Source organism: Mesorhizobium sp. WSM4837 (genome assembly GCF_055811435.1).
In genome coordinates this window covers 1-50,319 of record NZ_JBVVQE010000053.1, presented here as the reverse complement: position 1 = coordinate 50,319, position 50,319 = coordinate 1, and the positions used below count along the sequence as shown (strand labels likewise).

General features: G+C 61.5%; 44 protein-coding genes and 3 pseudogenes. 24 read left to right on the top strand and 23 right to left on the bottom strand.

From position 1 onward, the window contains the following. Positions 1-139: 139 nt before the first annotated feature. A complete protein-coding gene (locus AC0L3D_RS25895) occupies positions 140-1,423 on the top strand; it encodes an NAD(P)/FAD-dependent oxidoreductase (protein WP_473629035.1) in 1,284 nt (427 codons plus the stop codon). Positions 1,424-1,650: 227 nt separating this feature from the next. Then, positions 1,651-2,478 carry an SH3 domain-containing protein gene (locus AC0L3D_RS25890; RefSeq protein WP_473629036.1) on the top strand — a complete coding sequence of 276 codons (828 nt, stop codon included), beginning with the start codon at positions 1,651-1,653 and terminating at the stop codon, positions 2,476-2,478. 112 nt (positions 2,479-2,590) lie between these two features. Here AC0L3D_RS25890 and AC0L3D_RS25885 read toward each other — a convergent pair whose 3' ends face one another. Further along, entirely contained in the window at positions 2,591-3,337 is a 747-nt protein-coding gene (locus tag AC0L3D_RS25885; RefSeq protein ID WP_473646256.1) for an SDR family oxidoreductase, read from the bottom strand. A 303-nt stretch (positions 3,338-3,640) separates the two neighbouring features. On the opposite strand from AC0L3D_RS25885, the gene zwf reads away from it, so the two are divergent. The 7 genes and pseudogenes from zwf (at position 3,641) to AC0L3D_RS25850 (ending at position 11,181) form a co-directional block, all read left to right on the top strand. Next, positions 3,641-5,110 (top strand): glucose-6-phosphate dehydrogenase, encoded by a 1,470-nt coding sequence (gene zwf / locus AC0L3D_RS25880; RefSeq protein ID WP_236375126.1) that lies wholly within the window; start codon positions 3,641-3,643, stop codon positions 5,108-5,110. After that, positions 5,092-5,808, top strand: a complete 717-nt coding sequence (pgl, locus tag AC0L3D_RS25875; protein ID WP_473629037.1) for a 6-phosphogluconolactonase — start codon at positions 5,092-5,094, stop codon at positions 5,806-5,808. Before zwf ends, pgl begins: the two co-directional genes overlap by 19 nt. Before the next feature lie 66 nt (positions 5,809-5,874). Next, the gene (edd, locus tag AC0L3D_RS25870) at positions 5,875-7,719 is read left to right on the top strand and encodes a phosphogluconate dehydratase (protein ID WP_236375132.1); all 1,845 of its coding nucleotides are present in this window, start codon (positions 5,875-5,877) and stop codon (positions 7,717-7,719) included. Between the two features lie 14 nt (positions 7,720-7,733). Then, positions 7,734-8,378, top strand: a pseudogene (locus tag AC0L3D_RS25865) (anion permease). 16 nt (positions 8,379-8,394) lie between these two features. Then, the gene (locus tag AC0L3D_RS25860; protein WP_287173647.1) at positions 8,395-8,526 is read left to right on the top strand and encodes a hypothetical protein; all 132 of its coding nucleotides are present in this window, start codon (positions 8,395-8,397) and stop codon (positions 8,524-8,526) included. A gap of 223 nt (positions 8,527-8,749) precedes the next feature. Further along, a complete protein-coding gene (locus tag AC0L3D_RS25855) occupies positions 8,750-9,286 on the top strand; it encodes a FecR domain-containing protein (RefSeq protein ID WP_473629038.1) in 537 nt (178 codons plus the stop codon). A gap of 5 nt (positions 9,287-9,291) precedes the next feature. Then, complete coding sequence (locus AC0L3D_RS25850; RefSeq protein ID WP_473646254.1) at positions 9,292-11,181, top strand: CHASE2 domain-containing protein; 1,890 nt, start codon at positions 9,292-9,294, stop codon at positions 11,179-11,181. A 366-nt stretch (positions 11,182-11,547) separates the two neighbouring features. On the opposite strand, the gene AC0L3D_RS25845 is transcribed toward AC0L3D_RS25850, so the two are convergent. The 5 genes from AC0L3D_RS25845 to AC0L3D_RS25825 all read right to left on the bottom strand — a co-directional run bounded on the left by AC0L3D_RS25845 (position 11,548) and on the right by AC0L3D_RS25825 (position 18,505). Next, positions 11,548-12,081 carry a dihydrofolate reductase family protein gene (locus AC0L3D_RS25845; RefSeq protein WP_473629040.1) on the bottom strand — a complete coding sequence of 178 codons (534 nt, stop codon included), beginning with the start codon at positions 12,079-12,081 and terminating at the stop codon, positions 11,548-11,550. Positions 12,082-12,415: 334 nt separating this feature from the next. After that, entirely contained in the window at positions 12,416-14,077 is a 1,662-nt protein-coding gene (locus tag AC0L3D_RS25840) for a vWA domain-containing protein (protein WP_473629041.1), read from the bottom strand. Between the two features lie 176 nt (positions 14,078-14,253). Next, positions 14,254-15,252 (bottom strand): GlxA family transcriptional regulator, encoded by a 999-nt coding sequence (locus AC0L3D_RS25835; RefSeq protein WP_473608775.1) that lies wholly within the window; start codon positions 15,250-15,252, stop codon positions 14,254-14,256. 19 nt (positions 15,253-15,271) lie between these two features. After that, positions 15,272-16,171 (bottom strand): bifunctional methylenetetrahydrofolate dehydrogenase/methenyltetrahydrofolate cyclohydrolase FolD, encoded by a 900-nt coding sequence (gene folD, locus AC0L3D_RS25830; protein WP_473629042.1) that lies wholly within the window; start codon positions 16,169-16,171, stop codon positions 15,272-15,274. A 123-nt stretch (positions 16,172-16,294) separates the two neighbouring features. Further along, positions 16,295-18,505: a GumC family protein gene (locus tag AC0L3D_RS25825; RefSeq protein WP_473629067.1), complete on the bottom strand. Its 2,211-nt coding sequence runs from the start codon at positions 18,503-18,505 to the stop codon at positions 16,295-16,297. 195 nt (positions 18,506-18,700) lie between these two features. Between AC0L3D_RS25825 and AC0L3D_RS25820 the strand changes: the two genes are divergently transcribed. Together AC0L3D_RS25820 and AC0L3D_RS25815 are read left to right on the top strand one after the other, a co-directional pair. Then, positions 18,701-19,996, top strand: a complete 1,296-nt coding sequence (locus AC0L3D_RS25820; protein ID WP_473646253.1) for a lipopolysaccharide biosynthesis protein — start codon at positions 18,701-18,703, stop codon at positions 19,994-19,996. 304 nt (positions 19,997-20,300) lie between these two features. Then, a complete protein-coding gene (locus AC0L3D_RS25815) occupies positions 20,301-21,368 on the top strand; it encodes a helix-turn-helix domain-containing protein (protein WP_473629044.1) in 1,068 nt (355 codons plus the stop codon). Between the two features lie 42 nt (positions 21,369-21,410). Here AC0L3D_RS25815 and AC0L3D_RS25810 read toward each other — a convergent pair whose 3' ends face one another. The 4 genes and pseudogenes from AC0L3D_RS25810 to AC0L3D_RS25795 form a co-directional block, all read right to left on the bottom strand. Beyond that, positions 21,411-22,154, bottom strand: a complete 744-nt coding sequence (locus AC0L3D_RS25810) for an META domain-containing protein (protein ID WP_473629045.1) — start codon at positions 22,152-22,154, stop codon at positions 21,411-21,413. Positions 22,155-22,192: 38 nt separating this feature from the next. After that, entirely contained in the window at positions 22,193-23,854 is a 1,662-nt protein-coding gene (locus tag AC0L3D_RS25805; protein WP_473646251.1) for an alpha/beta hydrolase, read from the bottom strand. A 111-nt stretch (positions 23,855-23,965) separates the two neighbouring features. Continuing rightward, the gene (locus tag AC0L3D_RS25800) at positions 23,966-24,178 is read right to left on the bottom strand and encodes a hypothetical protein (protein ID WP_473629046.1); all 213 of its coding nucleotides are present in this window, start codon (positions 24,176-24,178) and stop codon (positions 23,966-23,968) included. 375 nt (positions 24,179-24,553) lie between these two features. Continuing rightward, positions 24,554-25,752 (bottom strand): annotated as a pseudogene (locus AC0L3D_RS25795) (M14 family metallopeptidase). 464 nt (positions 25,753-26,216) lie between these two features. On the opposite strand from AC0L3D_RS25795, the gene AC0L3D_RS25790 reads away from it, so the two are divergent. Then, the gene (locus AC0L3D_RS25790) at positions 26,217-26,732 is read left to right on the top strand and encodes a DUF1269 domain-containing protein (RefSeq protein WP_091595172.1); all 516 of its coding nucleotides are present in this window, start codon (positions 26,217-26,219) and stop codon (positions 26,730-26,732) included. Positions 26,733-26,772: 40 nt separating this feature from the next. Further along, entirely contained in the window at positions 26,773-27,111 is a 339-nt protein-coding gene (locus tag AC0L3D_RS25785) for a hypothetical protein (protein ID WP_473629047.1), read from the top strand. A 28-nt stretch (positions 27,112-27,139) separates the two neighbouring features. Here the strand turns inward: AC0L3D_RS25785 and AC0L3D_RS25780 are convergent, their stop codons facing one another. The 7 genes and pseudogenes from AC0L3D_RS25780 to AC0L3D_RS25750 all read right to left on the bottom strand — a co-directional run bounded on the left by AC0L3D_RS25780 (position 27,140) and on the right by AC0L3D_RS25750 (position 36,146). Further along, the gene (locus AC0L3D_RS25780; RefSeq protein WP_473646249.1) at positions 27,140-28,183 is read right to left on the bottom strand and encodes an AI-2E family transporter; all 1,044 of its coding nucleotides are present in this window, start codon (positions 28,181-28,183) and stop codon (positions 27,140-27,142) included. A gap of 6 nt (positions 28,184-28,189) precedes the next feature. Next, positions 28,190-30,024: pseudogene (locus AC0L3D_RS25775) on the bottom strand (SLC13 family permease). A gap of 46 nt (positions 30,025-30,070) precedes the next feature. Next, positions 30,071-31,273: a M20/M25/M40 family metallo-hydrolase gene (locus AC0L3D_RS25770; protein ID WP_473629049.1), complete on the bottom strand. Its 1,203-nt coding sequence runs from the start codon at positions 31,271-31,273 to the stop codon at positions 30,071-30,073. Between the two features lie 51 nt (positions 31,274-31,324). Beyond that, complete coding sequence (locus AC0L3D_RS25765; RefSeq protein ID WP_473629050.1) at positions 31,325-32,875, bottom strand: AbgT family transporter; 1,551 nt, start codon at positions 32,873-32,875, stop codon at positions 31,325-31,327. A 363-nt stretch (positions 32,876-33,238) separates the two neighbouring features. Next, positions 33,239-34,162 carry a DUF6492 family protein gene (locus tag AC0L3D_RS25760; RefSeq protein WP_473629051.1) on the bottom strand — a complete coding sequence of 308 codons (924 nt, stop codon included), beginning with the start codon at positions 34,160-34,162 and terminating at the stop codon, positions 33,239-33,241. Next, positions 34,159-34,977, bottom strand: coding sequence for a WecB/TagA/CpsF family glycosyltransferase (locus AC0L3D_RS25755; RefSeq protein WP_473629052.1), 819 nt, complete (start codon positions 34,975-34,977; stop codon positions 34,159-34,161). The genes AC0L3D_RS25760 and AC0L3D_RS25755 overlap by 4 nt, the downstream gene beginning before the upstream one ends. Further along, the gene (locus AC0L3D_RS25750) at positions 34,974-36,146 is read right to left on the bottom strand and encodes a glycosyltransferase (RefSeq protein WP_473629053.1); all 1,173 of its coding nucleotides are present in this window, start codon (positions 36,144-36,146) and stop codon (positions 34,974-34,976) included. Before AC0L3D_RS25750 ends, AC0L3D_RS25755 begins: the two co-directional genes overlap by 4 nt. Positions 36,147-36,317: 171 nt before the next feature. Between AC0L3D_RS25750 and AC0L3D_RS25745 the strand changes: the two genes are divergently transcribed. From AC0L3D_RS25745 to proC, 3 genes are all read left to right on the top strand, one after another. Beyond that, positions 36,318-37,316: a glycosyltransferase family 2 protein gene (locus AC0L3D_RS25745; protein WP_473629054.1), complete on the top strand. Its 999-nt coding sequence runs from the start codon at positions 36,318-36,320 to the stop codon at positions 37,314-37,316. Then, the gene (locus tag AC0L3D_RS25740; RefSeq protein WP_473646248.1) at positions 37,285-38,604 is read left to right on the top strand and encodes an O-antigen ligase family protein; all 1,320 of its coding nucleotides are present in this window, start codon (positions 37,285-37,287) and stop codon (positions 38,602-38,604) included. The genes AC0L3D_RS25745 and AC0L3D_RS25740 overlap by 32 nt, the downstream gene beginning before the upstream one ends. A 127-nt stretch (positions 38,605-38,731) precedes the next feature. Next, the gene (proC, locus tag AC0L3D_RS25735; protein WP_473629056.1) at positions 38,732-39,547 is read left to right on the top strand and encodes a pyrroline-5-carboxylate reductase; all 816 of its coding nucleotides are present in this window, start codon (positions 38,732-38,734) and stop codon (positions 39,545-39,547) included. A gap of 276 nt (positions 39,548-39,823) precedes the next feature. Here the strand turns inward: proC and AC0L3D_RS25730 are convergent, their stop codons facing one another. Further along, positions 39,824-41,140 carry an NAD(P)H-dependent oxidoreductase gene (locus AC0L3D_RS25730; protein ID WP_473629057.1) on the bottom strand — a complete coding sequence of 439 codons (1,317 nt, stop codon included), beginning with the start codon at positions 41,138-41,140 and terminating at the stop codon, positions 39,824-39,826. Between the two features lie 196 nt (positions 41,141-41,336). On the opposite strand from AC0L3D_RS25730, the gene AC0L3D_RS25725 reads away from it, so the two are divergent. The 5 genes from AC0L3D_RS25725 (at position 41,337) to AC0L3D_RS25705 (ending at position 45,540) form a co-directional block, all read left to right on the top strand. After that, the gene (locus AC0L3D_RS25725; protein ID WP_287067489.1) at positions 41,337-42,584 is read left to right on the top strand and encodes a pilus assembly protein TadG-related protein; all 1,248 of its coding nucleotides are present in this window, start codon (positions 41,337-41,339) and stop codon (positions 42,582-42,584) included. 56 nt (positions 42,585-42,640) lie between these two features. Continuing rightward, complete coding sequence (locus tag AC0L3D_RS25720; RefSeq protein ID WP_287067487.1) at positions 42,641-43,030, top strand: TadE/TadG family type IV pilus assembly protein; 390 nt, start codon at positions 42,641-42,643, stop codon at positions 43,028-43,030. Positions 43,031-43,070: 40 nt separating this feature from the next. Next, entirely contained in the window at positions 43,071-43,424 is a 354-nt protein-coding gene (locus tag AC0L3D_RS25715; protein WP_287067486.1) for a TadE/TadG family type IV pilus assembly protein, read from the top strand. Positions 43,425-43,734: 310 nt separating this feature from the next. Next, positions 43,735-44,454 (top strand): hypothetical protein, encoded by a 720-nt coding sequence (locus tag AC0L3D_RS25710; RefSeq protein ID WP_473629058.1) that lies wholly within the window; start codon positions 43,735-43,737, stop codon positions 44,452-44,454. 165 nt (positions 44,455-44,619) lie between these two features. Beyond that, entirely contained in the window at positions 44,620-45,540 is a 921-nt protein-coding gene (locus tag AC0L3D_RS25705; protein WP_023800270.1) for a YihY/virulence factor BrkB family protein, read from the top strand. A gap of 37 nt (positions 45,541-45,577) precedes the next feature. Here AC0L3D_RS25705 and AC0L3D_RS25700 read toward each other — a convergent pair whose 3' ends face one another. Further along, positions 45,578-45,862 (bottom strand): DUF3606 domain-containing protein, encoded by a 285-nt coding sequence (locus AC0L3D_RS25700; protein WP_473629059.1) that lies wholly within the window; start codon positions 45,860-45,862, stop codon positions 45,578-45,580. Positions 45,863-46,087: 225 nt separating this feature from the next. On the opposite strand from AC0L3D_RS25700, the gene AC0L3D_RS25695 reads away from it, so the two are divergent. Together AC0L3D_RS25695 and AC0L3D_RS25690 are read left to right on the top strand one after the other, a co-directional pair. Beyond that, positions 46,088-46,351 (top strand): hypothetical protein, encoded by a 264-nt coding sequence (locus AC0L3D_RS25695; RefSeq protein WP_027155567.1) that lies wholly within the window; start codon positions 46,088-46,090, stop codon positions 46,349-46,351. 208 nt (positions 46,352-46,559) lie between these two features. Then, positions 46,560-46,760, top strand: coding sequence for a CsbD family protein (locus AC0L3D_RS25690; RefSeq protein WP_023800267.1), 201 nt, complete (start codon positions 46,560-46,562; stop codon positions 46,758-46,760). A gap of 376 nt (positions 46,761-47,136) precedes the next feature. On the opposite strand, the gene AC0L3D_RS25685 is transcribed toward AC0L3D_RS25690, so the two are convergent. Further along, a complete protein-coding gene (locus AC0L3D_RS25685) occupies positions 47,137-47,325 on the bottom strand; it encodes a hypothetical protein (protein ID WP_473630599.1) in 189 nt (62 codons plus the stop codon). 317 nt (positions 47,326-47,642) lie between these two features. On the opposite strand from AC0L3D_RS25685, the gene AC0L3D_RS25680 reads away from it, so the two are divergent. Beyond that, positions 47,643-48,536, top strand: a complete 894-nt coding sequence (locus tag AC0L3D_RS25680) for a transglutaminase family protein (RefSeq protein WP_473646246.1) — start codon at positions 47,643-47,645, stop codon at positions 48,534-48,536. Between the two features lie 203 nt (positions 48,537-48,739). On the opposite strand, the gene AC0L3D_RS25675 is transcribed toward AC0L3D_RS25680, so the two are convergent. The 3 genes from AC0L3D_RS25675 to AC0L3D_RS25665 all read right to left on the bottom strand — a co-directional run bounded on the left by AC0L3D_RS25675 (position 48,740) and on the right by AC0L3D_RS25665 (position 50,022). Then, positions 48,740-49,039 carry a DUF1236 domain-containing protein gene (locus AC0L3D_RS25675; RefSeq protein ID WP_023800265.1) on the bottom strand — a complete coding sequence of 100 codons (300 nt, stop codon included), beginning with the start codon at positions 49,037-49,039 and terminating at the stop codon, positions 48,740-48,742. A gap of 514 nt (positions 49,040-49,553) precedes the next feature. After that, a complete protein-coding gene (locus AC0L3D_RS25670) occupies positions 49,554-49,769 on the bottom strand; it encodes a hypothetical protein (RefSeq protein WP_473646244.1) in 216 nt (71 codons plus the stop codon). Between the two features lie 7 nt (positions 49,770-49,776). Then, entirely contained in the window at positions 49,777-50,022 is a 246-nt protein-coding gene (locus AC0L3D_RS25665) for a hypothetical protein (RefSeq protein WP_023800263.1), read from the bottom strand. Between the last annotated feature and the right edge of the window lie 297 nt (positions 50,023-50,319).

Genomic DNA, 50,319 nt, shown 5'->3' with positions numbered 1-50,319 from the left:
TGCCTGCTGCCAGACGATCAGATCCCTGTAGGACTCGATTTTCGCCATTACGTGCCGCCCCCTACTGCCCTACTGCCCTACTGCCCTACTGCCCTACTGCCCTACTGCCCTACTCCCCTACTCCCCTACTCCGAGCATCATGCCCTACCAATCCCCAATCTCCCCCGGCCGCTCCTGGTATGAGGACACGGCCGGGCCGCGGCCCGAATACAAGGCGCTTGACGGTGACCTGAGGTGCGACGTCGTCGTCGTTGGCGGCGGTTTTACCGGCCTGTCGGCGGCGGTGCACCTCGCCAGGGCCGGCAGCAATGTCGTGCTGGTCGAAGCGCATCGTTTCGGCGACGGCGCATCGGGCCGCAATGGCGGCCAGCTCGGCACCGGTCAGCGCGCCTGGGCCGAGGAGCTCGAAGCGGAATACGGCTTTTCCCGGGCCAAGGCGCTGTTCGACCTCGCCGAAGAGGCCAAGGCGCATCTCCTCGAATTCGCCGCCGTCAACAAGATCGAGATCGACTACATGCAAGGCCAGATGTCGGTGGCGCACAAGCAGCGCTATGTCGATGACTACAAGGCGCATGCCGAGATCATGGCGAACCGCTTCGGCTATCCACACATCAGCTTCATGGACGCCAGGGAGACGGCGGAGCGGTTGGGCTCGGCGCGCTATTTCGGCGGCACCCGCGACACCGGCACCGGGCACATCCATCCGCTGAAGCTGGTGATCGGCACGGCAAACGTGGCGGCGCAGGCGGGCGCGCTGCTGTTCGAGCAGACGCCGGCGACCGCCATCGCGTCCGTTGGCGGCAAGGTCAGGGTCACGACGCCGAAAGGCACGATATCAGCCGAGAAATGTCTGATCGGCGTCAACGCCCATGGCGGCACGCTCGAGCCGATCAGTGCCGCGCATATCATGCCGATCGGCTCCTTCATCGGCGCGACGGTGCCGCTTGCGGATTCAAACGTGTTGCCGGGCGGTGAGGCGGTCGACGATTCCCGCTTCGTCGTGCGCTACTTCCGCAAATCGACGGATGGGCGTCTGCTTTTCGGCGGGCGCGAGATCTACGCGGTCAACGATCCGAAAGACATCCATGTCCACATCCGCCGGCAGATCGCCGAGCTTTACCCTGACCTCAGCGATGTCGAGATCACTCATGGCTGGGGCGGCTATGTCGGCATCACGATGCCGAGAAAACCGTTCGTGCGGGAGGTGATGCCCAATGTGATCTCGGTCGGCGGCTATTCCGGCCACGGCGTCATGCTGTCGAACTTTTTCGGCAAGCTCTATGCCGAAACCGTCGCCGGCAACCGGGACCGGCTGAGGCTGATCGAGGACCTGAACATCCCGGCCTTTCCCGGTGGCCGGCGCTTGCGCGCGCCTCTGATGTTTCTTGCGCTCAACTGGTATGCTTTGAGGGACCGCATATAACCACAGGTTGCAAAATCCCTTGCAAGTTGAAGAATCGATCGTAAAGGTGCAGAATCCGCCCCGCAAGGGCGCAGTGATGCCACAATCGCCGGCAAAGGATGCCGGTTCTGGGCAGTCGAAGGGGGATTTTGCGGGCCTGCCCGCGTTGGATTGGGACCGATGCCGACCAGATGCCGGTTCCCGGCACAGGTCGTAAGAACGTTGGCCCGCAAATGGAGGTTGTAAGAGTGAGAGAGCCCTTCAGTTTCGGCGCGCCGGAACGACGGCGCTTTGCGATGCAGTTTGGCTACGACATGCAGCCCAGGTTCTGGAGGCAAATCCGGTCGAACCTGCATCTGGTCATCGCCGCGTTTGGTACAGCAGCGCTGCTTGGCGTGGCAGCGATGGCGCTATGGCTGGCATTGCCGGCCACTGAGAGACAAGCGGTCGCGAGTCCCGAGCAGATCGTTTCCAGCATTCCGGTGAAAACGACACGGATCGTGCCGGCCGCGGCGCAGCAGGCTGCGAGCAAGACCGATGCGATTTCGTCGGCGGTAGTTGCAGCGAAGGCCGAGATAGCGGCGCTGGCGCCCAATGATCCCCGCTGGACAGGATCGGGACCGAAGACCACATCCGGCCAAACGGGGGGCGGCCAGACGGCGGGCGGCCAGACGGCGGGCCAGGCTGAAAAAGCAGACAAGCCGTCCACCGCGGCGGCATTCGCCGATCCGGCAGCGAAAACCAAAGTGGCAGCATTGATTGCCAAAGTCGCTGCTCCCGCCAAGGCGGCGACGGACGGTGCGCCAACCGCCGCCATCTCGACCCCGAAGCCGCTGCCGGCCGCGACACAGAAGGATGGCGCCCAGGCCAAAGTCGAGGCCAAGCAAGCAAGCGCGGCAGGACGTATCCTCAGGGGCGTCACCATGCGCACCGGTCCGAAGAACAGTGCGGCCGCCATCGTCACCATTCCGGCCAAGACCTCGGTTCAGGTGATGGGCTGCAAGAAATGGTGCCAGATCGTCTTCAACGGCAAACGCGGCTGGATCTACAAGAGCTTCGTCAAGACCGGCGCGTAGCATCGGTCAGGCCGTTCTTTGACGTTGCCCACGGCACATTTGGCTGCCGCAATCAGCCGCCCGCGTGCGAGGGACGGTCAGGTCAAACTTGAAACCGACAGGGCCGGACGGCTCAGATGCACCGTCCGCCGTCGATCTCCAGCGCCACGCCAGTGATGAAGGCCGCCTCGTCCGACGCCAGCCATAGCGCCGCGTTGGCTATGTCGAGCGGCGTCGAAAGCCGGCCAAGTGGGATCGACGCGCGGAATTTCTCGCGGATTTCGGGCGTGTCGGCGCCCCTGAATTTTTCCAGCATGCCGGTCTCGCCGGCGACCGGGCACAGGCAGTTGACGCGGATGTTCTTCGGCGCGAGTTCCACCGCCATGGATTTGGTCGCGGTGATCGCCCAGCCCTTCGACGCATTGTACCAGGTGAGGCCGGGCCGTGGCCTGATGCCGGCGGTCGAGGCCGTGGTCAGGATGACGCCGCCGCCTTGCCTAGCCATCACCGGCACGACCGCCAGGGCGGCGTGGTAGATCGCCTTCATGTTGACGGCCGTGATCAGATCGAAGGTCGCATCGTCGACCTCGAGCATATCGCCGTTGCGATGGGTGTAGCCGGCATTGTTGACCATGATGTCGATGCGGCCAAAGGCACTCTTTGCGGCATAGACCATCTCGTCGAACTCGGAACGGGTCGAGACGTCCGTCTGGGTCCAGATCGCCGCCCGGCCGATCTCGTTGGCGACGCGTTCGGCGCCCTTGGCGTTGAGGTCGGCGACAACGATTTTGGCGCCCTCCTCGGCAAAACGCTTGGCCATGCCCTCGCCGAAGCCTGACGCGGCACCGGTGATGATGGCAACTTTGTTTTCCAGGCGCATGGCTTTCTCACTCATGATTGAAGACTCCCCGCTCCGGCAGCCTCCGGCAATGGTCGCCGAAAGAGACTCTCGATTTCTCCTTTGGCTTTCGCCTCGATCCCGCTCTATGCTGCATCTGCGAAGGCCTCCCGGAACCACCTCGCCGACAAGCGTCCGGGTTGCGCCAGTGTCAAGGGCACACCTCAGAACAATCGGCACACGTCCGATTGGCCCCGGGGATGTGACGCCGTGTCACTGGAAAATCTAAATCGATTAGATTATATCCACGCGTACACCAGCGAGCGGCGTCAGAGCGGACAGACCATGACCAGCCAGATCATTCCCGTCGACCCTTTCGACTTCATCATCTTCGGCGGCACCGGCGATCTGTCGGAACGCAAGCTTTTGCCGTCACTCTATCATCGCCAGCGCGGCCATCAGTTTTCCGAACCGACGCGCATCATCGGCACGTCGCGCTCGAAAATGACCGACGAGGAATTCCAGGCTTTCGCCAGGCAGGCGATTTCCGACCATGTGAAACCGGCCGATATCGACGCCGCGGAATTGGAGACGTTCCTTGCCCGGCTTTCCTACGTCTCGGCTGACGCGACGACCGGCGCGGGCTTCGACAAATTGAAGACGGCGATCGGCGACAGCGAATGCATCCGCGCCTTCTACCTGGCGGTTGCGCCGGCGCTGTTCGGCGACATCTCGCACAAGCTGAAAGAGAACGGGCTGATCACGCCGAACTCGCGCATCGTGCTGGAGAAGCCGATCGGGCGCGATCTCGCCTCGGCGCGCCAGCTCAACGATTTGGTCGGCGACGATTTCCATGAAAGCCAGATTTTCCGCATCGATCACTATCTCGGCAAGGAAACGGTGCAGAATCTGATGGCGCTGCGCTTTGCCAATGCGCTCTACGAGCCGCTGTGGAATTCCGCCAATGTCGATCATGTGCAGATCACCGTGGCCGAGACCGTCGGCCTCGAAGACCGCGTCACCTATTACGACAAGGCGGGCGCGCTGCGCGACATGGTGCAGAACCACATGCTGCAGCTTCTCTGCCTCGTCGCCATGGAGGCGCCGTCGTCGATGGACGCCGACGCCGTGCGCGACGAAAAGCTGAAGGTTCTGCGCGCGCTGAAACGCATCAACGGCAATGAAGCGCCCAAGCACACGGTACGCGGCCAGTACCGTGCCGGGGCCTCGGCCGGCGGGCCGGTGAAAGGCTATGTCGAGGAGCTCGGCAAGAACAGCAACACCGAGACCTTCGTTGCGCTCAAGGCCGAAATCGGCAACTGGCGCTGGGCCGGCGTGCCGTTCTACCTCAGGACGGGCAAGCGGCTGGCGACACGCGTCTCGGAGATCGTCATCGAATTCAAGCCGATCCCGCACTCGATCTTCGGCGACAGCGCCGGGCCGATCTCGGCCAACCAGCTGGTCATCCGGCTGCAGCCCGACGAAGGGGTCAAGCAGTTCATCATGATCAAGGATCCGGGGCCTGGCGGCATGCGGCTGCGCCAGATCCCGCTCGATATGAGCTTCGCGCAATCCTTCGACGGCCGCGCCCCCGACGCCTATGAGCGACTGATCATGGACGTCATCCGTGGCAACCAGACGCTGTTCATGCGCCGCGACGAGGTCGAGGCGGCGTGGAAATGGATCGACCCGATCCAGGACGCATGGGAAGGCGCCAGGCAGGAGGCGCAGGGCTATACCGCCGGCACATGGGGCCCCTCCGCCTCGATTGCGCTGATCGAACGCGACGGGCGGACATGGCACGAGAGCAATTGAACGGCGCCGCCTACAACTGGCACGCATTTGCCGAACGCCAAGACCTGGCGGCTGCACTTGCCGGCCACGTCGCAGGCCGCCTAACCAATGCGATCGCTGAGCGCGGCACGGCATTGCTCGCCGTTTCCGGCGGCACGACGCCGGCGAAATTTTTCGCATCGCTTTCGAGCATCCCGATCGCCTGGAACAAGGTCACGGTGACGCTGGTCGACGAGCGTTGCGTGCCGGTCTCCTCGCCGCGCTCCAACGCCGGGCTGGTCGCCGCCAATCTTTTGCAACACGCCGCCGCAGCCGCACGTTTCGTGCCGCTCTACCAAGAGGCAGAAAGCGTCGGCAACACATCGGAGGCCGATAGTAGGATGTTGCGGTCGCTGCCCTGGCCGCTCGATGTGGTCGTGCTTGGCATGGGAACCGATGGCCATACCGCGTCGTTTTTCCCTGATGCCGACAATCTGGAAACACTGCTCGACCCGTCGTCGGAAAGGGTCGTGCTCCCGGTTCACGCGACAAGCGCCGGCGAGCCGCGCCTGACGCTGTCGCTGGCGCGGATCGTCAGTGCCGGCTTCATCGCGCTGCACATCGAGGGCGAGGACAAGCGCACGGCATTCGAAAGCGCGATGGCATCGGAAACGCGAAAGCCCATTCGCGCCGTGCTCGACGCAGCCGAGAGACCCGTACAGGTTTTCTGGGCACCCTGATTTCAACTTGCCAAGGGGTCCCGCACGGACCGTGTTTGCGGGACCTCGCCTGAAAGGACCGACGCCATGACCGCGAGACGCGACATCGAAGCCATCACCGAGCGCATCCGCCAACGCTCCAGACCGGGGCGCGAGGCCTATCTCGGCCGCATCGCCGAGGCATCGAGCCGCACCGCCAACCGGGCCGTGCTGTCCTGCGGCAACCTCGCCCACGGCTTTGCCGTGTGCAGCCCTTCGGAAAAGCTGGCATTGGGCGGCGACCGCGTGCCGAACCTCGGCATCATCACCTCCTATAACGACATGCTGTCGGCGCATCAGCCTTTCGAGACATTTCCGGCGCTGATCAAGGACGCGGCGCGCGAGGCCGGCGGCATTGCCCAGGTCGCCGGCGGCGTGCCGGCAATGTGCGACGGCGTCACCCAGGGCCAGCCCGGCATGGAGCTGTCGCTGTTCTCGCGCGACGTGATCGCCATGGCGGCGGCGATCGGCCTGTCGCACAACATGTTCGACGCCGCCGTCCATCTCGGCGTCTGCGACAAGATCGTGCCGGGGCTGGTGATCGCGGCGCTGACCTTCGGCCATCTGCCGGCGGTGTTCATCCCGGCCGGACCGATGACGACGGGCCTGCCCAATGACGAGAAGGCCAAGGTCCGCCAGCTCTATGCCGAAGGCAAGGCAGGACGGGCCGAACTGCTCGAGGCCGAGTCCAAATCCTATCACGGGCCGGGAACCTGCACCTTCTACGGCACGGCGAACTCCAACCAGATGCTGATGGAGATCATGGGCCTGCACACGCCGGGCGCCTCCTTCGTCAACCCCGGCACGCCGTTGCGCGACGCGCTGACCCGGGAGGCGACGAAGCGGGCGCTGGCGATCACCGCGCTCGGCAACGCTTACACGCCGGTCGGCCGGATGATCGACGAGCGCTCGTTCGTCAACGGCATCGTCGGCCTGCACGCCACCGGCGGATCGACCAATCACACCATCCACCTGATCGCCATGGCCGCCGCGGCCGGCATCGCCATTACCTGGCAGGATATTTCGGACCTTTCGGAAGCCGTGCCGCTGCTGGCGCGGGTCTATCCGAACGGCCTTGCCGACGTGAACCATTTCCACGCAGCCGGCGGGCTCGGCTTCCTGATCCGCGAACTGCTCGACGAGGGAATATTGCACGAGGACGTCCAGACGGTTTGGGGCGAAGGGCTGCGGCCATATGCGGTCGAGGCCAAGCTCGGCGCCGATGGCGGCGTGGTGCGCGAGGCCTCGCCCCGCGAAAGCGGCGACGAGAAGGTGCTGGCGCCGTTCAAGAAGGCGTTCCAGCCGACGGGCGGGCTGAAAATGCTGTCAGGCAATCTCGGCCACGCCGTCATCAAGACTTCCGCCGTGAAACCGGAACGGCGCATCATCGAGGCGCCTGCCAAGGTTTTCGACAGCCAGCAAGGGCTCAACGAGGCGTTCAAGGCCGGCACGTTGACCGGCGATTTCATCGCCGTCATCCGCTTCCAGGGGCCGAAAGCCAACGGCATGCCGGAGTTGCACAAGCTGACTACCGTGCTCGGCGTCCTGCAGGATCGCGGCCAGCATGTGGCGCTGGTCACCGACGGGCGCATGTCGGGCGCGAGCGGCAAGGTGCCGGCGGCGATCCATGTGACGCCGGAGGCGGTCGAGGACGGGCCGATCGCCAGGATCCATGACGGCGACATCATCAGGCTCGACGCCGACGCCGGTACGCTGGAAGTCTTGGTGCCGGCAGGCGATTTCGCGCTGCGCCGGGCAGCGGACAGCGATCTTGTCGGCAATGAATTCGGTTTTGGCCGCGAGCTTTTCGCCGGGTTGCGGCAAATGGTCGGCCGTGCCGACCACGGCGCCAGCGCATTCGGAAACAACGTGGCGGAATTCGCGCTGCAGTGAAAAGGGCGGCGGGGATGTCTCCAAGGCGGGAAGCGTCGCCATCGTCTGGAGGGGCTCTTGAAGACGGTCGCGGCCATCGTGCTGTCGCCGCTCACCGGCTTCGTGCTGGCTCTGGTGCTGATACTCACCGTCTCCTGGATTTCGTCCGCCAGACGCCCTTCGCCGTCGACAATACCTTCCGCACCCTGCAATTCGTCTCAGCCTCGCTCTATTCGCTCGGCCATGGCGGCAATGATGCGCAAAAGACGATGGGCATCATCGCGGTGCTGCTCTACTCGCAGGGCATGCTCGGGGGCGAGTTCTACGTGCCCTTCTGGGTGGTGATCACCTGGAGGCAATGCTGGCGCTAGGCACGCTGTTTTGGCGGCTGGCGCATCGTCCACACGATGGGCTCGAAGATCACCCGGCTCAATCCGATGCAGGGTTTCTGCGCCGAGACCGGCGACGCGATCACGCTGTTCGGCGCGACGCTGGCTCGGCATCCCGGTCTCCACCACGCACACCATCACCGGCGTGATCGTCGGCGTCGGAGCGGCACGGCGCACCTCTGCCTCCGCTCGGACATAGCCGGCTCGATCGTGATCGCCTGGGTCATCACCATGCCCTCTACGGCGCTGATTGCTGCTTGCTGTTATGGAATCGTGGCACTCTTCAGTTAATGCGGAGCCCGGAAGTTTGACTGACGATCGCGAAGGTCGACTGCTGCCGCTGCTCGAAGATCAGCTTTGGAGAAGCGGTCAGAATGTCGCGAAATGGCGCGACCTGCTCGTTCTGGCAGATGAGCCGAACAGCAGCGTCGCCGCGTGACGTTCGCGACATTCGCATCGCGGCCGCTTCAACGGCTTGATGTCGCCTTATTTGGTGTTGGAGCAAGCTATCGTGCTAAGATCGCTGGTCGGCACCGTGCTACCTCCAAGGCAACGCGGCTGCAAGTGCCGGTTCGTACGCATGAGTATGCTGCCAAGCTGACCGCAGAAGACAATGCATAGATTTTCTTGCCGCAGATTCTCGCAAAAGCAAGGGGACGTTCATGAGCGCAAGTGGCCGATATCTCCGGAGCCTGATGGCCTGCATGCTTGCCTGTGTCTTCTGGGTGGATACCGTTTCAGCGCAGTCGAATAACGCCGGCTGTACGTTCAGACTGGTAGCAGGGACGTCCCGACAAATTCTGAGATGCCGGCAAGGCCTTACCATCATTGCGGAAGATGGCGCTCGTTTTGCACTGGTGGACCGTGATCGAAATGGTAGTGCCGATGCGGTCAGATTACGGCGCAAGGCGCTGTTCCTCGATGCTCCAGCCGGCAGGGTCCGGGGTGGCTTCGCTGTCGTCACCCCGCAGGCGATCGCGGCGGTGCGAGGTACAAAATGGGCAGTTGACGTTGCCCGAGGCAAGACTTCTGTCTTCGTCGTCAAAGGTCGCGTCGCCGTGCAAAGGCCGGCGTCCAATGCTGGCGTAGTCCTCGGGCCGGGTGAAGGCGTCGATGTGGAAGCCGGAACAGGCACACTGACGGTCAAGCGCTGGCCCGCCGCACGTGTTTCGGCATTGATGGCGCGTTTCGGTCAGTAAGCTAAATGAGCGGGCGAGCGCTTCAGACGCTGATCGCGCTCGTCCTGGCGGGTCTTTGGGGGGCCGGGCTTGGCTTTGCGCACTGGCGCGGCAACATGTGGGGCCTCGATCGCGTCGAAGCAACGATGACGGATCTTCGAACGCTTGTTCGGGGAACCACAACGCCGCCGGAGCTGATTACCATTGTCGCGATAGACGACGAAGCGGTCCGAAACGAGGGCCGCTATCCCCTCAGCCGCGCCACGCTTGCCCGGATTGTCGACACGATAGCTCGCTTTGGGCCGAAAGCCATTGCGGTCGACCTGCTGCTGGTTGATCCCGGGACAAAAGATGATGATGAGGCGCTCGCGCGTTCGCTGCGTGGAACTTCAAGCGTAATCGCTGCTGCAGCGGTCTACTCGGGAGGTAAACAATCGATTGCAGTCGAGGGCGATGGCCCTCTCGCCCGAGTGCCGAATGCCAACCGGTTTTTGTGGCCCCTGAAAGCGTTCTCGGATATCGCCGCGGTCGGCGTCGTGAATGTGGTTACCGACTGGACGGGAACGCCTCGGTTCGTCCCGTTGCTGTTTCGGGCCGGAGATCGGACGGAAGCGTCTTTCTCCCTGCGCGTTGCCGCCATGGCGGTGGGAGAGGATCCGGGAATAGCGCCCGACTATCTATCTCTGGGCCGACAGCGGATTCGGACGGACATTGGTCACATACTCCCTCTGACATTCTATGGCCCCCGCGGCACGATCCGCACGATCAGCGCCACGACGGTGCTGGGGGGCCAAGTCGATGGCGGCATTATTCGGGATCGAATTGTTGTGATCGGAGCAACTGCAACCGGCGCCGGCGATGTTTTCCCGACACCGTTTGATCCCGTGCTCCCAGGCGTCGAGGTCATGTCGACGGCCATTGCCCATCTGATGACCGGCGACGGCATAGTGCGAGATCAGTACGTTCGCCTTGCAGATGCCGGCTTTGCGGTGGTGCTGCCGGTGGTTCTTGTGGGGCTGTTGGCATGGCGTCGCAATGCCATCGGCCTTGCAGCGATCATCGGCGTGGTTGTGATCTGGTTCGTGGTCAATATGACCGCATTCTCACACCATATCTGGCTGAGCGCGGCGTTGCCGATGGCCGCCGCCGTTCCGCCGGCTATTTTGTTCGGGGCCGCGCAGCTTTGGTTGGGCAGGAACCAGGCCCAGTATTTCGCCACGCAGAGCGAATTGCTTCAACGAGTTGAGGCCCCGGGCTTTGCGGGGTGGCTCGCTAAGCATGGCGACTTTCTCCTGGAACCTGTCCGGAGGGACGCCGCCATCATATTCATTGACCTGTCCGGTTTCACCGGACTGAGCGAAACATTGGGGCCGAACGCCACACGCGAACTTTTGAACACGTTCCATGCGTTGGTGGACGAAGAGGTGACAAGCTGCGGTGGCGTCGTCACGAATTTCATGGGTGACGGAGCCATGATCCTGTTCGGCCTACCGGAAGCCGCGACAGATGATGCCTTCAATGCTGCCCGCTGCTGCGCAGCGCTCTCCAGCCGTACCAGCAACTGGCTCGTCTCGTTGCCCGCATCAACTGCATCTAGGCTCGGCTTCAAGATCGGAGCGCATTACGGAACAATCGTTGCGTCGCGACTCGGTGGCAAAGGCCGTCAGCACATCGCGACGACGGGTGATACGGTTAACGTCGCCAGTCGCTTGATGGAGATCGCGGCCGGCCAAAATGCCGAAGTCGCAGTGAGCGACGAAATGCTGCAAGTCGCCGGCCGCGACTGCGAGTTGTTCAAATCTGGTGCTCTAAGAGGACCTGTGGAAGCACAGGTCCGCGGGCGTTCAGGCTCTCTCGCAATCTGGCTGTGGCAGAGTTCGCAGACGCTGCAGGATACCAGGCCCCGTGAACAATGATGGTACCGGAATGTCTGAATGGCGCCCGTTTGGCCGCGACACTTCGAATCCTGCCTGAGGCCGCGGCCAACCCGAACGGGAGATTCTGAAAAAATCCGCATTGATGGAAGGCAGCTTCGGGTCATGGGCGTGAATTCGGCCGGGGGCGAACGAGCTTCCGCTTAGGGTCGTATCAGGCTGTAGCGCGAACGGCAGGTTTGGAGAAACGCAATGAAGGTCGGCAAATGGCGCAACCGAGCCGTTCGGCCGATCCCCGCCGAATGGCGAAGTTGTGTGCGTCAAGTCTGCAAAAATGGCGTGGCATTCAGCGGCGACGTTGGCGTGTCTTTTCAACCTCAAAGCGGGCCTGGTCGGCGTGGTCTGTAATCAGGCAGGAACGTAGGTCAACCTGATGACTTCCCCGCCGATTCGCTCGCTGGCCACAAGGCGGAGTGGTGGCCGAGAGCCGGCGAAGAAGGGCTTGCCGCGACCAAGCACCACGGGGTGAAGGTAGAGGCGGTATTCGTCGATCAGACCCATTTCGGTCAGGCTTTGCGCCAACTTTGGTCCGGAAGCGGAAATCTCTCCTGTTAGCTTGGCCTTTAGCCTGCGTATCACTACCTCGACGTCATCCGCGATAAGCGTGGCATTGGGACCGACCGACTTCAACGAGCGCGATACAATCCATTTCGGCTGGCGCCGCCACGCCGCCGCGAACTCGTGTTGCTCCGTACCCCACTCAGGACGGTCTTCGTCCCAATAGCGCATGGCCTCGTACATGCGGCGACCGTACACACTGCCGGTCAGGTCGCGCACGTGCTCTATCCAGTGACGAAAGAGCGCGGGACTTGGCGCAGGTAATTCCTCGTGGTCGACATAGCCGTCGAGGGACTGGTTCATTCCGAATACGATCTTCGCCATGCTGCAAAATCTCCCCGTCAGGTATACAAGACGACCGACAGCCAAGCGCCCCGACACATGCTCGAAAATTTTTTCTTGCGGGGGTCGTTACCCGGTTCTTGTCGCAAAATTCCCGAGTCTTGAATCGGTTTCGCGACTGATATTTGCGACGTCGCAAACCGGATGTTCTGCGACGATCCTGCGAACAGAACGCTTTTGCGAAAATTTTACCGCAAGCTAAACCGCGCGAAACGTCCGCGCCGCAGGCGAATATTGCGCTGCAAGATACTTGGGGTCCACATTTGGGTCAGGGGCTGGGCTCGCGACCCCCCCCCTTTTTAGACGTCGAATGTCCCTACTGCACCGTCAGTTCGGAACGCTCGCCGGCCTTGATGGTCACTGTGCCTTCCTTTGAGCTATTGTCCGACTTCTCAGAGACGACGGCATAGTCGCCGGCCGGCAGCGCCGCCTGATATTTCTCGTCATAGGCGTAACCGAGCGATTTGCGGTTGCCGTTGATGTCCTTCTTCGCATCGAAAATCTCGATTTTCGAAGCTCCTGGCGCGGTGATCGCCAGCACGCCGGCATTGATGGCGATCTTCAGATCCTGGTGCTCACCGGCCTTGACGCTGAACGGCTGCTCGACGACGGCAAGGTCGACCGTCGCCGTCAGCACATAGTCGTCGGGCGGCAGATCGAACTTGCTGTCGGGGCCATAGGCATAAGCCACCTCTTGCCTCGTTCCGTCGATCTTCTTTTTTGCCTTGAACACCTTGAAGCCAATGCCCGAGCCGTCGGCCTTGTCGCCGCCGGCAATGTAGTAGGCGTTGGCAACGACACGGCCGACGCCAACGACGATATCCTTATTGACGACCTTGCCGGCAGTGAGCGGGATGGTTTCGGTAACCTCGCCCTGCCCGATCCTGACCGTGACTTTCTGATCGCCGGCCGGCAACACCACCTTGGTGTCGCCATAATAGGTCGCAGGCATTTCAACGCCCGGAAAGGCGATCACGACAGCCGCACCATCGGCCACATCCGCTCCCTCGCTTGGCCGCGGATGAATGATGAGCGTGCCGGCATCAAGCACGAAGAGGGGCTTGTAGACCTGGCCCGCCTCGACCGTGATCTTCTGTTCGGTCCTGGCCTCGCCATGGCGCGCCACGACTGTGTAATCATCCGGCTCCAGATTGCCTTTATAAGCTCCGTATTCGGTGGCGACGTATTCGCCGCGCGTGCCGTCGGACTTCGCCTTGAATATCTCCCAGGAATTGCCGTCGGTGACGGGATCGCCGCCCTCGGCGAGCACCACGGCGGGGATGAAGTTGAACTCCGGTTTTTCCGGCGCGGCGACCGGCTGCGGCGCCGGCGCTGGTTCGGGCGCCGGTGCAGGTGCGGCGGCGATGGTCTCGACCAGCGCGTCCTGCAGCGCCTTCTCATCCGACGCCTGGATGTATTTGCCGCCGGTGTTGTCGGCGAGGCAAGCAACCTGCCTGCCCTCGTCCGCGGTCAGGCCGAAGCCGACGACGTTTACGGTGAAGTCGACACCGGCAGCCCTCAGTTCCTTGCCGAGCGCGCAGGGGTCGCCTTTGCAGGTCTCGAGCCCGTCGGTGATCAGGATGACGGTGGCCTTGTCCTCGGTGTATTTCAGCGCCTCGGCCGCCTGCCTGACGGCTGATGTCAGCGGCGTCTTGCCGATGAATTTCAGGCTGTCGGCGGCAGTGGAAACAGCACCTGCCGAGCCGGCCTGCGGCGGCACGATGAGCTCGATGTCCTCGCAACTGCCCTTCTCGCGATGGCCATAGGCCATGAAGCCGATTTCCTTGTCGGCGGGGACCGTTTGCAGCACCGTTCGCAGCGATTCGCGGGCGATTTCGAGCTTCGGCTTGCCGTCGATCTGCGCCCACATCGAACCGGAGGCGTCGAGAACGATGACGACACGGTCGGCGCCAAGGCCGAGCGTTGTCATCCACAACAGGAGCGCCGCCGCAACGATGCTCCGTGCAAGTCCCGCCATGAAATCTCCCCCCGGTCAGTGACCAGTCAGTGGTCGCCAGTTCGTCGCAGCCAGTCAGCTTCTGCCAGCCAGTCCATGCCCGCCAGTCCGTGCCGCCGGGGGAAGCTATTTGACGCCGCGTCAGGATACAAGCCCGGGCGCCGGGGCACGTGGCGGCGCGGACTGCGCCAAACCGTTCAATATGTCGTGCGCCGCTCTTCGGAAGGCGGCCGGCCAAACTGCAGCCGATAGCTCTGGGCAAAATAGGAGTGCGAGGTGAAGCCGGTGGCGATCGCCACGTCGAGGATCGGCATGTTGGTCTGGCGCAGCAATTCGCGCGCCCGCTCAAGCCTGAGCCGCATGTAATAGCGGCCGGGCGTCACACTGAGGTGGCGCAGGAACAGCCGCTCGACCTGGCGCACCGACAGGCCCGCCGACTTGGCGAGCTGCACCGCCGACAGCGGCTCGTCGAGATGGTCGGCCATCAGCTCGACGATGCGGCGCAGCTTCTCCGATTTTCCGGTCAGGTCGCGCTCAGGGCCGACGCGCTGGCGGTCGCCGGCGGAGCGGATGCGCTCGTGCTGGAACTGGTTGGCGACGCCGTTGGCGAGGCTCGAGCCGAAATCGCCGCGCACGATCTCCAGCATCAGGTCGATCGAGGTGGTGCCGCCGGCGCAGGTATAACGCTTACGATCGATCTCGAAGACGTTGCCGGTGCAGTTGATGTCGGGAAACCGTTCGACGAAGCCGGCGCGGTTTTCCCAGTGGATGGTGCAGCGATAGCCTTCGAGCTGGCCTGCCTCGGCGAGCAGATAGGAGCCGACCGACAGTGCGCCGAGCGCGTTGCCGCGCCGGCCCCAGCTGCGCAGCGCCGCCAGCACCTTGCTCTTGCCGGGAAACTCGGTCGTCAGCCCGACCGAGACGAAAAGAATATCGACCGGCGGCAGATCGGCGACAGCGTAGTCGATCTTGAGCGGCAGGCCGTTGGAGGCCAGGACGGCATCGCCGTCGGCCGACACCGTCGTCCAGCCATAGAAGTCGTGGCCGAGCAGCCGATTGGCCGACCGGAACGTGTCGATTGCGGCGGCCAGCGAGAACATGGAAAACTTGTCGACCAGCAGGAACCCGAACTGCCGGCCGCCGTGAATGGGATCATTGGCGACCGGCCGCTCTGAGGGAACAGTGAGGTTCGGCAAAGCTTTGGGCTTTCCAGGTTCAGAAAGACGGCCGTTTCAATCCGGCCGCGAGATAGGCGGAAGCTAGCGTGTTGGCCATCAGCATGGCAATGGTCATCGGGCCGACGCCGCCGGGCACCGGCGTGATGGCGCCGGCCGTCCTGGCCGCTTCCGCAAAGGCGACGTCACCGACGAGACGGGTCTTGCCTTCGCCCTTTTCTGGCGCCGCGATGCGGTTGATGCCGACGTCGATGACGGTGGCGCCCGGCTTGACCCAGTCACCCCTGACCATTTCAGCTCTGCCGACAGCAGCAACGAGAATGTCGGCGGTGCGCGCCAGCGCGGCCAGGTCCCTCGTGCGGCTGTGCGCGACGGTGACGGTGCAGTTGGCGGCAAGCAGAAGATTGGCCATCGGCTTGCCGACGATGTTGGAGCGGCCGACGACCACCGCATTGAGCCCGGAAAGATCCTTGCCGCGCACACGCTCGATGAGCAGCATCGAGCCGGCCGGCGTGCAAGGCACGAACGCCGTCTCCAGTTCGCCGGTGCCGAGCTTGCCGACATTGATGAAGTGGAAGCCGTCGACATCCTTTTGCGGCGCTATTGCCTGGATGACCTTGCCCGCATCGATATGGCCAGGCAGCGGCAGCTGCACCAGGATGCCGTTGATGCCGGGATCGGCGTTGAGTTCGCCGATGATGGCAAGCAGTTCCTGTTCGGACATCTCGGCCGGCAGCGTGTGCTGGACCGAATGAAAGCCGCATTCCTTGGCGGTGCGGGATTTGGAGGCGACGTAAACCTGGCTCGCCGGATCCTCACCGACGATGACCACGGCGAGACCGGGCTTGTGCGCCCCCTTTTCCATCAGTTCGATCGTCAGAGCCTTGACGCGCCGCACCACGCCTTCGGCAACGCTTTTTCCGTCAATCAACTCGGCCATCAACCACCCTCAACATCGTTCTGCTTCGGGCGGCATTCTCACGAAAATCCGACCGGGCAATCCCGTCAAAGCGCCGTCTTATGCCGCTAACTCGAAACCGATGGCTTTTATTCTATTCGGCGCTCAGAAATAGCGCCGCGATCGGCTTTCGGTGAGTTCTCGAACCGCTTCGCGGAATTCGCGCAAGCTGGCTCGGATTTCCTCGATGGAGGCTTGCTGTTCAGCGGCTTTCAAAGCCTGATCTGCCTCGTCCGAGGCTCGGGGATACTGCTGCTGCGCACGAGGCACTGGTCCGGCTTGGGGCGGAACGGGCGGCTGGTATGCTTTGTCTTCAATGGGTGTCCGGCGCTCCTCTGCCCTGCGGCGCGGCCGCGAATCGGCGGTTTCGCGCAGGCTCGCATAGGCGCCGCGCATGGCGCCGAGGCCGACACCGGAAGCAAGCCCTGCCAGCAGGCCGGCAAGCACCGTCATGGCGCGCGACGGTCCGTTCGGCTCGAGCGGGGCGAAGGCCTTGGAGATCACGTTGATGTTGGCGGTATTGATGTCCTTCTGCTCGCCGGTCTCCCTGGCGCGGAGAAGATATTGTTCATAGACGGAGCGTTTGGCAGCGGCCTCGCGCTCCAGTTCGCGCAGCGTGACCAGGTCGCTGTTGACGTCGCCGCTGCGGACCTTCAACTGTGCCAGCCGGGAGGCCAGATCCTGTTCGAGCTGCACGGCGCGCCTCAAGTCGACCTGCAGCGACGAGGCGATGCGGCGCAGTTCCCCGGCGATACGCTCGCGCGATCCGGCAAGCTGGGCATTGAGCGCCTGGAGCTCGGGATGGCGCGGCCCGAGCCGGATCGCGGCGCGGTCGGCCTCCTGCTTGAGTGTCGCATATTGCGAGCGCAGCTCGCTCATGGTGTTGGAGTTGATCTCCTCCGGCAAGGTGCCGCTCAGAACCGAATTCACGTCGATCGAGCGCGCCGACGCCGCGCGGGCGTTAAGTTCCAGCGTGCGCGCGCGGGCGATGGCCAGCTGCTGGTTGAGCTTGAGCATCTCGTCGTCGCTGATCAAATGGCCTTGCGCGTCGACGAGGTCGTGCGCGGCCCTGAAATCCTCGACCTTGCGCTCGGCCAATTCGACGCCCTTGCGCAGCTCGTCGAGCCTGCCGGTCAGTTCGTTGGTCGCGCGGCCAGCGGTGTCGGACTGGATCTGACCGAAGGTCTGCAGAAAAACATCCGTCATCGTGTTGGCGATGAGCGCCGACTTCTCGCCATTTTGCGTGGTGGCGCTGACGGAGATGACAAAGGTCTTGCCGCCGCGCTCGACCGAAAGGCTCTCGGCCAGATTGGCGACGGCCAGCGCACGGCGGCGACCTTCACCGGCAGCCGGCCCGTCATTGCGCGACAGGACCGACCGGATGACCGTCATCATCCCCAGCCCATCGGAACCTTGCCCGTTGAACTCCGGATCATTGACGAGATTGAGCTTGTCCACGACCTTGTTGAGAACGGTGCCGGAGGTGAGCACGCGAACCTGGTTCTCGACGATGGCCAGCGTCGCGTCGGACGCAACCACGGATTGCGTGAGGTCGCGGTCGGTGAGCTTCAGGTCGCGCGGGTCGACGATCAGCTCTGCGGTGGCTTCGTATTTCTTCGGCGTCGACAGCGCGATGGCGACGCCAAGCGTGGCGCCCAGTATCGTCATGGCGACGATCAGCAGCTTCGAGCGGGCAATGCCGCGGACGACCTGCATCGGATCGATCAACGGCTTCCATTCTTGTCTGTCGTCATCCTGATGGGAAGACCGCCGCCCGTCATCTGCATATCCGGGTTCGGATGCGGCATATCGAGGTTCGGGTGCGGCGTGTCGAGGCTCGAACGCGGCGTATCGAGGTTCGAACGCGGCGTATCGGGGGTCGGCATCGGAGCGGCGGTCCTCGGAAACAGCGGCAGCAACCGGCTCCTCCCGCGGCATGGCGTATCGAGGTTCGAACGCGGCTTCCGCATGGTCCGCTTCAACGGGCTCGTCACTCTCAGGTGGCATCTGCGCGGCCGAAGCCGATGCATCCTCGGCTTGAAACCGGCTTGTTTCATCGTTTGCCGGTAACTCCGGAGTCACCCAGCGTTCCGGGGTCGCCGTGGGCTCCGGGGTTGCCGAGAGGTCCGGATGCGCTCGCCCCTCGCGGCGTAAGCGCGCGAGACGATGGCGCGTTGCGGCATCGTCGCGCCATGACGGGTCTGCCCGGTCCCCGATCGCAACCAGCGATGGTTCTTCTTCGCCGCGCAACGCCTGGCCGAGCGCCAGCAACGAGCGCTCGCGCTTCCAATCTTCACGGTTTTGCCTGTCGACCATTGTCGTGGAGCTTGCCCTTTGCGGCTTGGACGCGCGGTCAGCCATTCGTTAACCACGCTAAACAAGTATAGGAAACAAAAGGTTAATTTCCCAGCCTTGAAGACACGGTTTCCCTCTAGGGTTCTGCCCTTCCTGAAAGCATCGAAAGCGCCCAGAACCGCGCGTTAAACTTTCCGGCCTATGCTGTCTCGACACATGACTCAGGCTGGCAACATCCCGCAAAAACGGCTTCTCGCCCGGATCCGCGTTTTCGTCGCCGAGCGACGGCGGCTGGTACGCGACTATCTTTCGGCGATCAGCGGCGCGGGCGGGCGGCTGGTGTTTTCGCTCGCCTATTTCATCGCGCTGGCCAACACGCTGTCGATCGCCGAATTCGGCATGTTCGCCACCGCTTCAGCGGCCGGCGTGATGCTGTCGCGCATCCTGGCCTTCGGCTTCATCTCGGCGCTTTACCGAACCACCACCATCCGCCCCAATCTGATCGGCACCTTCACGGCCGGCTTCCTGCTGCTTGGCGCGATATCGCTGCCGTTGCTGGCTGCCGCCTCCTACGGCGTCTACCTGGTCTTCTTTGCCGGCACCGTGCCGCTGTCGGTCTTTGCGGCGATCGTGTTTGCCGAGGCGTTGCTGTGGCGGCCGGTCGAGGTGGCGCTGATCGTCAACAACGGCCTCGGCAAATTCGGCCGCGCCGCCCTGCTGACGATCCTGGCGACGGCCTTGCGGGCGCTCGGCGCCGTGCTGTTCATGTTCGCGGCGCAGCCGACCATAGGAGCCTGGTCCTGGTATTACATCGGCGCCAACGCCGCCTCGCTGCTCATCGCCTTCGGATTTTTCTATCCGCGACAGCGGCTGCGGCTGCGGCTGGCGCTCTATCTGCGGCGGCTCGCCGATTCCATCTACGTTGCCGGCGCAGAGGTGCTGTTCTACCTGCAGATGGAATTCGACAAGCTGCTGGTGCTGGCGATCGGCGGTCCGCACCTCGCCGGCATCTATGCCATCATCATGCGGCTGGTCGACCTGACGGCGATCCCGATCCGCACCTTCTCGATGATGCTGGTTCAGCGCATGATGCGGGCGCCGGAACTTTTGTCTCGCCTTTCGGTCAGGAGTGGTATCGAAGGCGGCGTGTTCGCGGTCTCGACGCTGGCGCTGGCGACACTCGCCATCGTGCTGCATTTCTTCCCCAACGCGCTCGGCAGGAATGTTGCGGAGGCCGCCCCTTTGGTGGCGCTGGCGATCTGCGTGCCGGGCCTGCGCAATCTCGTCGAATACCAGGCCGAGCTTCTGTTCGCGCGCGGCCAGACGCTGGTGCGGGCGATCAACCTGGCGCTGCTTGCCGGGATGAAGGCGGTGCTGCTGACCTATGTGCTGACCCATATCCTGGACACGCCCGATCTGGTGCTGTCGCTCAACGTCGTCTTCCTGCTGCTCTATCTCGCCTCGGCGCTGCTCACCTACTCGGCGATGCTCAGGCCGGCGAAGCCGGTCTAGGGCAAACATCGGGACTGGCTGTCAATGATCGAGATACGGGATGGGCCAATTCCAACCCGCCGCATTCTCCATTACTTTATCATTCACGGATGAAGAAGCATTTTCCAACCCCGATACTGCTAGATTGGTTCTTTTCAGAAGATTGGCCGTTTCGCAAGCATCGAGCCATCAGGCCCAATTCAAGGACAATTGCTGACACGCTCTGTCAATTTTGTCTTTGAGGCTTGTGCGTGGTACGATATGGTACAAAAAGGCGATGTTTGTTTGGGAATTACGCGGAGCAACGGTAATTTAGAGTCATCTAATGTATCAAGACTCCGCGCTCCAATCGCTCGAAGAGCACAAAAGTAAGAATGCGAAATTTACGCATTCTCTTGATTTTTCAACCTTTAGCTTTCAACCTCACGAGCAATTTCCGGCTTTCCGTTTCGCCAATCGAGGCGTGATGGACTTGTCAGCCGTGCGGGATTGTCCTCAATCCTTTCCGGCCCGCCAAACGGTGTGGAACCTGGATAGACTCGCTTTTATGCGAACTGAGCTTCCAGGCGAAAATCATGCTCATCGCCAGAAGCATCTGAAAAATGCCGTTCTTGACCATTGGTATGTCACCCTGCCGTTTTGCTTGCCGGGTGAGTGGCATAAAGGCGAGAAAGCTGTGCCTGAACTGCACTGCCTGGCCAGCCCGTTCGATAGACAAATCAATCACGACGGGGTCCTTACGCTCTTCATCCCAAACGATCTGTTTACCTCGACTGCCGGGCTCCATCGAATGTTGGATGCCAAGTTCGAAGGAGGGCTCGGTAAGCTGCTGGCAGACTACCTGCTTCTTCTCAACCGGTCGCTGGCGGATTTGCAGTCGCCGGAGATACCATACGTCGTCGAGGCAACACGAAGCCTTGTGGCCGTATGTCTCGCGCCCTCCCAGGATCGCTTGAGAGAAGCACAAACCCCAATCGACGCGACATTTCTAGGCCGAGCGCGACGGATGATTGACGGCAGACTTGTGGATCACCAACTGACATCCCAAACGCTGTGCGCGGAACTTGGCGTGTCCCGCTCCCGGCTATACAGAATTTTCGAGCCGCTCGGGGGAGTAGCTTCTTACATTCGGAGGCAGCGGCTACTGCGAACGCGGGACGCGCTCTCCGACATTGGCGATACGCGGTCCATATCCCGGATCGCCGAGCAATGGGGCTTCGTCGATGCTTCCAGCTACAGTCGAACGTTCAGGCACGAATTCGGCATTTCACCGAAGGAAGCACGGGATATAGGTTGGGCGAGCGATGGCTTAGTCGTGGCGCAGCAATGCCAGGCACGACACGAAGGGCCGCAAACGCTTTACCAGCTACTCCGCACTGTAGATGGAACCTGACCGGACTGAGCACGAGTCCGCGCTAACGTCAGCTTAGCCGCCTCACGGCGCTCCCAGGCGAGCGATGGTCTTACCAGCAGCATCGACGAGCATCAGATTTCCATCCTGTACAAAATACGCCGCAGTTTGCGAAAGCGCTGCGTGGAAGACCGCCTCTTGAACGGACTTGGCATCTTCGCAGGCCATCATTGTCGATGCCAGCTGGCCAAATTTCATTGTCGTACCTTCCATGTCGACGTCGCCGCGAAAAGCGTTGCAGCCACCATTGCCGCTCACCGCGCCATCAGCATCAAAAATAAGCGTCGACGTCACGTTCGTATCGGCGCTCTTGCCGTCCAGCTCTAAAACCCTCCATTCGGTACCTGCCAGCGAGACGCCGGAAGCCTCCTCTGCGTCCTTACTGCCTGCCTGAACGAGGAGGATTGAAAACAATTCTCCCGCTCTCGCCAGATCGACCGGGGTCGGCTCGGCACTGGCGAACCAGGCGGAGCCGCCGACCTCAATGCGGGCCTGTATCGCATAGGCCTCTCCGTTCGAGAGTTTGCTTGAATCGACAACCAGGCCAAAGGCAATGGGAACTTGTCCGGCCGGCGCCACCGCAGTTGCGGCCAGGGCGGTTTTTGGCTTGGCCAGATCTATGAATTCCACAAGGAGAGTGGCATCTGAGGGTAGCGCAATCCGCTCCCGGTAGAAGGCGCTGCCGGACAGTTTCACATCCGTAGCATACGCGCCATGCGACGCTAGGCAGCATATGGCTGCGGCAACAAGGGCTGACAGCAGCTTCACGGCGTTTCTCCTACTTTTGTAACAATGACAAAACTGATTTATCCGCTGACAGGCGTCGTCCCGCGCGTGATGAAAAGGACCTTCAGCCGAGCAACGTCTTCAGGTGTAATGCTCGGCGGATCGGTTACGGCCAGCCACGCATCGATATAGTGCTGCGGTGCAAAGACATGGCCGTAGCCCATTGGAGACGTCGTCGCTATTGCCATATCGACCGTCAGTTGCAGCATCGTGATAAGCGGATACCAGCGAACCTCTTCCGATACGTCGGGTCCGCGCGGCTCTTTCATCCAATCGGGTTCTCGATAAAGCGTGGCGACGTCGAAGAAGGTTATCGGATCGCTGGCGTATTGAAGGTAGACTATCCGGATCGGTCCCCACTCCGCGTCTGGAATGTCCAAGGCATCGTTCTGATTGGTGAACCGGAAGATCGAGCTGTTGCGAAAGCGGGGGAGCCATTCGGGCGATCCGGAATTGCGGGCGTCGGTAACGGATCGCCAGGTGCGGCTTGCGAAAGGTGGCCCGCTCCACAAGGCGCCTTGAAACGGATCTGCGACGACATCGTAAAGGTTCGCCGACTGTTCAGAGTTCATCGCCCCGAGGCTTAGGCCGTGCAAGTAGAGTTTCGGGCGGGCGTCGCGTGGAAGCGAAGACCAGTAGGTGTAGACCTCTTGGAACAGCGCGTCGCCGGCCTCCGCACCGTAGTCCGGCTCGACCAGGAGGGATAACCAGCTGGCGAGGTAAGAGTATTGCATTGCGACGCTCGCGACATTGCCCCTGTGAAGATATTCAACCGGGTCCAGCGCAGCCGGATCAATCATGCCGGTACCAGTCGGCACGATGATGATCAGTATGGATCTCTCGAACGCGCCGGTACGTTTCAATTCCTGCAAGGCCAGCTTCGCGCGTTCATCCGCAGTGTCGGCCGAACTCATTCCGACATACACCCGAATAGGGTCCACAGCCCCTTCCCCGAAGAAAGTGGTTATCTCTGCCGCTGTTGGACCGGAACTGACAAACCTGCGGCCCTGCCTGCCGAGTTCTTCCCATGACAGCAAAGAAGCCGCGCTTCCCGTCTTGATCGATTGCGCGGGCCTGCTGAGGTCATCTTCAATGAGAGCATCCATCTCCTGGAACGAAGAATCCAGGATTCGAAGCGTCAGGCTGAAGACCAGTCCCTCGACGACCGACCAGAACAGCGCGACCGCCAGCAGGCCGCCGACAAGATGGGAGACCCGCCTCGGGACGAAGCGCCCAAGCCAGCCGGAGAACACCAGGAAGGTGTGCCTGAAAAGGTGTGCCAACAACATGAGTGTCGCAAATACGACGACAGCGACAATCCCTGTCTTGAGCGGACTCGCGGTGTCCAGCGGAGCGAGATCCATCAAAACGCGGATCGAATTCTGCCATTCCAGAGTTCTCCAAAGGAAGACAGCGGCAATCACAACGCACGTGCCGGCGACTGCAATTCTCATCGCCTTCAGGGTTCGGTCCCGTAGCTGCGGCAATTCGAGATAGGTCCACAGCGAATAAGCGACGAAGCCGATGCCGTATCCGAGTGCAGCTGAAAGTCCCGAAAGCACACCCTGGACCAGATAGGATCGTGGTATAAGGCTGGGCGTAAGCGAGACCGCGAACGCAAGGGTCGCTACCAGTATCCCTGTCGCGGGGAATGAATGTACGAGCTTGGTCAGGACGCGCAACCCATTGGTCCTCAGCGTTTAACGGACAACAAACTCGTAGGGACGGCGCAACGATCGAGTCCTCAGGCTGAGTCTAACGGAATCCAGACCCTGGAAAGTTAGCCCAAACCATTATCTTCTAAGGCGACGCAGATCGACGACGCGGCCATTGTTCGCGCTCACCGCAATTTCGAAACGGCCTGCGCCGCGCCTGCCGCGATAGACGAAGAACCGCCCGCGGCAATCGACACGTCGAATGTCTCTGAAGCCGCGATTGCGCAAGATTCGCTCGCCGTCACGACAAGTGATGGCACGGCCATTATTGAGGCTGGTGCCGATATTCATGTTTATCGTGACTGCATGGGCGGGCGTTGACGAAACTACAGGGAGAACGAAGCTGAGAGCTACACCAAAGCAAGCGAACAAAAGACGACGCATAAGACTTCCTCCATATCGACGGGCTCTTCGAGAACAATTCGTCGTCGGCTGCCTTGTCAAGGCAAAGACGGTGCCGGTCCATAATTTAGGGACAACCAGACAAAACTCAGGACTCTGTGCTCATGACCTCTCTCCATCGAAGCTAAGATCGAGATGAGTAGAAAACAAAACTTGCCTCCTGTCCGCGTGTTGCCGTCCTTGGCGCCACCGAAAAGGGGGCAGGAACCGGACGCAGGAGCCGGAGTCGGAGCTGGCGCCTTTCTCGGCGCTGTCGCGGCGTACTCACTCTGGGTAAGTTCACCGCCATCCGGCCCCGCCTTGTTGAAAAGGATGAATGCCAAGGGGTCGCCAGGCTCGGACGGTACTTCGCTGCGCTGGCCCGCAATCTCTCCATTAACGCTGCTTGTATATTCCGCGACCACTTCGCCGAAGCTGTTGCGCTGGATGGCCACCTTTTGTCCGGCTTCGACCTTGTCGTTGAGCTTGACCAGATGCTCGATAAACCCGCCCTGGGTTGCCACGACCGGAACCGCGCTGTTGCCTAAGAAAACACCCACGTCCTTGCCTGTCCGTCCCATTGGGCCGGCCAGGATGCCGTGATGCTTGAGGACATTCATCGTGCCCTCCACGAACAGGGGGATCATCTCGAGATCGAGGACGCGCGCAGCGCCGACCTCCGGGCAAAAAGACGGGATACCCGCGTCGACAAACGCGTTATGCAGGACACCGGGATATGTATGATTGTCGAAGATCTGGCCGACCGGGTAGAGTTCCACCATCGACCGTATCTCGGGCACATCCATGCTTGCAATATTGAATGCGGTGACTTCGAATCCGCTTGTCCCAGTATGGAAGTCGATCGCCGCGTCGGCGTTCGGCCGCAGCAGCCGGTTGAACAGCAGCCCGGCGTGCCGGCTGGGCGCGGTGAAGCCGTTCTCGTTCCCGGGCCATTCCCGGTTCATGTCGATCAGGCCGGCGCCCCTGCCCGAATTGGGCCATCTGCGCTGCATGCCCTCCATCGGGCGATGTTCCGTGACCGCCATCACCGTGCCCGACATTTCCGCTGGATCGAGCTGGTTCATCACGGTCAGGACCGTATGCACGGAACTCATCTCGTCGCCGTGCACACCGCTGGTCAGAACGACGCGCTTGCCCGGCTTTGCCCCCTTGGCGACCGCCACGGACACATACCAATACTGTCCGGTGGGCATCTGCACGCCCTGAAAGTACAAGAGGTGCTTCTGCCCGGCTTCCAGGTCGCTGACGTCGAGCGCACTGACGACCTTCTTCCCTTGGATCACTTCGCCGGTATAGACCGTACCCTGAGACCCACCGGATGCGGCGTCGGCAGAGGGAGCCGCTACGTCCTGGGCGGTTGCAGAACCAGCGTTGGCCGCGAAGGCGGCCGCCGCGCCAACCGTCGCGATGGATGCTATTATCAGATCGCGACGGTCGAGGCCTTTTTTGGATAGGTCCGACATGATCAAGTCCTTTTGTGTATCAAGGTCGCTTCGGCTTGAGCGGTCATTGATGGAGAAAGGAACGCTCGGAGATCATCAGATGGACCGTGACCACAGCTTAGGATGCTTCCGCTTCCGTTGTTGACGATAGCGTCTTCTGGCCGCCTTGCCATTGGCCCAGAATTCCAAAACTGTGCCTCTCGTCCTACATCGGACGATATTCTCCAAAGCGCTCCTGTTCCCTCGGCCTATCGCCCGATTTCGCCAGCGACGCCGGCATGATGAAGCGTGAGGCCAAGTTAGTTGCCTCAGGCTGTGGCAAGACTGGAAACGGATTTGACATCAGTCAATCGATTCCCCGGCGCTGCGAAAAAGAGACATGGGGCACATAAGCAGGACTCCATGCCGATTTCTTCAGGTGCTGGACGCCCTAAAATACGGCACCCCCTACGCAGCCCTAATGGCTGCCGTCGACAGGAGCCTCCATGTCAACCCTCATCGTCATTGTTTATCCCACCGAGGCGAAGGCTGAAGAAGTCCGCCAAACCCTGCTCGGTCTACAGAAGGAATATGTGATCAAGCTTGGCGACGCTGTCATCGCCACCAAGACCGAGGCGGGAAAGGTCAAGCTGAACCAGCTTATGAACACCACGGCTACCGGCGCCGTTTCCGGCAGCTTCTGGGGATTGCTCATCGGGATTTTATTCCTCAATCCGCTTATAGGCGTGGCGGTTGGCACGGCTTCGGGTGCGCTTGGGGGCGCGTTGACCGATGTCGGCATCAATGATGCCTTCATGAAAGATCTGTCGGCAAGCATCGTGCCAGGCAATGCCGCGCTCTTCCTGCTGATTCAGGAGATGACCGAAGACAAGGTTCTGAAGCAGATCCAGGGCTTCGGTGGAATCGTCCTCAAGACCTCGCTCGACGAGACCAAGGAGCAGGTTCTGCGCGACGCCCTCAAGCGCCATTCCGCAGAAGCCGGTTCGGCGCCGTCGGCGTAGGCGGCATCGCCGCTCCCGTTCGTGCTGGAGAAAGTGACTGTTGTCCCCGACCGAAACTGTCATAGCCATCGCCATCGAGATGCTCTGCGGCGCGGCGGGGGCACTCGCTGTGCGGTGGTGGTGGCCCAGCGTTGAACTTACCAAGATCGCAGCCGTTCTGGCCGGCATGGCCGGAGGTTTTGCGTTGACTTTCGTAGCTGCGCAGACTCCCGGCATTGGCCACTTGGTTGGGCACGCTGAAAACGCCGCCGATTCCGTCATGCGCGGGCTGGGCGGGCTTACCCCTGCCGTCCTGATCGGGGTCGGCGTATCGGGCCTGCTCGGTGGCGTCGTTCTGATGACTGTTCTCGGTCTAATCCGAGCCCGCGTGAAACGTTAATTTCCGGGGCTGGCTGCTCTTATCGTCCCTATCTACCTTGGGCGCTTCCCACCTCATCGTCAGGGGCGCCTAACAACTGGGCGAGCCACCTAGCCGACGGAGACTGGGCGCAGAAGGTCAGCACTGCAATTGCTATCGGGACCCCGATGAAGGCGCCGAACAGGCCCCAGAGGAACATCCAAAGGAAGACAGAAAACAGCACGAGAAAGGGCGACAGCGCCAACGCCTTGCCGGCCAAACGCGGCTCTACATAACTGCCGATCGCAAACTGGATGAGATTGAGGCAGGCAAAGACGAAAAGTGCGGAATACAGGGATTCGAACTGGGCCAGCGCGTAGAAGGTCGGCAGCAGCGTTGCGACGAACGGGCCGACGAAGGGGATGAAATTCAAAGTGAAGGCGATGACGCCCCACTCCGTGGCAAGCTGCAGGCCAAGCGCCAGGGTAAACACGTAGATCATGCCACCCGTTGCAATGTTCATGATCGTTCGGATCACCAGGTACCGGCGCAGCTTGGCTGCTGTGCGTTCGCCGCCGACGATCAGGATGCGCGCAGCCTCGCCGCTGAAGATGCTGGGGATTTTACGCGCCAGCGGGCCGACCTCGAGCAGGCCGAGCAGCACGTAGATCAGTACCACGATCCAGAACGAGATCGTCGTGTTCAGCCGTGCTGACAGGCCCTGCATCGCCGCCACAGCCCAGCGCACATTGAAATGCTCCGCCCATAGGCCGGCAACGGCGATCCCGTGCGTCTCCAGCCAGGCTGTCGCCTGTTCGTAGAGCGCTTGAAGCCGCGGCGTCTCGGCGATGACGGATCTGCCGATCCGACCGAAACCCCAGGCCACGACGGACGCGAACACGATGAAGACCAGCATGACGAGCGTTACAACAATGGCGAGCGCCAGAAGCTGCGGCAGGCGTGCCTGCAGCCGTTTCTGAACCGGCCAGACGATCGCGATGATAAAGAGGGCGCAGGCGACCGGCGCAATGATCGCGTCGGCGAAATAGAGCGCGGCCAGCAAGAGAATTGCGCAGATGATGCCCAGCAGAACCGGAACCCAGCGGGCATTCATGGCAATTCAGAAGCTCCAGATCATCGGCACTATGAGCACGGCCACGACAAAGAACCAGAGCATGAGCGGTAGACCAAGCTTCCAGTAGTCACCGAAAGCGTAACCGCCGGGACCCATGACCATCAGGTTCGTGGGGTTGCGATCGGCGTCAGGAATGCTGCGGCCGCCGCCACGGCGGTGCTCATGAGCACGGGACGGGGCGAAATACCCATGGTTAGCGCGGCTGCGACCCCGATCGGGATGACGATGAGAGCAGTCGCGGTGTTGCTGATGAGCTGCCCCATTATGGCAGTCAGCACGAACAGGCCGGCGAGCAGGGCAATGGGACCGGCGTCGCCGACCAGCGACACCAGATGCTCTGCCATCAGTTTCGCGGCGCCTGTCTCGACCATGGCGGTGGACAGCGGCATCATCGCGCCGACAAGGATCACGGTCGTCCAATCGATGGCTCGGTAGGACTGATCGACACTCATGATCCCCGACAGGACGATCGCTCCGGCGGCGAGCAGGCCGGCTACCGCTGGCGGGGTGATGCCCGTGGCGAGGAGCACGACCATCGCGATCAGAATGGCAACGGCCTGGCGGGCACCCGGCCCCATCGGCACCGCCTGACGACGCACCAGTTCGGGCGAATTGACGACCAGGACATCCGGATCCTTGAGGCGGTGATCGAGAGCTTTCCACGTTCCCTGCAGGAGCATCGTGTCCCCGGCCTGCAGCACGATACCTCCTGCATCTCGTGTTGCGTTGGTTGCGACCACCTCTGCGCCGGCGCGCTGCACGGCAAGGACGATCAGGTCGCCGCTCTCGGTGACCATGCCCGGGAAAACGTTCTGGCCAATAAGGCCGGAGCGTGGCGGGATAACCACCTCGGCGAGGCCCGAGCTGCGGTTGAACAGCGTCTCCTCTCCCTGCCCTGGCGCCGCCGACTCGCTAAATGCGAGGTGTTTGTCGGCAGCGAACGCAGCGGCCGACTCGGCGTCGCCCCGCAGCAGCAGGTGATCCCCCTCGGCGATAACAGGTCTGCGAAGCGGGCTGGCCGTTTCACCCTCCTGAACGGCGACGACTTGCAGGTCGGGATAGGTGCCCAACTCGATCGCAGACGCGGGCATGCCGATAAACGGCGAACTTGCGCGCACGCGCATTTGGTAGACGCCGCTGGCAAGGCCGTATTGCTCGACGAGCGTCTTCGCATGGCGGCTGAAGTCGGCAGGCATGGTCGCGCCGTTGCGTTCGGGCAACAGCCGTTTTCCGAACACTATGATGATGGCCATCGTTCCTGCCAGCAGCGGCAAGCCTACAAGCGCGAATTCGAAGAAACCGAAGCTGCCCACGCCGGCGTCGCTGCCCGCGTTCGACACCAACACGTTCACTGGCGATCCCGTCAGAGCCAACTTTGAGCCGGCATGCGCGGAAAAAACGAGAGGCAGGAGCAGCTGGGCCGAACTTCGCTTCAGGCGGACGGCGATGACGACCACCACTGGCAGGAGTGCAGCCACGGCGCCATTGACACTGATCAGCGCCGTAAGGAGCGCGACCATACTCATCGTCAGCAGCAGCAGGCGGGCGCGGCTCTCTTCGCCTGCGCCACGGATCAGAAGTTGCCCGGCCCATGCGGTGACGCCCGTCACGTCGAGGCCGGCGCTGACGATGAAGAGGGAGGCTATGAAGATCACCGCGGGATCACCGAAGCCGCCGAGCGCCTGATCAATCGTCAGGACGCCGGTTGCCCACAACGCGGTGGCCGTCGCCATCGCGACAACGACGACTGGCAGCCGGTTCCAGACGAACAGGACGACGACGGCTGCGATGATGGTGGCAGTGTACGCTATGGGGCTCAATCGCTTGGTTCCTCGCCGGCCCTACGGCCGACCCGCGGCATGACTGCTACTCTTCCAGTGTCGCCATAAGTACGCCCAGGCGGCAGCCCTTCTCGTATTCGGCAAGGTTCACGTATTCCTTGATGGTATGGATCTCGGCCTGGCCCGCACCGATGGTGATGGTAGGGATGCCATGTTTGTCGAGCCAATTTGCATCCAGCCCGCCATTGGAGAAGAGACAGCTGGCCTCGATACCCAGCATCTTCAACGCCTTGATGGCGCGCGTCACGACCGGGCTGTTCTCTGCGAGTTTGAAAGGAGGGTAGGAGGTCTGGTGGCTGAACGTTACTTCTGCCGTCTGGCCCTCATGATCTCTGACCTGCCCCTTCGCCTTGCCGAAGGCATCTGCGTAACCCTTGGCGATCTTCGTTGCGAAAGCTGCCTCGGGGCTGCGAGCCTCTCCCTTGATGGATGCGTAGTCGGTGACGACATTGGTTGCATCGCCCGCAGGCTTTCCATCCCTCCCGCCGAAAATGCCGACATTGCTGGTTCCCCGGCCGTCGGGTTTCACAACCTTGCCGAACCAGCCTGCCTGCCGCGCCTCAGTCAAGGCGATCGCTCCTACCAGCGTCGCCGATATGCCCTTTTCGGGCGCCACGCCAGCGTGGGACGCGCGGCCCTTGATCTCGACTTCCCAGTTTTCCTGTCCGACCGCGCCGATGATCAGATCGGAGGCGAGCTGCCCATCGACATTGATGCACATGACCGGGCCACCGAGATCGGCGGGGTTCAACTCGCGCGCCCCGTGAAGCCCGCTCTCTTCCCGTACCGTGAAAAGCAGCGTGATCGGCGGATGCGGCAGCTTGTGCCTGATGAGCGTTTCGGCAAGCACAACCAGAAGCGCCACACCGGTACGAGCGTCGCCTCCGAGTGCTGTTGTGCCGTCGGAGACGATGCGATCGCCTTCCCTTCGGGGCTTCGCCCCGGCGCACAGCGGAACTGTGTCAAGATGGGTGGAGAAAAGCAGCCTTGGTGCGCTGCGCGTTCCAGGCAGATCTACGATCAGATTGCCAGTTTCGGTTGGCAACGCAATGCGGGTATTGGCGTCATCGAAGCGGATTGCCGAAGCTGACACGCCAACGGCCTTCAGTGCGTCACTGACAGCCGCCGCGATATTGGCCTCGTATCCGGTCACACCTTCGATCGAAAGGAACCGCATCAGGTGCTCTTCGGCGGCAGCGACATCGAGGGGAATCGGAACTTCGCTCATCTTACCTCCTCCACGGTTTGAGTGCTGTTTCGCATCGTGCTGGATCAGCCATTACAGGCCCCATGGGAGGCCAAACGCCTGCCAGCCCGCGAAGAGTGCCGTCCACAGGACGTACATCCACAGGACGTAGGGAAGCATCAGCGATACGATCGTGCCAACGCCTGCGGATTTGTCGTATTTTTGGGCAAATCCAACTACGAGAGCAAAATAGGCATTGAGCGGGGTAATCGCGTTCATCGGTGAGTCACCGACACGATAAGCCGCCAAAACAGCTTCCGGCTCGACGCCCAGTTTCATCAGCAAAGGTACGAAGACCGGAGCGAAGATCGCCCATTTCGCGATTGCTCCAGTCAACAGCAGATCGATGATCGCGACCACGAGGATGAAGCCGAGCAGAAGGGGCAATGCGCCTATGTTTGCAGCTTGCAGCGCACCCGACAGGCTCAACGCCATCACCGTTCCCATGTTGGTGTAGGTAAAGTAAGCGACGAACTGGCTGAGCACGAAGAACAGAAAGATCGTCCCGCCTAGGTTCTTGATCGACTTTTCAATCGCGCCGATGACCTCGGTCAGGGTGCGCAGCGTGCCGGCGCCGATGCCATACGACCAGCCAGTCACCAGGAAGATCAGCATGATCAGCGCGATCAGGCCGTTCATGAAGGGCGAGTTGCCGATCAGCTCGCCGGTTTCGGGGTTTCGTAGCGGCGCCCAAGACGGCAGTGTCAAGAAACAAAAGACGAGGATCAGGCCGATCAGCCCGTATAAGGCATAGCGCAATCCGCGGGATTCTCTTTCGGACAGTCCTGCACTCTGATCGGGAACCGTTCCATCCCCGGACTTCTCGGGCTTATAAACCCCGAGCCGCGGTTCGATCATGCGGTCGGAGATGAATGCGATGATCACCGTCAGAAATAGCACGGATGCTATGGAGAACCAGACATTCGAGGCCAAGCCGATCGATCTGTTGGGGTCGACGAGATGCGCCGCATCGTTCGTGAATTCGACCAGCACTGCATCAAGCGGCTTGATAAGCATATTGACTGTAAAGGCACCTGCCACCGCGGCGAAACCCAAAGCGAGACCGGCAAGCGGGTGACGCCCGACTGCGAGATAAGCGATACCGGCCAGCGGAATCAGGACCAGATAACCCGCGTCGGCGGCAACGCTGGCGATGATGCCGACGAAGGCGAGGATATAGGTCAGGGCCCAGGCCGGTGACACGACCACGAGCTTTCGGATCAGCGCGGTAACGAGGCCGGATTCCTCCGCCACGCCGGCGCCGACCATTGCTGCGATCATCAGCCCGACCGCAGTGAAGCTCATGAAGTTGGGAATGAGCGAGGCATACAGAAAGCGTATGCCTTCAATGCTCAGCAGGCTACGGATCTCGGTGGTCGCCGTTTCAATCTCATGCGTATCCGCATTGATGCGTTCGAACGTCACCGCGGCGCCGAAGGCGCTCAGGAGCGCCGACAAGACGATGACGATTGCAATCAGGATCAGGAAAATGACGACCGGATGAGGAACCATGTTCCCCACTCTTTCGACTGCGTCGAGAAATCTTTGCATTGCGGTTTTTGGAACCGCATTCGCGTTGGGCATCTCGGCCTTCCTCTCTGCAGGACCCGCGCAGCGCGTCCCCCCGGCAATACTCAGATCAAACGGGCTTTGAGCTTAGTCCTCTACTGTGAGGAGTCATGAGCGCAGAATCCAAAGCCTTGGCCGCCTGTCCCGAAATCGCCCGTAAGTCTTTCACGCCCGATCGCCCTGACAATGAAACACAAGGAATGGAACGATCAGCGTAGACTCTGGACTTTAAGCGGATGTGTAAGGGCGGCGGCAATTGCTAGTCTCGGTCAAGGTTCTCGAAGAGCCATGAGCAGCCGTGATGCTTAAATACTTTGGGGTTCGGTCCCGGCATTGTCATGCAGAACCGGGTCGAGGTAATCGCGCTTTTACCCAGCACTAATCGAGCCCGATCAGGCGGCGGATGCGGCCGACATCGGTGCCGATGAAGGACTGCATGCCGATGGCCACCTGTTGCGGCGCCATGGCGGCGACGAAACGGCGGAACTCGTCATCCGACAGCGCCTCGCCCGTCCAGTGGACGCGGCAGAACGCCTCCGAGTCATGGAAATGGCCGGCGCCATCGAGCACGTCGTCGACATAGCGGCCGTAGATCATGCATTCGGAGAATTTGCGCGCCGCACCGATGACTTCGACCCAGTTGCGGCCATGGATCTTCTCGATCCGCGCGCACAGCGCCGTCACGGTTTCGCGGCGCCAGGCAATCAGCGTCGAAATGTAGTCGTGGGTCGAAACCTCCGATGGCTCGATGCCAAGCGCCGAACCGGCATTGCGCGACCAGATGCGATGCTCCTCATGACCGTCACCGGACAGCACGCCGTCGCGGCGGAACAGCCGCACCTTGCCATCGCGCCAGAAGCCGCTGCAGTCGAAAGGTTTTAGGAACGCCACGTCGGAATCGCAGAAGACCAGCACGTCTTCGCCGGTATGCGCCGATATCGCGATGCGGCGAAGCTGCTGCACATGCCAGCCGCGCAGCGGTTTGGTCTTCAGGCTGAGCCAGATGCGCCGGCGGAACAGGCTGAGCGGATCGTCGAAGGCATGCAGCCAGCGCGGCAACAGGTCCCGCTCGTCGACGATGGTGCGGCGATTGTTCTCCAACTGACGAAACAGCGCCACGTCACGATGCTCGACAAGAATATAGTGGTGCGCCACGCCGGAAACGTAGCGGTCGATTGTGTCGCACAGCAGGCGGCAGCGCTCCAAATCCGGCGCATAGCTTGCCGTCACGACCGCCGCCGTCGGCGTCCGGCGGAGGAAATCGGCCTCGGTGTCAGGGCGCGGCACGAACCGGTTGTTCAATGATCTGCTCCGGGGCTTGCTCTGGGGCGAGTTTTGGCAGCAGCGGGCCTGCGCAAGAATTTCTGGCCGATGACGCGCGACAGGAACAGGGGATTGCCGACCACATAGCGGCGCCAGAGACGGCCCGGTTCGATGCACAACCGAAACAGCCATTCGAGCCTGAGCCGACGCATCCACAGCGGCGCCCGCGGCACCGTGCCGCTCAGGAAATCGAGCAGCGCGCCGACGGCGATCGGCAGCGTGCAGTGGCGCGCGTCGATGTGGCGCGCGATCCATAATTCCTGGCGCGGCACGCCCATGGCGACAAGCAGCACGTCCGGCCGCAATCTGGCGATGCGATCGACGATTGCCGGCTCCTCGGCGGGAGAGAAATAACCGTCATGGATGACGACGAACCGGTGCTGCAACGCGAGCGCTGCCAGCTTCTTCGACGCCGCCTCGGCGTTGACACGGGTCGCGCCGAGCAGCCCCACGGTCAGCGGCCTGGCGGACGCCTGCAGGAAGGCAGGGATGAAATCGGTGCCGTTGAGATTGTCCGGAAACGATGCTCCGTAAAGCAGTTTCGCCGCCAGATCGACGCCGACGCCGTCCGGCAGGATGAGAAAATCGTCGAGCGCCTCGGCAACGACCGGGTCCGTATAGGCGACATTGGCGTTGTGCGCGTTGAGAAAGGTGACCTTGGTGAAGCGCCGCTCTGCAATCAACCGGGTCAGGTGCGCGACCGCATCGTCCCAGCGGATGGCAAGGACCGGGATGCCCAGGATCGATTTCAAGCTGTCGGCCCCGAAAACGGCGCGGGCGTTGTGCACATTCATGCAAACATCTCCTGGCCGACAGGCCCGAGCTTTTCCAGGCCGAGCCTGATTGCGGCATCGAGCGCCTTCAGCTGCCGGCGGTGGAAAGCGCTGCCGTCGACGTCCCCGACATCGGCCACTGCTGCTTCAAGGGCGCCGGCGAAGGCGACCGGATCATCGGTCACCACGCAATTGACCGGGCGATGGTCGATGCCGCGCAGCGAATGGCTGGTGGCGACGGAAGGCAGGCCGAGCTCGAAGGTTTCGATGGTCTTGAGCTGCACGCCGCTGCCGGAGGTGCTGATCAGCGGGATGACGGCGGCGCTGCGCACGAAAGCCTGCGCGTCCGGCACGCGGCCGACGAATTCGACGCCGGGATGCGCGGACGCGAGGCCGGACGGCATGCCGCCGGCAATCCTGACCCGGAAATCGGGCCTGAGATGCGGCACTACCTTTTCCAGGAACCAGTCGAGGCCGATGCGGTTCGGCTGCCAGGTCCAGGTGCCGATCAGCGCCGCGTCGCAGTCGATGCGGCGCGGGGTTTTTTGCACCGGCGGCTCGGCGCAGGTCACCAGCGGCAGCACCGCCGAACGGTCGTCGGAGGCGACGCCGAGCGCTGAGCGATCTTCCTCGGCCAGCGTGAAGACGAAGCGTGCCCGGCGGCAGAGCCGTTCTTCCACAGTCTTGAGCAGCCTTGCCTCACGGCGAAACAGCAGGCGCTGGAAAAGGCCGCCGGCGGCAGCGGCGTTCTCACGCGCCGAACGATGCTCGACATTGTGGGCGACGAAGATCGACCGCCGGTCGCCGAAAAGCCTTTCGAAGGCGCCGGCGAACTGCACGGAATTCAAGACGTAGCCGTCGAAAGGGCCGGCGCGTTTGACGGCGGCGCGGACCTCGCTGTCGTTGACCACGCGCAGCTTGACCGACGCGAAAGTGAGGCCGGAGAGCATCGCCCTTGCAACCCAGGCGAGCTTTTGCAGCGATGAGGCGGTTTCCGTGCGCACATCGACGGCGCCGAGTACGATGGTGTTTTGCGGATCGCTCGCAGGCTTGCCCGGCCAGGTGAAGCCGATCACCGTGACCCGCGCGCCGGCACGCCGCAACGCGGCGATGATCGCGGCATTGGCGATCTCGTAGCCCGAGGCAAGGGCCCCGTCGGGCACGATCGATGTGGCGAACAGCAGATGCATCTCACCTTCCAGCGCTGATTGGTTAGCAAGGCGCGGTGAAGCCTTGATTAAGTGAAGCTATCTGGTGGCCCGGCGTTGCCGATTTGCCGGCTTGTCCGCGAAGGTGATTAACGAAACGTTATCACCGCGATGCTATCGAGAGCCAAACTCACCATCCCGGGCTGGACACGGATGATCCCTTTGCCATCGGACGGATCGGTATCGATCGCAGGGCGGTCGCCGGGACTTGTCGCCGCTGCCGTCGAGGCGGTCGTTACGCTGCCGACCTTCAAACGGCCCGAGCAACTGCTGGCGACGCTTGCTTCGCTCCAGGCCCAGGAAACCGACAGACGCTTCGCAATCATCGTCATCGAGAACGAAGCCGAGGCGCGCGCCGGCGCCAAGGCGGCGCTGCCGCTGTTCGAGCGCGGCGCCATTCCGGGCATGGTGATCGTCGCGCATGAGCGCGGCAATTGCAGCGCCTACAATGCCGGCTGGCAGACGGCGATCCTTCACTTTCCTGACTTCAGCCACCTGCTGGTCATCGACGACGACGAGATCGCCGATCCCCAGTGGCTCGAGCGCATGTGCCAGGCGGCCGAGACGATCGGTGCCGACATTGTCGGTGGTCCGCAAATGCCTGTGTTTCCCAACGCGGCCCATGCCAAATGGGCCGAGCACCCGGTCTTTGCGCCACCTTATCGGCAGACCGGGCGGGTACCCGCGCTGTATTCCTCCGGCAATTTGCTGGTCGGCCGCAACGTGCTCACCGCCATGGGGCCGCCCTTCCTCGACCTGAAATTCAACTTCATGGGCGGCGGCGATTCCGATTTCCTGAGCCGGGCGGCACAAACAGGTTTTGTGCTTGGCTGGTGCGCCGAAGCGCAAGTGCATGAAACAGTTCCGGCCCGGCGCATCGAGGCCGACTGGATCCGTGCCCGCAGCCTGCGCAACGGCGTCATCTCGACACTGGTCGAGAAGAAGAAGCGGGCCGGCACGCCGTTCGCCGGCACCAGGGTTTTCTTGAAGAGCCTGGCGCTGCTTGCCGTCTCGCCGTTTCGCGGCGCGGCCAGGCTGGCGCGGACGGGGTCGTTGGCGACGGCCTTATACCCAATCCATGTCGCTGTCGGGCGCGTGCTTGCCGAATTCGGATACGCCAATGAGCAATACCGGCAGCCTGAGAAGAACTGAACGCGCGCCGCTTAGCGCGGCCTTCACACGCGACGGTGTCGCGACCGCGGTCGCCGCGCTGCTGTTCACCGTCATCCTGGTGTCGTTCCGTCCGTTCCAGCCGGCCGGCGCCGCAACGACCGGCGATGGCGGCGACATCGTCAACCAGCTCGGCTTCGGCTCGCTTGGCGCCATCTCGGTCTTCTCGCTCGTAGCTTTCGCCGACCCGCGCGTGGTGCGTTCGCTGCTCAGCCCGTCCTGGCTGCTGATGCTGGCTTTCCTGATGTTCTCTGTGGTGATGGCAACCGATCCGCCGTCGGCCATGCGCGCCGCCTTCTTCACGCTGATCGGCATTTTGACAATGGTGACGATCCTGGCGCTGCCGCGCGACGCCGAAGCTTTCTCGAAAGTCATCATCTTCACCATCGTCGTCATCATGGGCCTGTCCTATATCGGGCTCATCGTCTTTCCAAACGAGGCGCTGCACACCGCCGCGTCGCTGGAGCCGGAACATGCCGGCCTGTGGCGCGGCGTGTTCACCCACAAGAACATCGCCGGGCCCGTCACGGCCTGCTTCAGCTTCGCCGGGCTGTACCTCTACCGGCGCGGACAGCGGCTCTGGGGCGCATCGATCTTTTGCGCAGCGATGATCTTCATGCTGCACACCGGTTCCAAGACGACGGCCGGACTGGTGCCGTTTTCGATCCTGATCGTTGTGCTGCCAAGCCTGATCGGCATGCGGCTTGGCACGCCGATCCTGTTCGCGCTGGCCATCATCGCCGCGGCGATCGGCACGCTGGGCATCGTCTTCCTGCCGCCGGTGAAGCATCTGGCTGCACTCTATTTCCCCGACCTGACCTACACCGGGCGCACGACTCTTTGGGAGTTCGCCGGCGAGATGCTGGCGAAGCGGCCGTGGACCGGCTATGGCTTCGAGAGCTTCTGGGGCACGCCGCTGCTGTTGAACCAGGACCAGCCTTTCGACCGCGCCTGGGACATCAGAACCATCGTGCACGGCCATAACGGCTATCTCGACATCGCGGTGCTGATGGGCATCCCGGCTTTGTGCGTGGCGGTCTACACGTTCCTTGTCGCGCCGCTGCGCGATTACATGCGCATTCCCTTGCGCAAGGAGAACATCTATCTGGGGGACTTCTTCATGATGGTGGTACTGTTCGCAGCGCTGAACGCCTTCCTTGAAAGCTTCTTCTTCCATCGCGCCGACCCGGTCTGGCTGTTCTTCGTGTTCGGCATGTTCGGACTGAGGCAAGTGTCGCTGCGGCCGATGGCGGTTCGTGGTCCGTCCTGATCCTCCGTCCCAACAGGGCTTCCCCGCCCCGCCACGAACGTCTATGGGAAGCCATCTTTTGGTTTGAGCATCGGATTTTGCCAAAACCGGTACCCACTTTTGGGTCCGATGCTCTGCGGAGGCTCCAATGACGATCAAGCTTGTCCTCGCCGGTTGCGGCAATATGGGCTACGCCATGCTTTCCGGCTGGCTGAAATCGGGCAAGCTCGCCGCGGCGGCGGTTTTCGTGGTCGAGCCCAATGCCGATTTGCGCAAGCGCGCCGAAGCGCTGGGCTGCAGTGCTGCCGCGGATGCCGGCGGCATTCCGGCAGAAGCGGTGCCGGCCCTCGCCGTCATTGCGGTGAAGCCGCAAGTGATCCGCGACGTGACCGCCGCCTACAAGCGCTTCAATGATGGCCGCACCACCTTCCTCAGCATCGCCGCCGGAACGCCGGTCGCCACTTTCGAGGCTATTCTGGGCGATCGCGCGCCGGTCGTGCGCTGCATGCCCAACACGGCGGCGGCGATCGGCAAGGGCATGATGGTGGTGTTTTCCAACCGGCTGGTCTCCATCGATACGAAACGTTTCGTTGCTGATCTGCTTTCGGCGAGCGGTGAAGTGACCGATGTCGACGACGAGGGCCTGATGGACGCGGTGACGGCGGTGTCAGGGTCTGGCCCGGCCTATGTCTTCCATTTCATCGAAGCACTGGCGGTGGCTGCCGAGACGGCCGGGTTGCGAGCCAAAACCGCCAGGCTGCTGGCCGTGCAGACGGTCTATGGCGCCGCCTCGCTCGCCGCCGAAAGCGGCGAAGATCCGGGCGTGTTGCGCCAGCAGGTGACCAGCCCCAACGGCACAACGGCGGCCGCGCTTGCCGTGCTGATGGGCGAGGACCGGCTGACAAAACTGCTCACCGAAGCGGTGGAGGCGGCGCGGCTGCGGTCGATCGAGTTGGGGAAGTAGCGGCGGCTTTGCGAGTCGCCGGCGGCGAAGGTCGACGATCAGTTGCAATAACAAACGTTCCGTAACGATCCTTCGCGCCCCCCTCTGTCCTGCCGGACATCTCCCCCACTTGGGGGGAGATCGGACGTCACGCCGGCTTTCGCCTATCTCCAACATCGCAGTGGTGAGTGGCCGCCAGAAGCTGCCAATCTCCCCCAAGTGGGGGAGATCCCAAGTTTTGGCAAAGAGGGCAGGACAGAGGGGCGCGCTGTCCCGCCGGCATCAAAATTCTGCGCATTACCCCGCCCCGTACAGCATCTCGTCCTGCAGCCGGCGCAAGGCGAACAGCCTGGTGGTCGGGTCGGGCGCGGCATTGGCTGATGTCAGCAGCTCGCCCTTGCTGACCGGCCTCAGCGCCCTGCCGCCTTCGAGCAGGCCGACCGGCACGGCGCGGTTGGCGCGGGCCTCCTCGACAGTCATCGTCCAGGAGCGGTAGCAGGTCTCGCCGATGGCGTCGAATTTCTCTCCCGCCGCCAGATCGCGCTTGGCCACGGCGCAGACCTCGGCAACTGGCCTCGGCAGCGGCACCATGTCCGGCTTGCCATAGAGCGCGATGCGCGCGGCGGTGAGCGGCACTTCCAGCGAGGTCAGATGATAGGGCCGGAAGAAGCTGTAATAGGGTCCATGGCCGATATGCAGATCGTCCATGCGCTCGATGATGCGCGGATGCGTCGCCTCGACGATGACGAACACGCCGGGCGCCACGCCTTTGCCGATGGTGTAGTCGACGACGCCCTTCCTCGACAGGATGCCGCCGTCGGCGCGCGGGATGAGCACCTTGGCCAATTCATCGCGGTCGGCCTTGGGACCGTGCATGCCGGCAATGTCGGGCACCAGCCCGGTGGCGTTGGCGATGGCGCACATCTCGACCATGGTCTTCGAGCCGTCGACGAACTCGACCAGCATGCGCGGGTTCATGTTGCGGCGCAGCGCTTCCGCGCGATAGTCGTCGGGCACCGCGTCGTGGTTGAGCGGGTTGTTCTTGCCCTTACCGGCCGAGACGATGGTGTAGCCGAGTGCTGCGGCGAACTCGATCAGTTCCATGCAGCTTGACGGCTCGTCGCCGGCGCCGACCGAATAGACGACGCCGAGCCGGTCGGCCTGCTGCTTCAGATAGCAGCCGATGGTGACGTCGGCCTCGACGTTCATCATCACCAGATGCTTGCCGTGCTCCATCGCCATCAGGTCGAAATCGGCGGCGACGCCGGGTTTGCCGGTGGCGTCGATGACGACGTCGATGAGCGGATTGGTGACCAGCATCTCGTTCGAGGTGATGGCGATTTTTCCGCTCTCGATCGCCTCGCTGACTTTCGACGGCGTATCGGCCTCCCGTGCCCTCGCCTCGTCGCCATAGGCGATGCGGACGGCATCACGCGCCGTGTGCGGGCGGCGGGTCGAGACGGCGCACACCGAAATGCCCTGCATCAGCATGCCTTGCGTCACCAGGTCGGTGCCCATCTCGCCGGAGCCGATGACGCCGATGCGCACCGGACGGCCTTCCGCGGCGCGCTTGGCGAGATCGCTGGCAAGCCCGGTCAGGGCGACATTGGTCATGCGCAAGTCCACTGCTTTTGATTTGAGGGGGAATAGCAGGGAACGGTAACCTTTTGCCAACGAAACCGGCAGCCGTCGGCAATTTGTTGCGCATGACCCCGGGAAAAGGAAGAAGCTGGCTCAGTGTCGGCGGATGGCGAGGAGCGCAGCTAACAAATCGAGTGAAATTCTTAGTCATTCCTTTATGCATCTTTGCTTGAATAAGAAAATGGGATTGAGTGGCGGTACCTTCAGGCGTTCTTTCAGCTGTCTGCGACGAATCGGCGAGAGCGGCAACGTTGCTACTATTTTTGCCCTATCTTTGCCGATTGTTGTCGGCGGAGCGGGCCTCGGTGTCGAAACTTCCTATTGGTATTATAGCAGCCTGAAGCTACAGGCGGTGGCGGATGCGGCAGCCTATGCCGGCGCTTTGGAGAAAGTTCGGGGATCCGACAAGCCAACGATTGTCTCGGCCGCGTCGCTGTCAGCGACCACGAACGGCTGGGGACCATCGACCGGCACAATCGAGGTCTTCACGCCTCCATCGTCCGGACCGAATGTCGCAAAAAAAGCGGTCGAGGTCATCGTTCATCAGAACCTCGATCGATTTTTTACATCGATATTCACGCAAAATGCGGTTGTCGCGCAGTCAAGGGCGGTGGCTCTTATCACGGATGCTTCAAAAGCCTGCATTTTGGCGCTCAGTCCTTCCGCTTCGAAAGCGGCACTCTTTTCCGGCAGTTCGACCACAAAACTGATTGGCTGCTCCGTAATGTCGAATTCGATGGCTTCGGATGCCATCAAACTTCAGGGATCGGCCAGCCTTGATACCGATTGCCTAATATCGGCAGGCGGTGTTTCGTTGAGCAACGTGGTGACGACCGTTTGCGCCAGCCCGATAACCCAGGCGTTGCCCGCTGCCGATCCTTTTGCCGACCTGCCGGCGCCACCGGCCACGAACCCCTGTCAAAACAGCAATCAGTCGACCTTGCAACCTGGAACATACTGCAAGGGACTGACCTTGAGCGGCAATGTAACGCTCTCGCCCGGGGTATACGTCATTCAGGGAGGCGATTTCAAAGCGAGCTCGAATGCAAATATTTCCGGCGAAGGAGTTATCATCTATCTGGCCGGCACCTCCGGCGTCAGCATGAACGGCACGGCCACTGTCAAGCTTAGCGCACCGACGTCAGGCACCTATTCGGGTGTGCTGTTTTACGGCGACAGAGCAAACCTGGCGGGATCGAACACGTTTAATGGCACGGCGGATTCGCTTTTGACAGGCGCCCTGTATTTTCCAACACAGGAGGTCGATTACCTCGGCAATTTCTCGGGCAAAAGTGGTTGCACACAGGTCGTCGCCAGGACCGTGCAGTGGTCTGGGAACACAAGCATCAACCAGGATTGCACGAGCCTCGGGATGCGAGAGATTCCGGCGACGCAGTCCGTTCGGCTTGTCGAGTAATCTTCGTGAAACGGCGACCAGTCCGAATTTTCCGGAGCGATTCGGGTGTTGCTGCGGTGGAGTTTGCACTGGTTGTGCCGATCCTTTGCCTGGTACTTCTTGGCGTCATCAACGGCTGGTCTTTCGTATCAAGCTCGTTGTCGATGCGTGCAGGCGTCAAAACGGCAGCAAATCTTGTGATGCAAGGAGCAGCCAACGACGCGGCCACCCAAGCCGTTGGCCTTTCGAGCTGGGAAAACCGCCCCGAGGACGCGCAGGTTATATTGGCGCGCAAATACATGTGTGGGAGCACCGTGGCCGATCCATCGATGCTGTGCGACGATTTGAAAGTTCCCTCGGTCTTCGTTGAAATACAAGCGACGGCCACCTGGTTCCCGCCCTTCAGTTTTGGCGTGTTTTCCTTCTCGCGCGAACTCAGTCATCAACAGGTGATTCGTGTCCGCTAAATGGAGAGCATTCTCGCGTAATGGATCAGGCGGAGCTGCGTTGGAATTCGCGCTGATCGCACCTTTTCTAATAATACTTTTGTTCGGTATCTTCGCATTCGGCTGGGCTCTGAATGCCATGTCCAGCGTTCGCTATACGCTGGAGACGTCCTCGCGGGCGCTGCAGATGAAGAACTCGCTGACCGAGGCCGAAATAGAGGCCATAGCCACAGAAAAATTGCTGGGTTTGGGATTGAAAGATGTCGATGTGACGATAGCAATCGACCCTCCCAGCGGCGGCTTCCGCATGGCGCATCTCACGGCCAGATATGCTTTCGTGATCGAGTTCCCGTACTTCGACCAATATCCGATCAATTATGCGACAACTGTCACAGTTCCGTTGGTCGGATCGTGAGAGCGTCCAACAGCGCCTTTACGCAACAGGCGGTGGGGCGCCGATTGATTCGTTAACACCGCGGCCGCGGGATGGCGGCTGGTCAGTGGCGTGAGCGAACGGGTCGTCTCGCTGATGGCTGCAAAGACACGTCTGGACAGTACAGCCAACGCCGGACTTTGCCCCGTCAGGTTCGCCGCGCTTACGCCGTCAGGGCACCGGCAGGTGGCCGGGCATTACGAAGCGGCAACTTGACAACGGTCCAGTCTTTCAAATTGAGTGAAATCACGATTAATAGAGAACCGGCACAAGACAGATGGGCGAGACACATATGGCATGGGATGAAAGAAAGATCGGTTACGGCAAGGGCCACTATTTCATTCAAATGGGCCTTGCGCTGCTGGTGCTCGTCTTTCTGATCGCCCTGCCGCTCGCCTTTCTTCCCGAAGATATCAGGAAGTTCTACCTCAGCGAGGGCGGTCCCATCGAAGTCTTCTCGGCCGCCGGTTACCTGATCGTCGTGGCGACGCTTGTGCGGGAAATGTCCTATCGGGAGCTGCTCAAGCGCTGGTATCTCGTTGCCATCTCGATCGCGATGTGCCTGCGCGAGCTGGATTTCCATGCGCATTTCACCACCCACAACATCACCAAGACCACCCTCTACATTTCGCCTGACGTTCCGCTGTTGGAAAAGCTGATCGGCGCGACGGTCGTTATCGCCCTCGCCGTTGCCTTCTATTTTCTCCTCAAAGACGGCCTCCGTAGCTTTGTGCACGGGCTCCGCCACGGCGAAGCGACTGCCGTTGCCATTGCCGCCGCTATCGGTTGCGCCATCCTTTCGAAGGTCATCGACGGGGCGCCGTCAAATCTCACATTTCTCGGCATCCATCTTGCCCGGAACGATACCTCGACAGTGTTCGAGGAAATCCTCGAATTGGGGATTCCGGTCTATCTGGCCATCGCGGCATTCGCGGCCTTCCCGACGCAGGATGGTCTCACAAGAAGAGCCGCGGGGCAGGTCGCGCCAAACAAGCCGGGATCCGTCACCTGATTGCTCTGCACAGAGGATTTGGTTCTTCGACTGAGCCTGAAAGGGACTGTGAGCGGTCGCTGCCGAGCGACCTCCAGCTCCCAATCCTATAGAGGTTTGCGACCTGCCACGGTCTGGTCCGCCGCGGCACTGCCTCTATTTGCTTGAGAAGCAGGCGAGGCAAACATGTGGGATGTGGCGAAAGAGGGCTGGACGCTCCTTAAGGAGAGCATTGTCGGCTTCATCAATGACAATGCCTTGAGCCACGGCGCAGCGATGGCGTTTTATGCCACGACCTCGCTTGCGCCGATCCTGCTCATCGTTGTCGCCATCGCAGGCATGGCCTTCGGAAACGATGCCGCACAACTGGCGCTTTCGGCCCAGCTGGCGGGCCTGATGGGTCCGCAGAGCGCCGAGCTTTTGCAAGCGACAATCGAGAACGCGTCACAAAAAGAGGCGGGAACTCTTGCCAGCATTTTGGGGCTCGTCACGCTGTTGGTTGCCGCATCCGGCGTCTTCGGCGAAATGCAGGTTGCCCTGAACGAGATCTGGAAAGTCAAACCGGTTGGCACATCGATTTCACGGCTCGTCCGGGCGCGCGCTGCCAGCCTGGGTCTCGTCGCGGCGCTTGGCTTTCTGCTGCTGGTATCCCTCGTCGTGAGCGCTGCAATTTCGGCGCTTGGCGATATCATCAACGCATATCTGCCCTTTGGCACCCTCATCCTGAGCGCAATCAACGGGATCGTGTCGTTTGCCATGATCGCCCTGTTGTTTGCGGCAATCTACAAGATACTGCCCGACCGCGCGCTGCAATGGCGCGACGTAGGCGTCGGCGCCGTAGCGACGGCGTTTCTCTTCACGATCGGCAAGTCACTGATCGGCTGGTATATCGGGACCAGCGCCATCGCTTCGTCATACGGGGCAGCCGGTGCACTGCTCGTCGTGCTGCTGTGGGTCTTCTATTCGTCCGAGATCTTTCTGTTGGGCGCCGAATTTACACGAGCCTACTCGGTTCGATATGGCAGCCGGTCCGACCTGGAGGCGACCATTGAAGCAAGTAAATCGCAAACAGAAGCCGGCGACGGCGGCCAGGATCGAAAAGTCTAAAACGAAGTCGTCGGCTAGATTGTTTTCCGCAGTCCGCTCACTGCGTCCCTAAGCCATTTCCAGCATCAACACTGGCGCTGAGACGCCCGGCGCGGCGCCCCGAGGCGAGCATGGCCTTGGGGACATCCGGTCGGAGCGACGCGCGAAGCTCCTTCGCCGCAGCCACCAGCCTGGCGCGGTTGCTTCCATATCTCTTGATCAACTGATGGACTTGCTCTGGGGTGATGCCGTTCTGTCGGGCAAAATGCCTTACCATATAAGCTTCGCTGCCGGAGATCCGATCCCGGTGGCGGGGATAGAGCTTCGCCGCGTCGGCTGTCATGCTTACTCTCCTTTGGTCACGTTTGCTCACGATGTACGATTGGCCAACGCAAAACGGGCGAATTCGTTGCCGCATGCGACACCAATGCAGTTCGCTTTTTCGCCGCAGGCCCGAGCGCCCGGCCAAAGCAATCGGGTCGAAGCACGTATCTGGTTAAGTCCATACGTTGATTTGTCGAGACTCAGCCCTCAGGCACGCGCATGATAGGGGCAGGGATGAAAAGCCATGCGCGAATTGCCAAAGAGCATTGACGCAGACGTTGTCATCGAAATCAGCAGGTTGCTCGACGACCGTGCGAAGTCGGCACCAGTGCCAGTCCACAAGCTTGCCTCGATGATCTCGAATAGTCTCGAGACCGATCTGCCGACAGCTTCCATCGAAGAGTTGATCGTTGAAATGGCCATGACCCGCCAACTTCCGATGCTGTTCGATCTGCCGGGGGCGGATGCAGACAACGTCATATCGATAGCCTTGGCGCGCGCCAGCTGATCCGGCTGAGGGACCTTTCCGGCGAGTGTGATTTTCAAGACGCGGATCGTTCCCGTCCTGCTCCAATTCGCCCCGCTGGCTCCGGCCGGCGGCGTGTTTGCCGCGTCGCCAATGACAATCGTCATCGGCAATAATCGTCATGGCGATCCGCTGTTTGGGAACATGTGGTGTCCAGTTGCATTTCCTCTAGACAACAAAGGAGGAATTCATGAACTGGGATCAAATCAAGGGAAAATGGATGCAGTTCAAAGGCCAGGCCAAGGAGCAATGGGGCGACCTTACCGACGATGACCTTGATCGCATCGAGGGCAATCGTGACCAACTCGCAGGACGCATTCAGGAGCGGTATGGAATCGCCAAGGAAGAGGCAGAGCGCCAGGTAGACGACTGGTCCAGAAGCCTCACCTGAGTCTTCAATATCCAGGCTGCGCCGTCGATCGGCGCGCCTTCGTCGTCCTAGCTAGGGCGAAGCAAGGAGCGAAGCGACGCGGCGCAGACCCTAGGATCCATGCCGTTACCTCAGAGCGTCACGACGGTGCAGAACCGTTGATGGCGGAGGGAGGCGCCCCCCTCTGTCCTGCCGGACATCTCCCCCACTTGGGGGGAAATCGGATGTCGGGACCGCTTTCGCCAATCTCCGACGTCGCAAAGAGGGCGCCCACAGTGACATTGCCAATCTCCCCCCTTGTGGGGGAGATGTCCGGCAGGACAGAGGGGCGTTGTCCCGCCAGCATCAAAATACGATCGCCGCGACGCCCCGATGTCACGATCGGCTAGCGCGCCGATTATCTCTTGGCTTGCACGGCGACGGCGGTGAGGAAAGCCGTTGCGGCAGTATCGCACGCCGCTCGGGACGGGCTATAGGCGAAAAGGATCAGCTCGGCAGCCCTTGTCGTAAGGCCGTGCTTTTTAGCGAAAGCAGTTATTTCGTAAGGCTTGTCGTGGTCTATGGCCAGTTCGTAGTCTTCATTCATTGCTTCCTCCCGTTTGCGACGTTCCTCGCCTTGGCCCCTCCGCGGCGCAAGGATTAACTTCCCCGGTCTTGAGAGAGTCTACCAATTAGAGATTGCAAAAGGCCTGCGGCGCAAGTCCGCTGCTTTTTTCGCGGCCATGCTGCCGACAGAACCTAGAACAGCGGGCCAGCATGGATGATCAATTCGGCGCTAGCCGCGCCGATCTGTTCATCAGTCCGCCTGATACGGCCGTCTTGAGGGGCAGCTCCATTTTGTCCGCTGCACATCAAAAAAGATTATATGATGGCGCTGATATCGCAGGTGGTCGACGCAAGCCAATGCCGATCTTTTCAGTCAAGCACACGACCGTCTATCGCTATACGCAGCCGGTGACGTTCGGCGAGCACCGGCTGATGTTCAGGCCGCGCGACAGTTTCGATCAGCGACTTCTGGATCACGCCCTGTTAGTCGACCCCGAGCCGAAAGAGATTGGCTGGATCCACGACGTTTTCGGAAACTGCGTTGCTGTAATCGATTTCAACGGCTCGGGCGACGAACTGCGTTTCGTGACAGACATTCGGCTCGATCCCACGCCGCAGCATGCGCCCGATTTCCGTATCGATGACACAGCACTCAGCTATCCATTTTCCTATGATCCCGACGAGGCAACCGACCTCAGCCAAACCATCGAGCGCCATCACCTCGATGATGGCGATGAGATCGGCAAATGGGCACGACAGTTCGTGAGCGCCAAAGGGCGCACCGAGACCGGCAAATTGCTGATGACGCTTTGCTACGCCATCCACGAGAGCTTTGTTTATTCGCGTCGATCTGAATCAGGGACGCAACCGCCTCTGATGACCTTGCATCTGCGACGAGGCACATGCCGGGATTTTGCGCTGTTCATGATGGAAGCGGTTCGTTCGCTCGGTTTTGCCGCCCGTTTTGTGACCGGCTATGTCTATGTGCCGAACCGCGACAGCGGTTCTGTCGTCGGCGGCGGGTCGACGCATGCCTGGTGCCAGGTCTATTTGCCTGGCGCGGGTTGGGTCGAGTTCGATCCCACCAACGGCATTGTCGGCAACCGGGATCTGATCCGGGTGGCTGTGGCCAGGCATCCTGGGCAAGCCATCCCACTTTCGGGAAGCTACTGCGGCAGCGCGTCGAGCTTTCTCGGCATGACGGTGGAGGTCAAGGTGGTGAGGGAAGCCGGCAATCACCAGCATCGATAAAAATCAGCATCTTCCAATATATTCGGAACTGTTCGCGGGAGTTTGCTCGCCGGTGTCTGTCGGGATTTTACGCGTTTCGCAATTCACGCCGTTGCATGACTGTTCCAGCGCGATATTGCACCTTCTATCTCTGCCATCGGCATATCGGGAAAGCGCCAGCCCGCCGCGCCTTTCGGCACGACGGGCTTCAGCGTGGGGTCACGTCAGTCGTAGACCTTCACAATCTTGCGGGTACCTGGATCGACCAGGACAGTTCGGCCATCGATGACGACGTAGCGGTACTGAACGTCCGGCACCTCGTAAAGTTCGACTGTTTCGGGCAAAGCTGTGCCGATGTTGAGTTCGACGCCAGGAAGGCTGAGTGATGCCACCGGTTTCTTTTTCACGTATTCGCGGATCACGGTGTCATGCTCGGGTTGAATAATGACGTCCTGAGCGGCAGCGGCGCTGACACCGACGAGCAGAAGCATGCCTGCCGCAGCCAATGTAAGTTGCTTTCCCATAATAGCCTCCAAGCAACCTTCAGCTGCGGTGCTTGATTGCTGCCGCGGCGGGTTGCATAGTCATCTCAACGATGCGGAGCAATTCTTGTTCCACCGGCGGTGCGCGAACCGGCTGCCACGGCCTATCGACGCCGATGTTTGGCGGCGCCCGCGAACGCCCGCTCAAGGCCTGGTCTCTTCTTGAGGCGGCGCGTTTGGGACTGGACAATCAGGCTGTGGCCATTTTTCACACGCAGAGGGCCTGTCGCCGGCGTCGCCATAACGTTCCACGAGTTTTGCGAAGCCGTAGGCGAAGGCGGAAAGCAGCGCCAGGATAACCACTATGCGAGCGGCCATACGGGATTATAGCAGGCTCCCGCTCAGGATTGATCCAGAATCGGCCGCGCTCGACAGGCCGGCGACGCGCAAGTCCGCTCGGGAAACCTGCGACCCCGGAACGATGTGCGCTACCAGCCTGGTCCGCGGCGAGATCGAGGCGAATGCGGAACGCCACTATGCTGCTACCCAGACGCGTCTAGGGGACCGCATCGAAATCGACCACAAATCCCGCATCGATGGCGCTTCGCGCAATGAGATCGCCAATTTGCCAATCCGTGAGTTCGCAGTGTGGAAACATCTCCCTCACGGCGATGGTCACCTCGAAGATCGAAACGCTCGGATTGTCGACATGATAGCGGACAATCGCCTGCCGAACATCCAATGAATTTGGCTTCTGCAGCGGCGCGGACATTTCCGGCCTACGAATGGAGCCGTGGTTCTGGGCTATCGGCTGTTTTGGCGTCGAAAGCGACGGGCACGCCGTGCACGACGCATGCTGCCGCCAGCATCTCCTCCAACTCGTGGTTGGTGGCCCTGCAGGCAGGCATGAGTGTTCGAATGGCGCGGATCGCCTGCGCGATCGAGAGATACCGAGCCTTGCCTCTGGAAAGGACATAGGCCTCTGTCGCGCCTTCAACGGTGACTGTGTGAAAAGTGTGGCTCATCAACAGTTCCTCCCTGCCAAGAATACGACTTTCGTCTAACACGCGGCGGCCTTCAAGCATATGTCCGATATCGGACAATCAGGCGGAGCGCGTCGCGTTTGACCGGCCTCATGCGACGCGCTTCAGGTTGTTGTTTCATGCATGTCGCAAAACCGCTGCACACCCTCGGGTAAGGCACTGGGTCAGGCCCGAGGGGCATGCTTGTGCGCGACATGCATCAGCCGAAGTGACGTTGCTCCTCGTCGCCATAGGCGCCATGTGTGAGCTTTATCATTCCAGCACGGTCGACGATCGTGA

Coding starts and splice junctions, on each gene's coding strand:
- AC0L3D_RS25895 (WP_473629035.1), top strand. CDS start 140: ATGCCCTACCAATCCCCAATCTCCCCCGGCCGCTCCTGGTATGAGGAC.
- AC0L3D_RS25885 (WP_473646256.1), bottom strand. CDS start 3,337: ATGCGCCTGGAAAACAAAGTTGCCATCATCACCGGTGCCGCGTCAGGC.
- zwf (WP_236375126.1), top strand. CDS start 3,641: ATGACCAGCCAGATCATTCCCGTCGACCCTTTCGACTTCATCATCTTC.
- pgl (WP_473629037.1), top strand. CDS start 5,092: ATGGCACGAGAGCAATTGAACGGCGCCGCCTACAACTGGCACGCATTT.
- edd (WP_236375132.1), top strand. CDS start 5,875: ATGACCGCGAGACGCGACATCGAAGCCATCACCGAGCGCATCCGCCAA.
- AC0L3D_RS25855 (WP_473629038.1), top strand. CDS start 8,750: ATGAGCGCAAGTGGCCGATATCTCCGGAGCCTGATGGCCTGCATGCTT.
- AC0L3D_RS25850 (WP_473646254.1), top strand. CDS start 9,292: ATGAGCGGGCGAGCGCTTCAGACGCTGATCGCGCTCGTCCTGGCGGGT.
- AC0L3D_RS25845 (WP_473629040.1), bottom strand. CDS start 12,081: ATGGCGAAGATCGTATTCGGAATGAACCAGTCCCTCGACGGCTATGTC.
- AC0L3D_RS25840 (WP_473629041.1), bottom strand. CDS start 14,077: ATGGCGGGACTTGCACGGAGCATCGTTGCGGCGGCGCTCCTGTTGTGG.
- folD (WP_473629042.1), bottom strand. CDS start 16,171: ATGGCCGAGTTGATTGACGGAAAAAGCGTTGCCGAAGGCGTGGTGCGG.
- AC0L3D_RS25825 (WP_473629067.1), bottom strand. CDS start 18,505: ATGGTCGACAGGCAAAACCGTGAAGATTGGAAGCGCGAGCGCTCGTTG.
- AC0L3D_RS25820 (WP_473646253.1), top strand. CDS start 18,701: ATGACTCAGGCTGGCAACATCCCGCAAAAACGGCTTCTCGCCCGGATC.
- AC0L3D_RS25815 (WP_473629044.1), top strand. CDS start 20,301: ATGTATCAAGACTCCGCGCTCCAATCGCTCGAAGAGCACAAAAGTAAG.
- AC0L3D_RS25800 (WP_473629046.1), bottom strand. CDS start 24,178: ATGAATATCGGCACCAGCCTCAATAATGGCCGTGCCATCACTTGTCGT.
- AC0L3D_RS25790 (WP_091595172.1), top strand. CDS start 26,217: ATGTCAACCCTCATCGTCATTGTTTATCCCACCGAGGCGAAGGCTGAA.
- AC0L3D_RS25780 (WP_473646249.1), bottom strand. CDS start 28,183: ATGAATGCCCGCTGGGTTCCGGTTCTGCTGGGCATCATCTGCGCAATT.
- AC0L3D_RS25770 (WP_473629049.1), bottom strand. CDS start 31,273: ATGAGCGAAGTTCCGATTCCCCTCGATGTCGCTGCCGCCGAAGAGCAC.
- AC0L3D_RS25765 (WP_473629050.1), bottom strand. CDS start 32,875: ATGCCCAACGCGAATGCGGTTCCAAAAACCGCAATGCAAAGATTTCTC.
- AC0L3D_RS25755 (WP_473629052.1), bottom strand. CDS start 34,977: ATGAATGTGCACAACGCCCGCGCCGTTTTCGGGGCCGACAGCTTGAAA.
- AC0L3D_RS25750 (WP_473629053.1), bottom strand. CDS start 36,146: ATGCATCTGCTGTTCGCCACATCGATCGTGCCCGACGGGGCCCTTGCC.
- AC0L3D_RS25745 (WP_473629054.1), top strand. CDS start 36,318: ATGATCCCTTTGCCATCGGACGGATCGGTATCGATCGCAGGGCGGTCG.
- AC0L3D_RS25740 (WP_473646248.1), top strand. CDS start 37,285: ATGAGCAATACCGGCAGCCTGAGAAGAACTGAACGCGCGCCGCTTAGC.
- proC (WP_473629056.1), top strand. CDS start 38,732: ATGACGATCAAGCTTGTCCTCGCCGGTTGCGGCAATATGGGCTACGCC.
- AC0L3D_RS25730 (WP_473629057.1), bottom strand. CDS start 41,140: ATGACCAATGTCGCCCTGACCGGGCTTGCCAGCGATCTCGCCAAGCGC.
- AC0L3D_RS25710 (WP_473629058.1), top strand. CDS start 43,735: ATGGCATGGGATGAAAGAAAGATCGGTTACGGCAAGGGCCACTATTTC.
- AC0L3D_RS25705 (WP_023800270.1), top strand. CDS start 44,620: ATGTGGGATGTGGCGAAAGAGGGCTGGACGCTCCTTAAGGAGAGCATT.
- AC0L3D_RS25700 (WP_473629059.1), bottom strand. CDS start 45,862: ATGACAGCCGACGCGGCGAAGCTCTATCCCCGCCACCGGGATCGGATC.
- AC0L3D_RS25695 (WP_027155567.1), top strand. CDS start 46,088: ATGCGCGAATTGCCAAAGAGCATTGACGCAGACGTTGTCATCGAAATC.
- AC0L3D_RS25690 (WP_023800267.1), top strand. CDS start 46,560: ATGAACTGGGATCAAATCAAGGGAAAATGGATGCAGTTCAAAGGCCAG.
- AC0L3D_RS25685 (WP_473630599.1), bottom strand. CDS start 47,325: ATGAATGAAGACTACGAACTGGCCATAGACCACGACAAGCCTTACGAA.
- AC0L3D_RS25680 (WP_473646246.1), top strand. CDS start 47,643: ATGCCGATCTTTTCAGTCAAGCACACGACCGTCTATCGCTATACGCAG.
- AC0L3D_RS25675 (WP_023800265.1), bottom strand. CDS start 49,039: ATGGGAAAGCAACTTACATTGGCTGCGGCAGGCATGCTTCTGCTCGTC.
- AC0L3D_RS25670 (WP_473646244.1), bottom strand. CDS start 49,769: ATGTCCGCGCCGCTGCAGAAGCCAAATTCATTGGATGTTCGGCAGGCG.
- AC0L3D_RS25665 (WP_023800263.1), bottom strand. CDS start 50,022: ATGAGCCACACTTTTCACACAGTCACCGTTGAAGGCGCGACAGAGGCC.